This is a genomic window from uncultured Polaribacter sp., from assembly GCF_947503875.1.
In the GTDB taxonomy this organism is placed as follows: domain Bacteria; phylum Bacteroidota; class Bacteroidia; order Flavobacteriales; family Flavobacteriaceae; genus Polaribacter.
Window position 1 is genome coordinate 57,672 of sequence record NZ_CANNFH010000006.1, and the last position, 57,671, is coordinate 115,342.

Annotated in this window: 49 protein-coding genes (2 of these 49 cut by a window edge); 15 read left to right on the top strand and 34 right to left on the bottom strand. The window is 31.0% G+C overall.

What is annotated here, in order from left to right:
• From Q0684_RS10930 to Q0684_RS10945, 4 genes are all read right to left on the bottom strand, one after another.
• A protein-coding gene (locus Q0684_RS10930; protein ID WP_299016536.1) for a peptidylprolyl isomerase crosses the window boundary here: on the bottom strand, nucleotides 1–695 show its 5' portion. The gene continues 238 nt to the left of window position 1, outside the view; the window shows 695 of its 933 coding nt (coding positions 1–695); the start codon lies at nucleotides 693–695; its stop codon lies beyond the left edge, outside the window.
• Between the two features lie 113 nt (nucleotides 696–808).
• Complete coding sequence (locus Q0684_RS10935) at nucleotides 809–2,389, bottom strand: hypothetical protein (RefSeq protein WP_299016538.1); 1,581 nt, start codon at nucleotides 2,387–2,389, stop codon at nucleotides 809–811.
• Between the two features lies 1 nt (nucleotide 2,390).
• The gene (locus Q0684_RS10940) at nucleotides 2,391–3,986 is read right to left on the bottom strand and encodes a peptide chain release factor 3 (RefSeq protein ID WP_299016540.1); all 1,596 of its coding nucleotides are present in this window, start codon (nucleotides 3,984–3,986) and stop codon (nucleotides 2,391–2,393) included.
• A 190-nt stretch (nucleotides 3,987–4,176) separates the two neighbouring features.
• Entirely contained in the window at nucleotides 4,177–4,860 is a 684-nt protein-coding gene (locus Q0684_RS10945) for a peptidylprolyl isomerase (protein ID WP_299016542.1), read from the bottom strand.
• Nucleotides 4,861–4,979: 119 nt separating this feature from the next.
• Between Q0684_RS10945 and idi the strand changes: the two genes are divergently transcribed.
• Entirely contained in the window at nucleotides 4,980–5,510 is a 531-nt protein-coding gene (gene idi, locus Q0684_RS10950) for an isopentenyl-diphosphate Delta-isomerase (RefSeq protein WP_299016544.1), read from the top strand.
• Between the two features lie 4 nt (nucleotides 5,511–5,514).
• Nucleotides 5,515–5,928: a 6-carboxytetrahydropterin synthase gene (locus Q0684_RS10955; RefSeq protein WP_299016546.1), complete on the top strand. Its 414-nt coding sequence runs from the start codon at nucleotides 5,515–5,517 to the stop codon at nucleotides 5,926–5,928.
• A gap of 79 nt (nucleotides 5,929–6,007) precedes the next feature.
• On the opposite strand, the gene Q0684_RS10960 is transcribed toward Q0684_RS10955, so the two are convergent.
• The 6 genes from Q0684_RS10960 to Q0684_RS10985 form a co-directional block, all read right to left on the bottom strand.
• Entirely contained in the window at nucleotides 6,008–8,200 is a 2,193-nt protein-coding gene (locus Q0684_RS10960) for a M1 family metallopeptidase (protein ID WP_299016548.1), read from the bottom strand.
• A 179-nt stretch (nucleotides 8,201–8,379) separates the two neighbouring features.
• Entirely contained in the window at nucleotides 8,380–10,512 is a 2,133-nt protein-coding gene (locus Q0684_RS10965) for a M1 family metallopeptidase (protein WP_299016550.1), read from the bottom strand.
• Nucleotides 10,513–10,537: 25 nt separating this feature from the next.
• Nucleotides 10,538–11,041 carry a DUF6702 family protein gene (locus tag Q0684_RS10970; protein ID WP_299016552.1) on the bottom strand — a complete coding sequence of 168 codons (504 nt, stop codon included), beginning with the start codon at nucleotides 11,039–11,041 and terminating at the stop codon, nucleotides 10,538–10,540.
• Between the two features lie 32 nt (nucleotides 11,042–11,073).
• Nucleotides 11,074–11,877 carry a hypothetical protein gene (locus tag Q0684_RS10975; protein WP_299016554.1) on the bottom strand — a complete coding sequence of 268 codons (804 nt, stop codon included), beginning with the start codon at nucleotides 11,875–11,877 and terminating at the stop codon, nucleotides 11,074–11,076.
• Between the two features lie 82 nt (nucleotides 11,878–11,959).
• A complete protein-coding gene (locus Q0684_RS10980) occupies nucleotides 11,960–12,757 on the bottom strand; it encodes a carboxypeptidase-like regulatory domain-containing protein (protein WP_299016556.1) in 798 nt (265 codons plus the stop codon).
• Between the two features lie 7 nt (nucleotides 12,758–12,764).
• Nucleotides 12,765–13,535, bottom strand: a complete 771-nt coding sequence (locus Q0684_RS10985; RefSeq protein ID WP_299016558.1) for a carboxypeptidase-like regulatory domain-containing protein — start codon at nucleotides 13,533–13,535, stop codon at nucleotides 12,765–12,767.
• A gap of 136 nt (nucleotides 13,536–13,671) precedes the next feature.
• Here Q0684_RS10985 and pepE point away from each other — a divergent pair, with 136 nt between their 5' ends.
• Nucleotides 13,672–14,382 (top strand): dipeptidase PepE, encoded by a 711-nt coding sequence (gene pepE, locus Q0684_RS10990; protein ID WP_299016560.1) that lies wholly within the window; start codon nucleotides 13,672–13,674, stop codon nucleotides 14,380–14,382.
• Nucleotides 14,383–14,424: 42 nt separating this feature from the next.
• On the opposite strand, the gene ribB is transcribed toward pepE, so the two are convergent.
• Genes ribB through tpx form a run of 6 tightly spaced genes read right to left on the bottom strand, consistent with a single transcriptional unit; the run spans nucleotide 14,425 to nucleotide 21,206 of the window.
• A complete protein-coding gene (gene ribB / locus Q0684_RS10995) occupies nucleotides 14,425–15,570 on the bottom strand; it encodes a 3,4-dihydroxy-2-butanone-4-phosphate synthase (protein ID WP_299016562.1) in 1,146 nt (381 codons plus the stop codon).
• Nucleotides 15,571–15,576: 6 nt separating this feature from the next.
• Nucleotides 15,577–17,022, bottom strand: a complete 1,446-nt coding sequence (locus Q0684_RS11000; protein WP_299016564.1) for an LptF/LptG family permease — start codon at nucleotides 17,020–17,022, stop codon at nucleotides 15,577–15,579.
• 60 nt (nucleotides 17,023–17,082) lie between these two features.
• Nucleotides 17,083–17,739, bottom strand: coding sequence for an outer membrane lipoprotein carrier protein LolA (locus tag Q0684_RS11005; protein ID WP_299016566.1), 657 nt, complete (start codon nucleotides 17,737–17,739; stop codon nucleotides 17,083–17,085).
• Between the two features lie 41 nt (nucleotides 17,740–17,780).
• The gene (locus Q0684_RS11010; RefSeq protein WP_299016567.1) at nucleotides 17,781–20,291 is read right to left on the bottom strand and encodes a DNA translocase FtsK; all 2,511 of its coding nucleotides are present in this window, start codon (nucleotides 20,289–20,291) and stop codon (nucleotides 17,781–17,783) included.
• A 30-nt stretch (nucleotides 20,292–20,321) separates the two neighbouring features.
• Complete coding sequence (locus Q0684_RS11015; protein WP_299016569.1) at nucleotides 20,322–20,702, bottom strand: diacylglycerol kinase family protein; 381 nt, start codon at nucleotides 20,700–20,702, stop codon at nucleotides 20,322–20,324.
• Nucleotides 20,703–20,708: 6 nt separating this feature from the next.
• On the bottom strand, nucleotides 20,709–21,206 hold the full coding sequence (gene tpx / locus Q0684_RS11020) for a thiol peroxidase (protein WP_299016570.1): 498 nt from the start codon (nucleotides 21,204–21,206) through the stop codon (nucleotides 20,709–20,711).
• A gap of 130 nt (nucleotides 21,207–21,336) precedes the next feature.
• Between tpx and Q0684_RS11025 the strand changes: the two genes are divergently transcribed.
• Nucleotides 21,337–22,761, top strand: coding sequence for an MATE family efflux transporter (locus Q0684_RS11025; RefSeq protein ID WP_299016573.1), 1,425 nt, complete (start codon nucleotides 21,337–21,339; stop codon nucleotides 22,759–22,761).
• Nucleotides 22,762–22,803: 42 nt separating this feature from the next.
• The gene (locus tag Q0684_RS11030; protein ID WP_299016575.1) at nucleotides 22,804–23,028 is read left to right on the top strand and encodes a hypothetical protein; all 225 of its coding nucleotides are present in this window, start codon (nucleotides 22,804–22,806) and stop codon (nucleotides 23,026–23,028) included.
• Between the two features lie 84 nt (nucleotides 23,029–23,112).
• On the opposite strand, the gene Q0684_RS11035 is transcribed toward Q0684_RS11030, so the two are convergent.
• From Q0684_RS11035 to Q0684_RS11065, 7 genes are all read right to left on the bottom strand, one after another.
• Nucleotides 23,113–23,628: an OmpH family outer membrane protein gene (locus Q0684_RS11035; protein WP_299016577.1), complete on the bottom strand. Its 516-nt coding sequence runs from the start codon at nucleotides 23,626–23,628 to the stop codon at nucleotides 23,113–23,115.
• Between the two features lie 58 nt (nucleotides 23,629–23,686).
• Complete coding sequence (gene miaA / locus Q0684_RS11040; protein ID WP_299016579.1) at nucleotides 23,687–24,598, bottom strand: tRNA (adenosine(37)-N6)-dimethylallyltransferase MiaA; 912 nt, start codon at nucleotides 24,596–24,598, stop codon at nucleotides 23,687–23,689.
• Between the two features lies 1 nt (nucleotide 24,599).
• Entirely contained in the window at nucleotides 24,600–25,424 is an 825-nt protein-coding gene (locus Q0684_RS11045; RefSeq protein ID WP_299016581.1) for an ion transporter, read from the bottom strand.
• Between the two features lie 136 nt (nucleotides 25,425–25,560).
• Nucleotides 25,561–27,336: a long-chain fatty acid--CoA ligase gene (locus Q0684_RS11050; RefSeq protein WP_299016583.1), complete on the bottom strand. Its 1,776-nt coding sequence runs from the start codon at nucleotides 27,334–27,336 to the stop codon at nucleotides 25,561–25,563.
• A gap of 576 nt (nucleotides 27,337–27,912) precedes the next feature.
• Entirely contained in the window at nucleotides 27,913–31,662 is a 3,750-nt protein-coding gene (gene purL / locus Q0684_RS11055) for a phosphoribosylformylglycinamidine synthase (protein WP_299016585.1), read from the bottom strand.
• Nucleotides 31,663–31,793: 131 nt separating this feature from the next.
• Nucleotides 31,794–33,992 (bottom strand): endonuclease, encoded by a 2,199-nt coding sequence (locus Q0684_RS11060; RefSeq protein WP_299016586.1) that lies wholly within the window; start codon nucleotides 33,990–33,992, stop codon nucleotides 31,794–31,796.
• 56 nt (nucleotides 33,993–34,048) lie between these two features.
• The gene (locus Q0684_RS11065) at nucleotides 34,049–35,263 is read right to left on the bottom strand and encodes an RsmB/NOP family class I SAM-dependent RNA methyltransferase (RefSeq protein WP_299016587.1); all 1,215 of its coding nucleotides are present in this window, start codon (nucleotides 35,261–35,263) and stop codon (nucleotides 34,049–34,051) included.
• A 169-nt stretch (nucleotides 35,264–35,432) separates the two neighbouring features.
• Here Q0684_RS11065 and recG point away from each other — a divergent pair, with 169 nt between their 5' ends.
• Nucleotides 35,433–37,646: an ATP-dependent DNA helicase RecG gene (gene recG, locus Q0684_RS11070; RefSeq protein WP_299016589.1), complete on the top strand. Its 2,214-nt coding sequence runs from the start codon at nucleotides 35,433–35,435 to the stop codon at nucleotides 37,644–37,646.
• 2 nt (nucleotides 37,647–37,648) lie between these two features.
• Here the strand turns inward: recG and Q0684_RS11075 are convergent, their stop codons facing one another.
• Entirely contained in the window at nucleotides 37,649–38,371 is a 723-nt protein-coding gene (locus tag Q0684_RS11075; RefSeq protein ID WP_299016591.1) for a class I SAM-dependent methyltransferase, read from the bottom strand.
• A 153-nt stretch (nucleotides 38,372–38,524) separates the two neighbouring features.
• On the opposite strand from Q0684_RS11075, the gene Q0684_RS11080 reads away from it, so the two are divergent.
• Nucleotides 38,525–41,023 carry a M14 metallopeptidase family protein gene (locus Q0684_RS11080; RefSeq protein ID WP_299016593.1) on the top strand — a complete coding sequence of 833 codons (2,499 nt, stop codon included), beginning with the start codon at nucleotides 38,525–38,527 and terminating at the stop codon, nucleotides 41,021–41,023.
• Nucleotides 41,024–41,108: 85 nt separating this feature from the next.
• Here the strand turns inward: Q0684_RS11080 and Q0684_RS11085 are convergent, their stop codons facing one another.
• Together Q0684_RS11085 and Q0684_RS11090 are read right to left on the bottom strand one after the other, a co-directional pair.
• Nucleotides 41,109–41,405, bottom strand: coding sequence for a putative quinol monooxygenase (locus tag Q0684_RS11085; RefSeq protein WP_299016594.1), 297 nt, complete (start codon nucleotides 41,403–41,405; stop codon nucleotides 41,109–41,111).
• Between the two features lie 104 nt (nucleotides 41,406–41,509).
• Nucleotides 41,510–41,848: a tRNA-binding protein gene (locus tag Q0684_RS11090; protein ID WP_299016595.1), complete on the bottom strand. Its 339-nt coding sequence runs from the start codon at nucleotides 41,846–41,848 to the stop codon at nucleotides 41,510–41,512.
• 151 nt (nucleotides 41,849–41,999) lie between these two features.
• On the opposite strand from Q0684_RS11090, the gene Q0684_RS11095 reads away from it, so the two are divergent.
• Complete coding sequence (locus tag Q0684_RS11095; RefSeq protein WP_299016596.1) at nucleotides 42,000–42,230, top strand: hypothetical protein; 231 nt, start codon at nucleotides 42,000–42,002, stop codon at nucleotides 42,228–42,230.
• Nucleotides 42,231–42,309: 79 nt separating this feature from the next.
• On the opposite strand, the gene Q0684_RS11100 is transcribed toward Q0684_RS11095, so the two are convergent.
• Both Q0684_RS11100 and Q0684_RS11105 read right to left on the bottom strand, forming a co-directional pair.
• Nucleotides 42,310–44,133 carry a cystathionine beta-synthase gene (locus Q0684_RS11100; protein WP_299016598.1) on the bottom strand — a complete coding sequence of 608 codons (1,824 nt, stop codon included), beginning with the start codon at nucleotides 44,131–44,133 and terminating at the stop codon, nucleotides 42,310–42,312.
• Nucleotides 44,134–44,273: 140 nt separating this feature from the next.
• The gene (locus Q0684_RS11105; RefSeq protein WP_299016600.1) at nucleotides 44,274–44,498 is read right to left on the bottom strand and encodes a hypothetical protein; all 225 of its coding nucleotides are present in this window, start codon (nucleotides 44,496–44,498) and stop codon (nucleotides 44,274–44,276) included.
• A 411-nt stretch (nucleotides 44,499–44,909) separates the two neighbouring features.
• Here Q0684_RS11105 and leuC point away from each other — a divergent pair, with 411 nt between their 5' ends.
• The 4 genes from leuC to leuB all read left to right on the top strand — a co-directional run bounded on the left by leuC (nucleotide 44,910) and on the right by leuB (nucleotide 49,901).
• Entirely contained in the window at nucleotides 44,910–46,307 is a 1,398-nt protein-coding gene (leuC, locus tag Q0684_RS11110; RefSeq protein WP_299016602.1) for a 3-isopropylmalate dehydratase large subunit, read from the top strand.
• Nucleotides 46,308–46,411: 104 nt separating this feature from the next.
• Entirely contained in the window at nucleotides 46,412–47,011 is a 600-nt protein-coding gene (gene leuD / locus Q0684_RS11115; RefSeq protein WP_299016604.1) for a 3-isopropylmalate dehydratase small subunit, read from the top strand.
• A gap of 212 nt (nucleotides 47,012–47,223) precedes the next feature.
• Nucleotides 47,224–48,744: an alpha-isopropylmalate synthase regulatory domain-containing protein gene (locus Q0684_RS11120; RefSeq protein ID WP_299016606.1), complete on the top strand. Its 1,521-nt coding sequence runs from the start codon at nucleotides 47,224–47,226 to the stop codon at nucleotides 48,742–48,744.
• Nucleotides 48,745–48,845: 101 nt separating this feature from the next.
• A complete protein-coding gene (gene leuB / locus Q0684_RS11125; RefSeq protein ID WP_299016608.1) occupies nucleotides 48,846–49,901 on the top strand; it encodes a 3-isopropylmalate dehydrogenase in 1,056 nt (351 codons plus the stop codon).
• A 153-nt stretch (nucleotides 49,902–50,054) separates the two neighbouring features.
• Here the strand turns inward: leuB and Q0684_RS11130 are convergent, their stop codons facing one another.
• A complete protein-coding gene (locus tag Q0684_RS11130) occupies nucleotides 50,055–50,903 on the bottom strand; it encodes a DUF2911 domain-containing protein (protein WP_299016610.1) in 849 nt (282 codons plus the stop codon).
• Nucleotides 50,904–51,019: 116 nt separating this feature from the next.
• Between Q0684_RS11130 and Q0684_RS11135 the strand changes: the two genes are divergently transcribed.
• Nucleotides 51,020–51,784, top strand: coding sequence for an NAD(P)-binding domain-containing protein (locus tag Q0684_RS11135; protein WP_299016612.1), 765 nt, complete (start codon nucleotides 51,020–51,022; stop codon nucleotides 51,782–51,784).
• A gap of 317 nt (nucleotides 51,785–52,101) precedes the next feature.
• Here the strand turns inward: Q0684_RS11135 and gldG are convergent, their stop codons facing one another.
• Genes gldG through Q0684_RS11160 form a run of 5 tightly spaced genes read right to left on the bottom strand, consistent with a single transcriptional unit; the run spans nucleotide 52,102 to nucleotide 56,204 of the window.
• Nucleotides 52,102–53,742: a gliding motility-associated ABC transporter substrate-binding protein GldG gene (gldG, locus tag Q0684_RS11140; protein ID WP_299016614.1), complete on the bottom strand. Its 1,641-nt coding sequence runs from the start codon at nucleotides 53,740–53,742 to the stop codon at nucleotides 52,102–52,104.
• On the bottom strand, nucleotides 53,735–54,451 hold the full coding sequence (gene gldF / locus Q0684_RS11145; protein WP_299016616.1) for a gliding motility-associated ABC transporter permease subunit GldF: 717 nt from the start codon (nucleotides 54,449–54,451) through the stop codon (nucleotides 53,735–53,737). The genes gldG and gldF overlap by 8 nt, the downstream gene beginning before the upstream one ends.
• A gap of 15 nt (nucleotides 54,452–54,466) precedes the next feature.
• Complete coding sequence (locus tag Q0684_RS11150) at nucleotides 54,467–55,006, bottom strand: GNAT family N-acetyltransferase (protein ID WP_299016618.1); 540 nt, start codon at nucleotides 55,004–55,006, stop codon at nucleotides 54,467–54,469.
• Between the two features lie 38 nt (nucleotides 55,007–55,044).
• Nucleotides 55,045–55,341, bottom strand: a complete 297-nt coding sequence (locus Q0684_RS11155; protein WP_299016620.1) for an antibiotic biosynthesis monooxygenase family protein — start codon at nucleotides 55,339–55,341, stop codon at nucleotides 55,045–55,047.
• Nucleotides 55,342–55,343: 2 nt separating this feature from the next.
• The gene (locus tag Q0684_RS11160) at nucleotides 55,344–56,204 is read right to left on the bottom strand and encodes an SAM-dependent chlorinase/fluorinase (RefSeq protein WP_299016622.1); all 861 of its coding nucleotides are present in this window, start codon (nucleotides 56,202–56,204) and stop codon (nucleotides 55,344–55,346) included.
• A 128-nt stretch (nucleotides 56,205–56,332) separates the two neighbouring features.
• Between Q0684_RS11160 and Q0684_RS11165 the strand changes: the two genes are divergently transcribed.
• Entirely contained in the window at nucleotides 56,333–57,286 is a 954-nt protein-coding gene (locus Q0684_RS11165; RefSeq protein WP_299016624.1) for a PhoH family protein, read from the top strand.
• A 124-nt stretch (nucleotides 57,287–57,410) separates the two neighbouring features.
• Nucleotides 57,411–57,671, top strand: the 5' portion of a protein-coding gene (locus tag Q0684_RS11170) for a hypothetical protein (protein ID WP_299016625.1). 258 nt of this gene lie beyond the right edge of the window; only the first 261 of its 519 coding nucleotides appear in the window; the start codon lies at nucleotides 57,411–57,413; its stop codon lies beyond the right edge, outside the window.

The following is a 57,671-nucleotide window of genomic DNA, read 5'->3' on the forward strand; positions in this document are numbered from 1 at the left end:
TGGCCTTTATAGTGTACAGAAACACCTGCACCTTTAGTGGCTTTTTTACCTTCTCCTTTTTGTAAGATTTGGTAACGTAAACCACTAGCAGTTTCATCATAACCTGCAGCAACTTTGTCTAACATTTCTTTTTGAGCAGCTTTTGCTTCTGCCTCTCTCTTTTCTCTAGAACCTTCAAAAGTCCTAAACGCTTCTACCGCATTAAATGCTTCAGCATCTGTACCAACTCTAATAATTTCTACTGCTTTTAACTCATCTCCTTGTGCAATAGCATCTACCACATCTTGTCCTTCTATTACAGAACCAAAAACAGTATGTTTGCCGTCTAACCAAGGTGTAGGTACGTGAGTGATATAGAATTGAGAACCATTAGTTGCTGGTCCAGAATTTGCCATAGCTAATTTACCAGGCGTATCGTGCTTTAAATCAGGATGAAATTCATCATCAAACTTATAACCTGGGTTTCCAGTTCCTGTGCCTTGTGGGCAACCACCTTGTATCATAAAATCTGGTATTACTCTATGAAATTTTAAACCATTATAATAAGGTGTTCCTTGGTCTTTTGCCGAGTTTTCTAAATTACCTTCTGTTAAAGCAACAAAATTACCTACTGTTCCAGGTGTTTTTTCGTGCTCTAATTGTACTAAGATATCTCCTTTAGGAGTATTAAATTTTGCGTAAATTCCGTCTTTCATTTTATTTTAATTTGGTTTTCTCGAGCGCAGTCGAGAGCTATTGTTTTATTTTATGTTCTCGACTGCGCTCGAACTTACATTTAGTTATTTTCTGAAAAATATCAGAAAAAATATTATTTTTTAGCGTTTAACACAGACAAACTATATGTAAATCCTACATTTAAATTCGTAGAGTTTACGTTTCCATAGGGAGACCACATTTGCCCTAAAGAAGTGTTTAAATTAAAATTATCTGTAATATGATAATTAATACCTACACTAGGTCTTATTAAAACACCTATACCAGAATCTACACCACCACCACCAGCAACACCTGTTGCTGCCTCTGCAAAAAGTGAAAGTTTGTCTTTTACAAATTTATTAGATTTAATTCCTAAACCAAAAATACCATGCGCATAACCACCAGCACTGCCTAAATAGGCAAATGAGGCTTCTCCTGAAACATATACTCTTTCAGAAATATCGTAATTTATTTTTAAAGCTATTTGCTCTAAATCTCTATCAGGTCTATCTAAAATAGCAACATCAAAATAAGTTTGATTTTGTACACCAATTTGCACGCCTTGTGTTTTAATTGTTTTTAAAACTTCACCTGTTTTTGGGTCTTTTGTGCCACCACTTAAACCATAATATTTTAAACTGATACCACTTGTAATTGCCTCAAAGGTACCACCAATAGATCTATGGTAACCTCCATGAGCACTTATACCAAAATGTTCAGACATTCTTACATCAAAACCTGCACTTGGGTACATAGTTAAACCGTTTTCTGGAAAAATTCTACCACCAGCAACACCAAGTCCCATTTTGGCAAAGAAATTTACATATTTAGTTTCTATAAAGTTTCTACCAATACCAAAAAACATATCCATAAAACCTGCTCTTAAGCCACTATACATAGTATCTAAATGCGCATATAAAAATGTATTTGTATTTACATAACGTTGATATTCAAAACCAATAATGTAAAGTGTTTGGTTTATAGGTGTTGTGTTGTTAAAGTTACCTAAACCATCGTTTCTGGTATCTCCTATAGGAAAAAAGAAATCGAATTTTACTTGTTGTACACTTTTAACGGCAGATTTTCCCCAAAAAGGATCATCAGAAGCTACTATGTTGTAGGTTTCATGTGCATTTTTATAAGAGCCAGCTCTTATAGTTGTGGGTATTTCTACAAAAAAAGATACATTTTCTCCTCCTTGAATGCCATCAAAAAAATCTACAATACCATATTGTACACCAAAAGAAGCATATTTAGTTTTATATTGCAAACCTGCATTTGGGTATAAGATAGCCCCACCATTTACCAAACTTCTAAATCCACCACCACCACCAAAGTGCACGTTAGCATCAAAGTATAAGTTTTTATAGATTGGTAAATTTACTCCTAAATTTACACCTAGAGTAAATAAACCGCCTTGATCTCCAATACTTGCTGCATGAAAACCAGCACCTGTATACAGCCAATCATTTAAAGGAATATTATAATTTAAACCTAAAAACCCCATTTTTGGTTTTAAATCGTAAGTAGAACCATCCCCATATTGATAAGTAATGTCTGGTTGATTTATAATAATATGATTTAAACGAATTCCGTTTTTTAATTCTACAGTTTTAATATCATTTATAGTAAAATCTTGAGAAAAGATTTGTAAAGTTGATAAAAACAGTAAAAATAGGATACTTTTTTTCATCTTAATTATTCTTAAACTCACTTGTAAAATGCAGTTTTACAGTTGGGTATTTGCTTTGGGTCATTTGTATTGTAAATGCAGAATCTGCTAAAAACACCAATTGCCCTTGTTTGTCTTTTGCTAAATAACGTTGTTTTACACGTTTAAAGTCTTTAAACTCGTCGTTTTTAGCATCTTCAGGTTCTACCCAACATGCTTTATGTACTTGTAAATTTTCGTATGTACATTTTGCACCATATTCGTGTTCTAATCTGTATTGAATTACTTCATATTGTAAAGCACCAACTGTACCAATTACACGTCTACCATTCATGTCTAAGGTGAATAATTGCGCAACACCTTCATCCATTAATTGATCTAAACCTTTGTATAATTGTTTAGATTTCATTGGATCTGCATTATTCACATATCTAAAATGTTCTGGAGAAAAACTTGGTATTCCTTTAAAATTCAATTGTTCGCCTTCAGTTAAGGTATCTCCAATTTTAAAATTACCAGTATCATGAATTCCTACAATATCTCCCGGGAAAGATTCGTCTACAATTTCTTTTTTCTCAGCAAAAAAAGCATTCGGACTAGAAAATTTTACTTTTTTACCGTTTCTAACATGTAAATAAGGAGAATTTCTTCTAAAAACTCCTGATACAATTTTTATAAAAGCCAAACGATCTCTGTGTTTAGGATCCATATTGGCATGTATTTTAAATACAAAACCTGTTAATTTTTCTTCTTTAGAATCTACTAGACGTTCTTCTGCTTTTTTAGGTTGAGGTGATGGCGCTATTTCTATAAAAGCATCTAACAACTCTTTTACCCCAAAATTATTTAATGCAGAACCAAAAAATACGGGTTGTAATTTACCTTCTAAATACTGAGCGCTATCAAAAGTAGGATATACTTCACTAACCAATTCAACTTCTTCTCTTAGGGTTTCTGCGGCAGTTTCTCCTATAATTTCATCTAATTTAGGGTTTGCCAAATCATCAAATTCTATACCTTCAGATATTGATGTTTTGTTATCACCAGAAAAAAGGTTTAGTTTCTTTTCCCAAATGTTGTAAATTCCTTTAAAATCATAACCCATACCAATAGGAAAACTCATTGGTGTAACTGTTAAACCCAGTTTTTGCTCAACTTCATCTAATAAATCAAACGCATCTTTACCTTCTCTATCTAATTTATTTATAAAAACAAGCATAGGTATGCTACGCATTCTACAAACTTCTACTAATTTTTCTGTTTGTGGCTCAACACCTTTGGCAACATCAATAACAACAATAACACTATCTACAGCAGTTAAAGTTCTAAACGTATCTTCTGCAAAATCTTTGTGACCAGGTGTGTCTAATATATTTATTTTTTTGTTTTTGTAGATAAAAGCTAAAACAGAGGTAGCTACAGAAATACCACGCTGACGCTCAATTTCCATAAAATCTGAAGTTGCGCCTTTTTTAATTTTGTTATTCTTTACAGCGCCTGCTTCTTGTATTGCACCACCAAAAAGTAACAACTTTTCTGTTAATGTGGTTTTACCAGCATCAGGATGCGATATAATACCAAAAGTTCTTCTACGTTCTATTTCTTTTAAAAAGTTCATCTACAAAAATTGAGGTGCAAAGATAAGTTTTATTATATAATTTTTATAGCGTTTTTAGTGCTATACTCACAAAAAACTTAAGGTAGCTTTTACCTATTTTTTAAGATTAAATTTCTGAAATCGTAATTACTTCTTATAGCAGTAAATTTTAAGGAGATTTTACTTTTTCTTAAGGTGAAATAAGTAAATTTTATTCTAATATTTCAATAGTCATTCTAATATCTTCCATAGGCCATTCATCTACACCAACTTTTACTTTAGATATTTTATTCATAGTATCAAAGCCAGCAATTACTTCACCAAAAACTGTATGTTCTTTGTTTAAATGATGGGCACCTCTTTTGCTATGTACCATATAAAATTCAAATGGGTTAGAAAGTTTATCAGGATTGTCTTCCCAATCTCTGGCAGCTGCTAAAGCACCATATTTGTGTTTTCTATTGCTTCTAAACTCTGGTTTTATTCTGTAATTACCATATAATCTGCGTTGTTTTAAAGTATATGTATCATCAGAATTACCACCTTGTATTACAAAGTTTTTAGCCACTCTGTAGATTTCTGTAGTATCAAAATATTTTATTTTAGTTAAAAAAATAAAATTAGCTCTATGCACAGGCACATCATCGTACAAACGTATTTTAATATTACCAAACCTTGTTTTTATAATAACCTTATTTTCTTTATTTGTCTTGCCATATGCTGTAAAAAAGGCTTCAACATTGCTTTCATTTAAACTGTCCCAACGTTTTTCTACTTTTTTTTCTAGATTTTTTTGAGGATTTGTTGCCTTATTGTTTTTAATGGTTTCTTCTCCTTTGCATTGAAAAAGAAATACGCTAAAAAAGACAATTAAAAATTTTACAACTATTTTCATGAAAAGATGATTTTTTGAGAAGTCAAATATAAATCATCAACATAAAATAAAACGGAAATTTGATTTGTTTTAATTTTTTTTTATGATTTATTGCTACCTCATTTGCTATTTTTGTTAAAATGATAGAAAACGTAATTTTAGTAGATTCTAATGACCAAAAAATTGGTTTAATGGAAAAGATAGAAGCACATGAAAAAGCTTTATTACACAGAGCATTTTCTGTTTTTATTTTTAATGATAAAGGAGAATTGATGTTACAACAAAGAGCGGCCTCTAAATACCATTCGCCCTTGTTATGGACGAATACTTGCTGCTCTCATCAAAGAGATGGAGAAACCAATTTACAAGCAGGTAAAAGAAGATTGATGGAGGAAATGGGTTTTACAGCAGAGTTAAAAGAGGTTTTTTCTTTTATTTACAAGGCGCCTTTTGATAATGGATTAACTGAGCACGAACTAGACCATGTTATGGTTGGTTTTTATAATGATGCACCTATTGTAAATAGGGAAGAGGTAGAAGCTTATAAGTGGATGCCTTTGGAAGATGTTAAGAAAGATATTGAAGATAAACCTGAGCTATATACAGCTTGGTTTAAAATTATTTTTGAAAAATCTTACGAGAAAATTGCGAATTACAACTTAATCAAATAAAAATATGCCTAAAGTTACCGTTCATAGAAAAGCGCATTTTAATGCAGCACACAGATTGTACAGAAAGGATTGGAGTGATGAGAAAAACTTTGCGGTTTTTAATAAATGTAGCAATCCAAACTTTCATGGCCATAATTATGAGATGATTGTTTCTTTAAAAGGAGAAATTGATCAAGAAACAGGTTATGTGTATGATTTAGGTATTTTAAAAAATCATATAAAGTCTGAAATTGAAGAATGTTTTGACCATAAAAACTTAAATTTAGAGGTTGAAGAGTTTCAGGATTTAAACCCTACTGCAGAAAATATTTGTGTGGTTTCTTATCAAAAGTTAAGAAAATTATTACCTACGCATTTAGATTTAGAAATTACTTTGTACGAAACTCCTAGAAACTTTGTAAGTTATTCTGGAGAGTAATTTTAAAGATTACAACACAATTAAAAAAGCCTCGTTTACAACTTGTAAACGAGGCTTTTTTAATCTAGAAAAACAAACTTTAGTTTTTCTGTTTATTTTTAAATTCATCAAACTTATCGCCTTCTTTTTTAGGCCAAGTATTGTTAGAAGTATCTACATCTGCAGTTTCAAAATCTGGATCTACCACGATACTTTTAATTTCTTTGGTTGATGCAAAAACTCTTGTTGCAGCGTTGTCATTCTTCATCCAAATTTGAGCAGGAAAAGTTTCTCTTTTTGTAGTACCATCTGCATAAGTTAATTCTACAATTAATGGCATAATTAAACCTCCTGGCTTTTCAAATTCTACAGCATATAAATAAGCAGGTACTTCAGCACCATCAGCATATTTGTCTAAAGCTTTTGCGTTAGCATCTTCTTTTTTATCAGTAATGTAAACTAAGTCACCTAAACTATCAAAATATTGCTTGTATTGCTCTTTTAATTTGGTAACACGCTCACTTGGTTTGTCTGTTAAGTAAAGTGGTTTTACTTCTTTAATACCAATATCTGTTACATCTGTAGTATAAAACCAACCTCTAAAAAACCAGTCTAAATCCATAGCAGAAGCGTCTTGCATAGATCTAAAGAAATCTTCTGGAGTTGGGTGTTTAAACATCCATCTTTGTGAGTATGTTCTAAAAGCATGGTCAAACAATTCTGGTCCCATAATTGTTTTTCTTAAAATATATAAACCAGCAGCTGGTTTTGTGTAAGCATTTGGTCCAAATTGTTTTACATAATCTCCTTGAGACATAATAGGAGAGATGTTAGATTGATCTCCACCCATGTATCTTGTAATTCCTTTTGCAGGGTTAGAGGCAAACAATTCTGCATCATAAACATCAGAAGCTAAAATTTCTACAAAAGAATTTAATCCTTCATCCATCCAAGTCCATTGTCTTTCATCAGAATTTACAATCATTGGGAAAAAATTATGTCCAACCTCATGTATAATTACACCAATCATTCCTTTTTTAGTTCTATTAGAATATGTTCCATCAGGATTTGGTCTTCCAAAATTAAAACAAATCATTGGGTACTCCATACCTTGTCTTTCTGAGTGTACAGAAACTGCTTTTGGGTAAGGATAATCAAAAGTTAATTTAGAGTATTCTTCTAACGTAGTAGCTACTGCTCTTGTAGAATGCTCTTCCCATAGAGGATTACCTTCTTTTGGGTATAAAGAAGTAGCCATAATAGTTTTGCCGTTTATGTTAACAGCCATAGCATCCCAAATATATTTTCTAGAAGAAGCAAAAGCGAAGTCTCTTACTTTTTCTGCTTTAAACTTCCAAGTTTTGGTTGCTGTTGCTCTTCCTTTTTCATTTTGTTCTGCCTCTTCTTGAGAAACAATAAGTACAGGATTGTCAAAAGACTTTCTTGCTTTTTCAAAACGCTTGCGTTGTGTTTTTGTTAACACCTCTTTTTCGTTTTGTAATGCTCCTGTTGCTTCTACAATATGATCTGCAGGCACTGTTAAGCTTACTTCATAATCTCCAAATTCTAAAGCAAATTCAGAGCGTCCCCAAAATTGCATATTTTGCCATCCTTCTACATTATTATATACAGCTAATCTTGGAAAAAATTGAGCGATAGTATAATTATTGTTTCCGTCTTTAAAAGTTTCTAGTCCAGAACGTCCGCCATCTTTGTTTATGTCGTTTATTTTATAGTTCCACTGAATGCTAAATTCAAACGTTTTACCTGGTGCTAAAGGTTCTGGTAAATTAATACGCATCATGGTTCTGTTAATTGTGTGTGATAAAGGTTTACCGCCACTTTCTACTTTTGTAATGTTGTAACCAAAACCTTTCTTTTTACCCATGTAAGAACTCATAAAATTATCTGGTGTAACAAAAGGACGCGCAGAATTTGAGCTAGCCAAAGGTGTTTGAGAATCGTCTGCTCTCATGTTTTGGTCTAATTGTACCCATAAATATTCTAAATGATCTTTAGAGTTATTGTGATACGTAATGTCTTCATCTCCATAAATTTTATTATTGGCTTCGTCTAAACGAATATCCATAATATAATCTACTTTTTGTTGTGTGTATTGGTGTCCTGGGGCACCAGCTGCATTGTGCTGATCGTTTGGTGTAGCCAAAAGATCTTTCATTTGTCTAAACTTATTTTGATCTGTATGACCTTGTTGGGTTCCCTTTTTTTCTTGAGCAATGGTTGCAAAAGAGATAAAAAAAAGAGAAAATACGAGTAAAGAGAGTTTTTTCATAAACTAAAGTTGATTTTAAAAATAATTGGCAAATTAAGAATATCTTGGGAATAAAGTAAAAATGTGTATCTTTTTAACAAATCTTTATTAGAACAAAAAACGATGTAGAATCATATCTACATCGTTTTTTTATTTTGTTGAAAGTTCTCGTTTTTAAAAACTATAAATCTAACTTTGTTTTAGTTTTTATTTTTTGCCTTAAACTTGCTAAATTGATCTCCCATTTGTCTTGGGTAACTGTTGTTAGACGTATCTACATCTGCAGTTTCTAAATCTGGATCTACTACAATTTTAGTAATTTGCTTATCAGAATGAACAGCTTTAGTTACTTGAGCATCTGTATATCTCCAAATTTCTGCAGGATACATTTTTTTCTCTGTTGTACCATCTTCATAAGTAAACTCTACAATAATTGGCATTACCAAACCTCCTGGTTTATTGTAAGTAATTTCATAGAAATACTTTGGTTGCGCGTTGTTAGGTTTGTTAATTTTTAGGCCATCACTAGTGTCTTCAATAAAATCTACACTACTGTTTCCTGCATCTTTTGCATAAAATTTTCTTACGCTTTTTATACCGATATCTGTAACATCTGTGGTGTAAAACCAACCTCTAAAAAACCAATCTAAGTCTACACCAGAGGCATCTTCCATAGTTCTAAAAAAGTCTGCAGGTGTTGGGTGTTTAAACATCCACCTTTGTGAGTAGGTTTTAAATGCATGGTCAAATAACTCTTTACCCATAATGGTTTCTCTTAACATCCATAAACCAGTTGCTGGTTTACCATAGGCGTTGTTACCAAAGCTGTAAACGTTATCTCCTTTAGACATAATTGGTGCAATTCTAGATTGATCTCCAGCCATATAACGTACTATGTTTTTAGGATATCCTCTCACAATAGGAAAGTTAGGATCATAATCTAATTCTGCTAGCATTTCCATAAAAGAGTTTAAGCCTTCATCCATCCAAGTCCATTGTCTTTCGTCTGAATTTACAATCATCGGAAAAAAGTTATGTCCAACTTCATGTATGGTTACTTTTATCATTCTGTACTTTACTCTGTCAGAATATCCGCCATCTGGTAAATCTGGTCTTCCTGGATTAAAACAAATTTGTGGATATTCCATACCCATTTGTCCATCTACAGAAATTGCTTTGTGATAAGGATAATCAAACGTGTATCTAGAATATGTTTTTAATGTTTGTGCTGCAGCTCTTGTAGAGTGGTCTCCATATAAAGGATTTGCTTCTTTAGAGTATAAAGATTCTGCCATTACAGTTCTACCATTAATATCTACAGCCATAGCATCGTAAATAAATTTTCGAGAAGAAGCAAAGGCATAATCTCTCACATTTTCTGCTACAAATTTCCAAGTTTTTGTTTTCTTAGATTTTGTTTTTTCAATTGCTGTAGCTTCTTTTTGAGTTCTTATAATTACAGGATCGTTAAAAGATTTTCTTGCTTTTTTTATTCTATTTAATTCTTTCTTAGAAAAAACTTCTTTTGGGTTTTGTAAAACTCCTGTTGCACCTAACATGTGATCTTCTGGAGTAGTAATATTCACTGTAAAATCTCCAAATTCTAAAGCAAATTCACTTCTTCCCCAAAATTGGTCGTTTTGCCAACCTTCTACATTATCATACACACACATTCTTGGGTAAAATTGTGCAATTACATAATTGTTATTTCCGTTTTCTTTAAAATGTTCGTAACCAGATCTACCACCTTGTGTTCTGTGGTTGTTGATGTTGTACCACCACTTTATTTTAAATTTAAACTTCTCTCCAGATGCCAATGGTTTTGCTAAATTAATACGCATCATGGTTTGGTTTATAGTGTGCGATAAATTGCTACCATCTATATTGGTTACACTTTCTATTTTAAAACCACCATCAAAAGCATCTTCTATATATGCAGTGTTAAATCTTGTTTTTGAGGTTTTGCTAGGTATGGTACTTGGCTGAATATCTGGCGTTTTAGAATCTGCAGCACGCATATTTTGGTCTAATTGCACCCATAAATATGCTAAAGTATCGTCTGAATTGTTGTGGTAGGTTATGGTTTCATTACCATAAATTCTAGTATTTTCATCGTCTAAAACGATGTCCATGTTATAGTCTACCTTTTGTTGTGTATACTTTATACCAGGTGCACCAGAGGCAGTTCTTTGTAAATTTGGTGTAGGTAAAACATCTTTCATTTGGCGAAATTTGTTTTTATTTACATGCCCTTGTTTTGTTTTTGATTCTTGTGCCATAAATGCACTAGAAACAAATAATAGTGAAAAGAGTAGTAGTCCTAGTTTTTTCATAATTGTGTATTTGAATAGATTAATATTAATTGGTATAGATTAGTTTTTCTTCTTGATTTTTTGCAGTAAGTAATACGCTTTTATTTGTATTACCCACTTTAGATTTTATTAAATTTTGCTGTTCAGGAAAATTTTTAAGTAATAATTTACTTTCTACTATTATAGATTGTACATCTGGTATTTCTTCTATTTCTAAATAAAAATAAACCAAATCTCCTTCATACTCCTTGCCAATATACTTAAATTGTTTTGTTACCTCATTTATTTTAAAAGCAAGTGCATTTTTTAGATATTTTTCAAAATAAAAATCATTATTAGCCAATTCTTTTTTGGTGGTTAATTGCAAGTTTATGTCGAATTCTTTGTTTACTTCAAGCTCAATATCATCCATAAAAACGCTTGTAATTATTTGCACAGATTTTGCACTTTCTTTAAATTTTATTTGGGTAAGACTTAAGTAATATTTGTGCGTAGAGAAGGAGAGTAGTGGAATAATAAGTACTAGTAAAAAGTGTTTTTTTAATTTCATAAGTGGTTGAAAACAATTATTGCGCCAAATTACTATTCTTTATTTATAATCTCTAAATAACTTTTGCTTTCTTGCTGAAAAACTTTAATGATATCTAAAATTTTATTGTCTTTATGCATCTGTTCTATGCCTAAAGGATTGCAATAATCTAAAAAATGAAAATATCTTTCTATAGGGATTTTTAAATTTTCGAAAAAGAATTTTTCTCCTAATTCTGACATGATTTTATAAGGAAACTCCTTTTTTCTTTGTAGCTTTTTTCTAAGTGCCCAAAGTCTTTCAGAATACCCAAAAGGCACTACAACTGCAGCACCAGCACCTGCAAATTGTGCTGTAGGATCTACATTATTCATAGGAGGTTTGGCCAAATCCATTTCATCTATTGGACCAACAACGTTTTTATCAATTTTAGAAAAGTCCATTCTCACCCTTAAAAGGGAATCTCTTTTATCTACGGGTGCTTCTTTAGCGTCTATACCTAATCTGCCAGATAAATCGTGTCTTTTTATTTCAAAAGTATCTAAAACAATTGTTTTGTATTTTATTTTTACTTCAATATTTTTCTTCTTGATATTTCTTTTCTTCACAACAACAAATGTGGTAAAGTGTTGCACAGAAGAAATTCTAAGCGAATCTCCTTCTTTAACAAACATGATAAAGCTACCATTATCGGAAGAAAAAGTACCTTGATTGGTTTTTAGATTGATAATATTAGCATTTTTTACGGTACTTAAAGAATCTGTTACTTTTCCATTAATAAGTGCTCGCCTTTGTTGTGAGAAGGTTGTGTAACAAGTGAAAATTAAAAAAAAGAGATAAAGTAGCTTTTTTAGCATATATTCAATTATATATGGCACAAAGTACATAAAAACTGCTTTTATAAAATATTATGTACTTTAAAATTCTGTTAAATAGCCATTACTCTTGTTTTATAATGGCTAAATATGTTTTACTTTCTGTTTTTAAAATAGTTATAACAGCTCCTAATTTTTTTTCCATATAAAGATGAAACAAATTTTTAAACGTACAATATTCTATAAAATGATAATATTTATCTTTCGGAATTTTAAGTTCAGTAAAAAAGAAATACGATCCTAGTTCACTTAATAATTTATCGGGTATTTTTTGGTATTCTCGCAATTGTTGTGCGAATTCTCTTTTTTTATTACTTGTTAAGCTTGTAGCAAACCCAACGCCTCCAAACCCGTAGCTTGGTAAATTTACTTTTGTAGCTTTTATTAGGTGCGTTTCATCTGCACCAATACCCATATTTGCAATTTTAAAAGGATCTAAACCTAACAAGCCATCCATTAAACTTTTTACGGCTTTTTCTTTATAGGTAAGTTTCATTGCTTTAATGTCAACTTCCATAAAACCGGTTAAATTAGTGTTTTTAACTACAACTTCATCTAAAAGTATTGTTGCTTTACTTAAAAAAAATATATTTTGTTTTTCTCTAAAATGAAAAGGTTTTACTACAATTGTTCTAGTTGTAAAACCTATGGCACTAATTTGTAAACTGTCTTTAATTTTTGCGGGAATTGTAAATAAACCTTTGGCATTGGTATAAGTTCCTTTATTATTTTGAAGATTAACAATATGTACATTTTTAAGAACATGGGTAGAGTCTATAATTGTTCCTTTAAAAATATTTTTACTTTGTGCAAAGCAAGAAATATTGATAATTAAAACGAAGAAAATTATTTTTTGAAACATAAAACGTTTACTTATAATTGTTTGCGATGTAATTTTTAGATTTTTTTTCTAAAAATTTAATCAATTCAAACTCGTTACCTAATAAGTTTCTGCTGTAAAGACTGTCTTGCACACAGTAATTTAAAAATTTATAGGAGTCTTCTTCTTTAATTTTAAAGTTTGGTAATAGTAAATGCTGATATTTTTGAAATAGTTTATCCGTATCTTGAATCTCTTCAATTAGTGCTTTTCTCTTAATCAATTTTTTTAATCTGCCAGAGAATGTATTAATAATACCGTCTAAAGAAATACCTCCAGCACTTGAAGTTGCTGTAAATATTTCTCTATCTTGCTTTTCCATTTTTTTCTTGTAACCACCAAGTTGCAAGAGTTTAATAAAAGTAAGTTCTTCTATATCTGGTGCGGGCACTTCTTTTAAATCTAAATCTAGATTACCTAAAAGATTATGTTTTTTTACAGTAACTTCATCTAAATTATACCTTTCTGTTGCTAAAACTATTATATTTAGCTTTTCTCTAAAATGATATGGTTTTACCTTTATTTTTTGGGTTTTGTAGCCTATTGCAGAAATTTGTAAACTATCATTTTCTGTTGCAATAATTTCAAAAAGTCCGTTTTTATTAGAAAAAGTTCCTTTGTTATTTTTTAGATTAATAACATGTACATTTATAACAACGTCTATGGAATCTACAATTTTACCGTAGAATATTTTTTCTTTTTTTTGAGCAACACAAAAAGTAGTTATTGCCAAAAATAAGGGAAATAATTTTAGTTTCATTTGTTTGCTTTGCAACAAAGAAAGCAGTAAACGCTCTTAAAACTCTATTAATACAATTGTAAAAAGTTGTTAAATAACTTTTTATTCACTTTTAAAAAAAGGAAATATTACAAAAAAAATAAATTATTTTTGACTTATGAAAAACATGATAATTGCAAGTACATCTACCGTTTTTGGCAGTGGATATTTAGAATACATTTTACCTACTTTAAAAGTTCATTTTAAAAATGTTAAAACACTACTTTTTATACCTTATGCAAGACCTAGTGGTATTTCTTATGCTTCTTATACAGCCATTGCAAAAAAGGCTTTTGTTACTATAGATATTAATGTTAAAGGTATACATGAATATGAAAACCCTAAAAATGCGGTTGTAAATGCTGAAGCTATTTTTACAGGCGGTGGCAATACTTTTGAGTTGGTAAATCAACTTTATAAACAAGATATTGTTGGCAGTTTAAAGCAAGTTTTAGAGAGTGGCACACCTTATTTGGGTACAAGTGCAGGTAGTAATATTTGTGGGGTTTCTATGATGAATACTAATGATATGCCAATTGTATATCCACCAAGTTTTACAACTTTAGGTTGTCTACCTTTTAACATTAATGCACATTATTTAGATCCAGAAAAAGGTTCTAAACACATGGGGGAAACCCGTGAAACTAGAATAAAAGAGTTTCATGTTTTTAATGATACACCTGTGTTAGGTTTACGAGAAGGAAGTTGGTTAGAGGTAATAGGGGAAAACATCATTTTAAGAGGAAACCATTTAGCAAGATTATTTCAAAAAAACAAAAAAGCAAAAGAGTTGCAAATTGGAGCTTTAGATTGGAAAAATTTTGTGTAATTTTTTCAACATTCCAACTTCATGCTTCCAACTTCAATATTACTAATACTTCACATAATCTACAATTTCTAAACCATAACCAATCATACCAACACGTTTGGTTTGTTCTGAATTAGAAATTAATTTTAGTTTACTAATATTAAGGTCGTGTAATATTTGAGCACCAATTCCAAAATCTCTAGCATCCATTTTAATTTCTGGTGCTTTAATTTCTCCTTGTTCTTGGTTTTCTTTTAAAATTTTTAACCTACTTAATAAGTTCTGCGATTGGTTTTGTTGATTTACAAAAATTATGGCACCCTTGCCTTCATCATTTATCACCTGAAACATTTGATCTAGTTTCTGATCTGCATTATTGGTTAAAGTACCTAAAATATCATTATTTACTAAGGTAGAATTTACTCTAGTTAAAATGCTTTCTTCTTTGGTCCAAGAACCTTTGGTTAAGGCAATATGCACTTGGTTATTTGTAGTTTGTTGGTAGGCTCTTAAACGAAACTCACCAAAACGTGTAACAATATCAAAGTCTTCTTTTTTCTCAATTAAAGAGTCGTGCTCCATTCTGTAAGCCACTAAATCTTCAATAGAAACAATTTTAATATCAAATTTTTTAGCAACTTTTAATAACTCAGGTAAACGAGCCATTGAGCCATCTTCATTCATTATTTCTACAATAACTCCAGCAGGTTTTAAGCCTGCTAAACGTGCAAAATCTATAGCAGCTTCTGTATGGCCTGTTCTTCTTAATACACCACCCGTTTTTGCTTTTAATGGAAAAATATGGCCAGGTCTAGCCAAATCGTGAGGTTTAGTGTTACTATCTATTAACGCATTTATGGTTAATGCTCTGTCTGATGCAGAAATACCTGTAGTAACGCCTTTGCCACGTAAATCTACAGAAACTGTAAATGCAGTTTCCATAGGATCTGTGTTGTTATTAACCATCATGCCTAATTCTAGCTCTTTACAGCGTTTTTCTGTAAGCGGAGCACAAATTAAACCACGACCGTGAGTTGCCATAAAATTAATCATATCTGGCGTAACTTTTTCTGCAGCAGCTAAAAAATCGCCTTCGTTTTCTCTATTTTCATCATCTACAACAATAATTACTTTACCATTTCTAATATCTTCTATGGCTTCTGCAATATTGTGTAATTGTGTTTTTGTGTTGCTAGATAAAGTTGTCATAATATTTTAATTGTCTTTTTTAGACTTGAATTTTTTAAAGAAATTACTAATTGGTTGTGTTATGGCATCTGTGTTAAAAATACCTTTGTCATTAGTAGCTCTTCTAGTTAATAAAATACCTAAAGGTACCATTACCATTGCAGAAATCCATGCACCTAACAAAGAGGTTATAGAGCTTTCTTCTGCTAAGTTTTTACCCATAGTATTCCCAAAAAAGTAAATTACATAGATGGCTATTGCCAAAATCATGGGCAAACCAAAACCACCTTTTCTAATAATAGAACCTAATGGAGCTCCAATAAAAAAGAGTATCAAACAAGAAAAAGATAGCGCAATTCTTCCATAAAACTCAGAATCGAAAAAGTTTAACGTCTTTCTTTTCCATTTCATGGGTTTCATGTTGTTAGAAACATTGGTTAAAGCACTGTTTATTTTTGTGTTTGCACTATTAAGAATACTTATTTTATTGTCTAGCGTAAAGTTGTTTAAGATATTTAAGCTGTCTAGATTTTTGGGTATTAAAGAATCTTGATATTTATACAATAACTTTGCAGAGGATAAAGAAGTAATTGTTGCGGCTCTGGATCTTAAGAGTTCATTATATGAATTTTTTAAAACAGGTATGGTATCACTAAGCTGATTTAAGGTTCGCATATTATAATTGTTCTTTACTTTTTCATCTTCTAAAGCATCATTACCAACCAATTTAGAAATATCAATATTAAATTCGTATTCTTCAAATGTAGCCGAAGAAGCAGGCATTTTTTTTCTTTTAGCTGTTGTTCTAGCCATTCTTGTATGGTCTTCATAATAATAACCATCGTACAAAATAAAAGTCATATACCTACTGCCATCTTCTGAAACAATTTTACCACGTTCTGCAGTAATAACTTTTGTGTTACCATATCTACCACTTAAATCATAAATTAATACTTTTTTAAGTAGGTTTTCTTCTTCACCATATTTTTCATCAAATTTAATTTGAAAACTTTCTAGATTGTTAAAACTGCCAGGAACCAAGGCTAGCGCAGGCTTTTTCTTTTTTATATTGTAGTATAAATTACGCTGTTTAAAAACTGAGTAAGGAAAAATATTGTTTAAAAAAATAAAATTTACAGCACTTAGTAATAGGGTTAAAAATATTAATGGTCTTACCAGTCTTTGCAAAGAAACTCCTGCAGATTTTGCAGCTGCAAATTCATAGTTTTCGCCTAAACTACCCAAAGCCATAATGGATGATAAAAGTACGGCAATTGGTAAGGCTTGTGGCACAATCATTAACGTAGTGTAATACATTAGTTTAGCAATAAAAACAAAGCTAATTCCTTTACCAGCAATGTTTTCGAACATTTGCCAAAGAAATTGCATAACCAAGACAAAAAGCACAATTAAAAATGTAGCTATAAAAGGTCTTAAAAAAGTTTTTAAGATGTATTTATCTAAAATTTTCATTGCATCAAAAGTACGCTCTTAAATGTAAATAGGCTACTAATATTTTACTAAAAGAAGATATTAATCTATGGTATAGTTTTGCCCTAAAAATTTTTCTTTATTGAAGGTGAAAAAATTAGGAGACAAATCTTGATTCTTTTTAAACGTTGTAATTGTAAACGTGGTTTTAGAGCCATTTGCGCCGGTTTGAATTAGTTTGTAAATATGCTTTGTTTTCGCATCTATACCTAATTCAACCTGAACAATTTCAGAAGTACTATCTATAGGGTTTAAAGTTACATATTGTATGCTTCTACCTTTTGTGTTTTGCAACTTACCCATTACAAAATTATAACCTTCTTTATAAAAACTTAGAAGTTTAGATGGATATACGAAGCCATCATCTTCACCTAAATCTCCCTCAGTAATAGAAACCTCTTTTTCATCGTTATTAATAATATGTAATCTCTTGCCATCATATAAAAAATGATTTCCTAAATAATTGAGCTTGTATTTCTCTCCTTGTAAATTAATTTCGCCTCTAATTGGTGGTTCATCACCTTCATTTATACCAGCATCTTCATTACTTAAAGTTTGGCTAAAGCCGATATACATATTTTTATAAGCACCCATTTTTACAGAAACTTCATCTAACAAAGTTTTAGCTTCTTCTGAGTTTTGCGAAAAAGTAAGTGTGGTAAAAAATACAGTAATTACTAAAAATAATATTTTTTTCATAAGGTTAAAATTGTATGGCTCTTATTTTATTACATCAGAGGTTATGCGTTTTTTTCGTTTTCTAATAGTTGATCTAAAGCTACTAAATCTGATACTAAAACCTGCCTTGCTTTACTACCTTCAAAACCGCCAACAATGCCAGCAGCTTCTAGTTGGTCTATTAATCTACCAGCTCTATTATAGCCGAGCTTTAATTTACGCTGTAATAAAGATGCAGAACCTTGTTGTGCTGTAACAATAATTTCTGCAGCATCTTTAAACAGCTTGTCTCTATCTGCTATATCAACATCAATACTTATGCCATTTTCATCATCTACATACTCTGGTAATAAAAAGGCTTCTGAGTAGGCTTTTTGAGAGCCAATAAAGTCTGTAATTTTCTCAACTTCTGGTGTGTCTACAAATGCGCATTGTATTCTATTAATATCATTTCCTGCTGTATATAATAAATCTCCTCTACCAATTAATTGATCTGCACCACCAGCATCTAAAATTGTTCTAGAATCTATTTTAGAGGTTACTCTAAATGCTATTCTTGCAGGAAAGTTTGCTTTAATAATACCTGTAATTACATTTACAGATGGTCTTTGTGTGGCAACAATTAAGTGAATACCAATGGCTCTAGCTAATTGTGCTAATCTTGCAATTGGTGTTTCTACTTCTTTACCAGCAGTCATTATTAGATCTGCAAATTCATCAATAACCAAAACAATATAAGGTAAAAATTGATGCCCATCATTAGGGTTTAATTTACGTTTTTTAAATTTTGCATTGTATTCTTTTATATTACGAACCATTGCCGCTTTTAGCAAATCGTAACGATTGTCCATTTCTATACAAAGTGAATTTAAGGTATGTACAACTTTGGTAGTGTCTGTAATAATTGCCTCTTCTACATCTGGTAATTTTGCCAAATAATGGCGCTCTATCTTATTAAATAAAGTAAGTTCTACTTTTTTAGGATCTACTAAAATAAACTTAACTTCTGCTGGGTGTTTTTTATACAAAAGTGATGTTAGAACTGCATTTAAACCAACAGATTTACCTTGCCCAGTTGCACCCGCCATTAGTAAGTGTGGCATTTTAGCTAAATCTACCACAAAGGTTTCATTAGAGATGGTTTTACCTAAAGCAATAGGCAATTCCATTGGCGATTCTTGAAATTTCTTAGAAGAAATTACAGAGTGCATAGATACAATTGTAGATTTTTTATTAGGTACTTCTATACCAATAGTTCCTTTACCAGGTATAGGCGCAATAATTCTAATACCTAAAGCAGAAAGAGATAAGGCAATATCATCTTCTAGGTTTTTAATTTTAGAAATTCTAATACCTGCTTCTGGTACAATTTCATACAATGTAATAGTTGGCCCTACAGTTGCTTTAATTTCTGCAATACCAATTTTATAATTTTTTAAAGTTTCTACAATTCTATCTTTGTTTGCCTCTAATTCTTCAGGATCAATAGAAATAGTTTCGTTGTACTGTTTTAGTAAATTAAAAGTTGGAAATTTAAAATTAGCCAATTCTAAAGTGGGGTCAAATTCACCAAAATCTTTTACCAATTGGTCTGCTAAGTTTTTAGTAGCGTGTTCTTCATCTCTATTTATAGCCACATCTATTTCTACCTCGAGTTCAGTTACTTCTTCTTGTGCTTCGTTAATTGGTTCTTCAATTACTAAATCTGTTTTTAAAATAGGTGCTTTAACTTCTGGTTTTGTAGTTTCTACTTTTAATTTTATGCTGTCTTTACTTTCAGAGACATCAGAATGTTTTGTAATCGTTGGTTTTAAATCAATAATCGATTTTTCAAATGTAGATTTTTCCTCTGTTTTTAAAGGAGTATTTGTATTTGAACTTGACGTTTCTGTTTTTGGTTGTGTTGTTATTTCAGGAATTACAGTTTCCTTTTCTTTAGTAGAATCTTCTTTCTTTTTATTTGCTAAGGCGATTCTATTTTGTTTTAGTTTTTCTAAAAAGCTATCAAAAGTAACCTTATAACGCAATACCATATAAGTTATAAAAAAGAAAATAAGGGCAATAATTAAACCAGTTTTACCAATAAATGTTTGTAAAAAATCATTAATTTCAAAACCAACGGTACCAGATAATAAAGCATATTTTTTATTTACAAAACCTAGTGTTACAGATAACCATAACATGGCTACCAAGCCCCAATTCCATGATACAATTATTTTAGATAGTTTTTTTTGAACTAAAGTGGATAAACCTGTGTAAAAAAGTTGAAAGCATAAAATAAAAGCAGCAATACCAAAACCTTTATAAATGAAGAAGTGACTCAAATTAGCCCCAAATTTACCCAACAAATTACTGCTTTTAACTTGTTTGTTAGTTAATTCTGTTAAGGTACTGTGGTCTTCTTGCCAATTAAAGAAAAAAGAGATAAAGGCGATACATAAAAAAACAGCAAAACACATTAGAAAAAAACCCGAAATAGTTTTTGCTTGTTTGGTTTTTAAAAAAGCGAAAAATGGACTTTTCTCTCCATTATTTTCTGCTGGTTTTATGGTGCTAGGTTTTCTTTTAGCCATTAATACTTTAGGTATTTAAAATCTATTTTGCTAAAATAACAAATTGATTTTTGGAATATAAATAAAACCTGCAATAATTAAAGAAATAATTGCGGCAAAGGTGGGTGCACCTGCCGCAATATCTTTTATAGAACCAATTTTTACGTGGAAATCTGGGTGAATAAAATCTGCAATTTCTTCTATTGCAGTATTTAAAGCTTCTGCAACTAATACCAAACCAATGGCTAAAAATTGGATCATCCATTCTGTGCCAGAAATATTAAAATAAACACCGATAACAGTTGCAAAAACAGCAATACCTAGTTGTGCTTTAATACTATCTTCTTTAGTAATTAGTAACCAAGCACCTCTAAAGGCAAACTTTAAGCTACGTATTCTACCTTTTAAAAAACCGTCTTTAGCGTTTTTCATGTAATTTTAGATTGCTTTTAAGGCGTTTTCGTAGTTTGGTTCGTCTACAATTTCATTTACTTGCTCTGTATAAGTTACTGTACCGTTTTCATCTATAACAATAACCGCTCTAGAATGTAAAGGTGCCAGTGGGCCAGATGCAAAATCTAATTGGTAATCTTTACCAAAACTACCTATTGCAAAATCAGATAACATTACTACATTTTCTATACCTTCTGCACCGCAAAAACGTGCTTGTGCAAATGGTAAATCTTTAGAAATACATAAAACAACTGTATTTTTTAAACTAGCTGCTTTTTTATTAAACTCTCTAACAGAGGTTGCACAAGTACCTGTATCTATAGATGGAAAAATGTTTAAAACTATTTTTTTTCCAGAAAAATCTGCTAATGTTTTTTCACCTAGATCTACAGTTTTTAATGAAAAATTTGGTGCTTTAGAGCCAACTTCTGGTAAGCTACCTATTGTTTGTATTGGGCCACCTTGTAATGTGATATTTGCCATAATTTTTATATTTTATTGAAATCAAAAGTACTTATTTTTCTTTTAAAAAATAAGTAAGAAATGATAAGTTCTTCCCAAAAATATTGCAACTTTAATATCTATATTTGCACAAAATTAAAAACTATTTTTATTGCAACTTTGTCTTTATACATCAGAATTTAAACAGAATTGGCAACTTGCCGCACCTGTAATGCTAGGCATGCTAGGGCACACCTTTGTTAGTTTTATAGATAATATTATGGTTGGGCAATTGGGTACTGCAGAGTTAGCTGCCGTTTCTTTGGGAAATAGTTTTATGTTTATTGCCATGTCTATAGGTATTGGTTTTTCTACAGCTATTACACCTTTAATAGCAGAGGCAGATACTTCTAATAATTTACAGCAAGCAAAAAATGTTTATAAAAGTGGTTTGTTATTATGTACAAGTTTGGGTATACTTCTTTTTTTAGGTATTTATTTTGCCAAACCTTTATTGTATTTAATGGAACAACCTAAAGAGGTGGTAGATTTGGCTTTGCCTTACTTAGATTTAGTTGCATTTTCTTTAATTCCGCTTATTATTTTTCAGGCAATAAAGCAATTTAGTGATGGTATGTCTATGACAAAATATCCTATGTATGCTACCTTGTTAGCCAACATTATTAATGTAGGTTTGAATTATGTTTTAATTTTTGGAAAATTTGGTTTTCCAGAAATGGGTATTGTGGGCGCAGCTTATGGTACACTTGTTTCTAGAGTTGTTATGGTAATTTATCTGTGGACGTATTTACGTTTCAAAGAAAGATCTGTAAAAATTGTAAAAAACATTAAATTCTTTGTTGTAGATATTGTTTCTATAAAAACAATAACAAATTTAGGAGCATTAAGTGCCATGCAAATGTTTTTTGAAGTTGCTATTTTTACTGCAGCTATTTGGTTGAGTGGTTTGTTGGGGAAAAATCCGCAGGCGGCAAATCAAATTGCACTAAACTTGGCTTCTATGACTTTTATGGTTGCTATGGGTCTAAGTGTGGCTTCTATGATTAGAGTCGGCAATCAAAAAGGACTAAAAAATTATAAAGAACTACGTAGAATAGCTTTTTCTATTTTTTTATTAGGTACTATTTTTGCTTTTGTCTTTGCAATTTTCTTTTTTATTTTTCATAAAAGTTTACCAAATATTTATGTAGATTTAAACGATACTGTGAATTATTATGATAATATTGAGGTGGTAAAAATAGCCTCTAAATTATTATTAGCTGCTGCATTTTTTCAAATTACAGATAGCATACAAGTTATTGTTTTAGGCGCTTTAAGAGGTTTACAAGATGTAAAAATACCTACTATTTTAACCTTTATTTCTTATTGGGTAGTTGGTTTTCCTATTTCTTATTATTTTGGTAAAGAAGAAATGTATGGTAGCTTTGGTATTTGGTTAGGTTTATTGGCAGGGTTGTCTACGGCAGCTGTTTTACTTTTTATTCGTTTTAATTTGTTAACTTTAAAATTGATAAAAGAAAAAGAAGAGGAAACTAATTTTTTGCACGCAGGTAAAAAATTAAATGAAATACAATAATTTTCGGCTGCGTTCGAGTTTATACAATTTAGATTTTTAGAAATGGATTTACCAAAATTTTTATTAGCAGATAATAGTAATTTTCCTGAGGATATTTTTGTGTTGCACACAGAATTTCCGCGCTTTGTAATTAACTTAAAAGATGATGAAGTAGAATGGTTTGAAGACCTTACAGGGGAAAATGAAGAAGATATTGCCACAGAATTGGCAGATTTAATGGATAAAGCAGGAGCTTTTTATGATGAGGAAATGAAAGAATATCAATAAAAAATACTGCCAATTATAGTATTTAAAATTAAAAACCTCACTTTTACTTAAAAGTGAGGTTTTTTAAATTGGTAAAGTAAATTATTATTTTACTTCTGGTTCTTTTATGCCTAGTCGTTTTAAAACTAGTTTTGTAATATCAAATTTAGGGTCTAAATACGCAAACTGATTTCCTTTAACTGTTAAAATTTGAGAATATCCGTTTTCTTTAGAAATTTCTTCAATAGCTTTACCTAATTTTTTATATAATGGTCGCATTAATTCCTCTTGTTTTAAACCCATTAAAGTGTTCCCATTTTTTTTATACTGTTGCACTTCTTTGTCTAATTCAGTCAATTCTTTTTGAGTAACTTTTTTTTCTAAATCACCCATTTCTTTCTCTTTCAATTTATAGTCTTCTATTTTTAGTTTCAACTCATTTAGTTTTATATTAAAAGAAGAATCTAATTTGGCGCCATACTTTTGCGTTAATTTTATAACGGTTTTGCCTTCTGGCATTAAGTTGAGTATATAATCGTTATCTACGGTACCTACTTTTGTTTGTGCAAGTGTTATTGTGTTTATTGCCAGCGCAATTAGTATAAATATTTTTTGTTTCATTTTATGTTTTTAAAAGACAAAGATAAAAAAGGAAATGAATTTTAAAAATGCACTGATCTTAATTTTTAGAAATAGTATTGGTAATGGTTTCTATAATTTGGTTAGGGTTGGTTTTATAGTCAAACCAAAGGGTATTGTTGTCTCTTTTAAACCAAGTAAGTTGTCTTTTTGCAAAACGTCTTGTATTTTTTTTAATTTCAGAAATGGCAAATTCTTTGGTAAAATCGCCATCAAAATAAGAGAATAATTCTCTATAACCTACGGTTTGTAATGCGTTTAATGCTTTGTTTGGGTATAGTGCTTTCGCTTCTTCAAGTAAACCATTGGCAATCATAAGATCTACACGTTTATTTATTCTATTGTAAATTATTTCTCTATCTGCTTTTAAGCCAATTTTTATAACGTTAAAGTTTCTTGGTTTTTTGGGTTTGTTTTTAAAAGTAGAGTAGGGTGTGCCAGATCCAATACAAACCTCTAAAGCACGCATAACTCTATGAGGATTGTCTAAGGCAATTACATTATAGGTTTCTAAATCTAATTTTTTTAATTGTTTTTGAAGCACTTCAATACCTTCTTTTTCTAGTTTTTTGGTTAAATTCTCACGAATTTTAATATCTACTTCAGGAAAATAATCGAGACCTTTTAAAACTGCATCTACATACAAACCAGAACCACCAACCATAACCTGAATTTTATTTTTTGTAAAAAGAGTATCTAATTTAGCTAAAGCATCTCTTTCAAATTCGCCAACATTGTATGCCTCAAAAATGCTTCTATTTTGTATAAAGTGGTGTTTTGCACTGTTTAATTCTTCAGGCTCAGGAACGGCAGTTCCAATGGTCATTTCTTTAAAAAATTGCCTAGAATCGCACGAAATAATTTCAGCATTAAAAGCTTGTGCTAATTGAATGCTTAATGCAGTTTTACCAATTGCAGTAGGACCAACAATTGTAATTAAAGTATTGTTCATTTTAATTTAAAGTGTTTCCACAATTATAGCAAAAAGTAGCATTTTTTGCATGTTTATCTTTTAAACAATTGGGGCAGGCTTGCGTATTATTATCTTCATTTAAATTAGATTTTGTTAACTCAGAACTCACAATACCTGTAGGAATTGCAATAATTGCATACCCTAAAATCATAATAATACTTGCAATTAATTGGCCTAAAGGAGTTTGTGGTGCAATGTCTCCAAAACCTACTGTGGTTAGCGTTACAATTGCCCAATAAATGCTTTTGGGTATATTGGTAAAACCATGTTCTTCACCTTCAACCATATACATTATTGTACCTAAAATGATACAAACAATTACAACAAAGAAAAGAAAGACCGATATTTTAGCTTTACTAGCTTTCATTGCTAAAGTAAGTTTTTCTGAAGCGCCTGTGTATCTTGCTAATTTTAAAATTCTAAAAACTCGTAATAAACGTAACGCTCTAAGTGCAACTAAACTATGCGAGCCCACCAAAATAAAAGACAAGTACATGGGTATTGTAGATAGAAAATCTATAATACCGTAAAAGCTAAAAATATACTTAAAGGGTTTGTTTATAGAAATAATTCTTAAAATATATTCAAGCGAAAAAAATATGGTAATAATCCATTCTCCTATATATAAAAGTTCATGATATTTGGTATCTATACTTGCTACACTTTCTAGCATTACTAAAATTATACTAGCAAGAATAGCTATTAATAGTACTACATCAAAAATTTTACCTTCTCTGGTATCTGCCTCATAAATAATTTCATGTAGCTTATGTTTCCAATTATTATTTTCTTTAGAATTACTCAAAATAGATTTTTTATCTACTACAATAGTACAAAGATTTAATCATTTTTTAAATCTTTAATCTTATTTCTTACCATTAGTAAAGGTAGAATTTACGCAAAAAAAATACCGATGTTTTAAACATCGGTATTTTTAGCATTTAGTTGTTGTATATTTTTTCGTAGAGATTTTTGTAAATATCTTTAATAATTTCTCTTTTCATTTTCATTGTAGGCGTAAGATGTCCATCATCTATAGACCAAACATCTTTGGTAAGCTCAAAACGTTTTATTTGCTCCCATTTCCCAAAATTGTTATTGCATTTGTCTACTTCTTGCTGTATTCTTTTTATAACAATGTCAGAACTCGCAATTTCTTCGTTAGAGGTACCAATAGTTAGTTCTTTATGTTTAATCCAGCCTTGTATAAATTCAAAATTTGGCTGAATTATAGCAGCAGGCATCTTTTCCCCTTCACCAATAACCATTACTTGCTCTATAAATAAAGACTGTTTTAGTTCTCCTTCTAATAAAGGAGGTACTACATATTTACCGCCAGAAGTTTTAAACATTTCTTTAGTTCTACCTGTAATTTTTAAGAATCCTTCTGCATCAAATTCGCCCTTGTCTCCTGTATGAAAATAACCATCTTTTAATACAGAGGCTGTTTTTTCAGGATCTTTATAATAACCCATCATTACATTTGGTCCTTGTACTAAAATCTCACCATTTTCTGCAATTTTAACGGTTACGTTATCAATAGGTTTACCAACAGTACCTGTTTTAAAACCTCTGTTTCGTTGGTCATTTACAGTTACCACAGGAGATGTTTCTGTAAGCCCATAACCTTCCATAATTGGCATGCCTGCAGCCGTAAATACTTTGGTTAACCTTTGTTGCAAAGCAGCACTACCAGAAACCATTAATTTTAGCTCGCCACCTAAAGCTGCTTGCCATTTAGAGAAAATTAATTTTCTAGCTAAACCCAACTTTTTTTCGTACAACCAACCATTTTCTCCATTAGGTTTGTATTGCAAACCTAAATTTACAGCCCAAAAGAACAAACCTTTTTTAATACCCGTAAGTGCCTCACCTTTTAAGATGATTTTGTCGTAAATTTTCTCGTATAAACGCGGTACAGCAGTCATTACATTTGGTTTAATTTCTTGCGCATTTTCAGATAGTTTTTCTATAGACTCAGCAAAGTAAATAGAAACCCCACAATATTGATATAAATACAAAATCATACGCTCAAAAATATGGCAAACAGGCAAAAAGCTTAAACCAATATCTTTTCCGTATTCTAAGGGTACTCTATCTCTAGAAGCCAAAACATTGCTCACAATATTTTGATGAGAAAGCATAACACCTTTAGGTTTTCCTGTAGTACCAGAAGTATAAATTAGCGTAGCTAAATCTTCCGTTTTTACATTGTTTTTTCTAGTTTCTAATTCAGCATCATTTGCTGTATCTTTACCTAGTTCTAAAATTTCTTTCCAAGATTTTTCACCAGCAATATCATCAAAAGTAAAAATTGCTTTAAGTTGGGTGTTTGCTTTTATAGCATTTATTTTTTCTAAAACTTCTAAATCAGAAACAAAACAATAAATAGATTCTGAGTGGTTTAAAACGTACTCATAATCTTCTTTACAAATAGTAGGATATATAGGCACATTTTGCGCCCCAGTTTGTAAAACTCCAATATCACAAATATTCCACTCTGTTCTGTTGGTAGAAGAAATTACTGCAATTTTATCGTTTGGTTTTACACCTAAACTAATTAATCCCTTACTTATTAAATCTGCTTGCGCTATATATTCTTTAGTAGAAATGCTTTCCCAAGTATTATTATAATTTGTTGTAAACGCCTTTTGTAAGTTGTATGTTTCTAACTGATAATAAGGAAAATCGAATAACCTTTTTATTTCTATTGCCATAAATGTAATTTTGTTAAATGCAAATTAGACAATTTAGCTGTATTTAACAAATAGTTATTTTAATACGCTCTTTTTTAAGAAATATTTATAATTGCTGTATATAAATTAACTATTCATAAAATAATTGTAGGTCTTTTTTAAGTAATAGTTTGCCTAAATAATAAGGTGTTTTAAGTTTTAAGAAGTATTTTAAATCTGTTTAAAACAACAAACTAGCCTCTTAAATTAACAGAAGCTAGTTTTAATTCAAGCTAATATTCGCCCCTAAACGAATATTTACCTAATCAATTGCAATATAGTACCAAATTAATTTTCTACAGTACGTATAAATACCCGTTTTTAAATAATTAGTTTGTAAAAGGTTTGTTTTTTATTATTTGAGCGTTTTAACGGGCTTTCCACTATATCTTTTTTTAGAAGAAACGAATTGCTATAAAGTTCGTTTTTGCGAAAATGAAACCTATGCTTTAAAGTAGCTAAATAGCCCTAAAAAAAAGGATGCCGTTTCAATCCCTAACGCAAAACAGCTTTTAGAACTATCTAAAAGCTGTTTTTAATTTAAAATATATGTTGGTTTTATTTATTTTCTATCCAAACTCTAGCGTTTACAAAAGCTTCTAACCAAGGTGTAACCTCGTCTTTTCTACCTTGTGGATAATTTGCCCAATTCCACTGAAAAGTACTACGTTCTATGTGTGGCATTGTAACTAAATGACGCCCAGTAGCATCACATAACATAGCTGTATTGTAATCAGAACCATTAGGATTATTAGGATATCCTTCGTAACCATACTTTGCAACCACATTATAGTTTTCTTCTGTTTCAGGTAAATTAAATTTTCCTTCACCATGAGAAATCCAAACACCTAACTCTGTACCCGCTAAAGAACTTAACATTACCGAATTATTTTCTTGAATTTTTACAGAAGTAAAAGAACTTTCGTGCTTTTTAGAATCGTTATGTACTAATTTACCATGTACTTTATGTTCTGGATTTATCAGATCTAATTCCATCCACAACTGTGCACCATTACAAATACCAACAGATAAAGTATCTTCTCTTTTAAAGAAATTTTTAAGCGCAGTATTTGCTTTTTCATTGTATTTAAAAGCACCTGCCCAACCTTTTGCAGAACCTAAAACATCAGAATTAGAAAAACCACCAACAGCTCCAATAAATTGAATATCCTCTAAAGTTTCTCTACCAGAAATTAAATCTGTCATGTGTACATCTTTCACATCAAAACCAGCCAAATACATCGCATTTGCCATTTCTCGCTCAGAGTTACTTCCTTTTTCACGAATAATAGCTGCTTTTGGTTTGTCATTTCGACCTTGTGGAGAAATCTCTTCACCTTTGAGATTCTTCGACTTCGTTTTACTTCGCTCTGAATGACAAGTACCAACAACCTCACTTAATTTACCAGTAAAATTCTTTGGGAAAGTATATTGTAAAGGTTGTGCTTTATAATTATCAAAACGGTTTTTAGCCAAACCATTTGCCGTTTGCTTATCGTCTAACAAATAAGAGGTTTTGTACCAAGTATCTCTTAATTGCGCAACATTTAAACTAAAATTATCATCGTTGTTTTTAATAGTAACTGCACCTGAAGTATTTGCTTTACCAATTTTAAATGCGACAATACCTGCTTCTTCTAAAATAGTTTCTACAGTTTCATCTGCCTGAAAAACAATTCCTGCATTTTCAGAAAATAATACTTTTATAGAATCGTCTTCATTCAATTCAGAAATATCAAAATCTGCACCTAAATTAACATCAGCAAAACACATTTCTAATAAGGTGGTAATTAGTCCACCAGAAGCAACATCATGTCCTGCTTTAATTTTATCTGCTTTAATTAATTTCTGAATGGTGTTAAATGTATTTTTTAGATAAGAAGAGTTGGTAACGTCTGGCGCTTCATTTCCAATAGCATTTAACGTCTGATTAAAAGAACTTCCTCCTAATTTGTATTCGTCTTGAGAAATATTGATATAGTAAATGTTACCACCATCTATCTGTAAAACAGGTTCTACAACTTTGGTAATTGCATTACAATTTCCTGCTGCAGAAATAATAACTGTTCCAGGAGAAATTACATCACCATCAGCATATTTCTGTTTCATAGAAAGCGAATCTTTCCCTGTTGGTACGTTAATGCCTAAATCTATAGAAAACTCAGAAATTGCTTTTACGGCTTTGTATAAACGTGCATCTTCACCTTCATTTTTACAAGGCCACATCCAATTTGCAGATAATGCAATTGAAGCCAAATTATCTTTTAAAGGTGCCCAAATAATATTGGTTAATGCCTCTGTAATAGAATTTCTACTACCAGCTTCTGGATGAATTAATCCAGAAATAGGCGAGTGCCCAATAGAAGTTGCAACACCTTCTTTACCATTGTAATCTAAAGCCATTACACCAACGTTATTTAACGGAATTTGTAACGGACCAACACATTGTTGTTTGGCAACTTTACCACCAACACACCTGTCTACTTTATTTGTTAACCAATCTTTACAAGCTACAGCTTCTAACTGTAAAACTTGCTCTAGATAAATTTGTAAGTTTTTGGTTTTATAACGCGGATTTTTATATTTTCTTACAACAGTTTTGTCTGTCATTATTGTTTTTGGCGAAGAACCAAACATATCTTCTAAAGCCAAATCCATTGGTTTTTCTCCTGTAGTTTTAGACTCAAAAGTAAAACGATTATCACCTGTAACATTACCAACGGTATACATTGGCGAGCGTTCCCTTTCTGCTATTTTTTGTAGCTTTTCTGTATGTTTTTCTGCAATAACTAATCCCATTCTTTCTTGAGATTCGTTACCAATTATTTCTTTGGCGGATAAGGTTGGGTCTCCAACAGGTAATTTATCTAAATCTATTTTTCCTCCAGTATCTTCTACCAATTCAGACAAACAATTTAAATGACCTCCAGCACCATGATCATGAATAGAGACAATAAAATTTTCTTCACTTTCTACCATTCCACGAACTGCATTTGCAGCGCGTTTTTGCATTTCTGGGTTAGAACGCTGTACGGCATTTAATTCAATTCCAGATGCAAATTCTCCAGTATCTGCAGAAGAAACTGCTGCACCTCCCATACCAATTCTATAATTTTCTCCGCCAAGAATTACTATTTTATCGCCTTCTTTTGGAGTATCTTTTAATGCTTGTTCTGCTTTTCCATAACCAATTCCACCAGCTTGCATAATTACTTTATCAAAACCAAGTTTTCTTGGAGCAGCATCGCTAGAAGCTGCATTTTCTTCGTGTTCAAAAGTTAATACAGATCCCGTAATTAACGGTTGCCCAAATTTATTACCAAAATCAGATGCTCCATTTGAAGCTTTAATTAAAATATCCATTGGTGTTTGGTATAACCAATCTCTGGCCTCAAATTTTTGTTCCCAAGGTCGTTTTGCTTCTAGTCTAGAGTAAGAAGTCATATAAACAGCTGTACCTGCTAATGGTAAAGAACCTTTACCACCTGCAAGCCTGTCTCTAATTTCGCCACCAGAGCCTGTTGCAGCTCCGTTAAAAGGCTCTACAGTAGTCGGAAAATTATGTGTTTCTGCTTTTAATGAAATTACAGATTCATAAGCTGAAGTTGTGTAAAAATCTGGCTTATCTGCTCTTTTTGGTGCAAATTGCTCAACTTTTGGACCTTTTACAAAGGCAACATTATCTTTGTAAGCAGAAACAATATCGTTAGGATTTTCTTTGGAAGTTTCTTTTATTAATTTGAATAACGAAGTTGGCATTTCTTCACCATCAATGACAAAGGTTCCATTAAATATTTTATGCCTGCAATGTTCTGAGTTTACTTGACTAAAACCAAAGACTTCAGAATCGGTTAGCTTTCTGCCAATTTTAGTTGCTACACTTTCTAAATAAGTAACTTCTTCATCACTTAAAGACAATCCTTCTTGTGCATTATAAGCAGCAATATCTTCTATTTCTAAAATGGCTTCTGGCTGTATATTTATAGAAAATGATTTTTGATTTAGGTTTTTAAATTTCTCTGAAATCATTGGATCAAAGTCGGCAAAATCTTCTGAGACTGCTGTAAATTCTTCAATCCTAATAATATCTGAAATTCCCATATTTTGGGTAATTTCCACCGCATTTGTGCTCCAAGGAGTTATCATTGCTGCTCTTGGTCCAATAAAAAAAGCATCTAATGATACCTCATCTATTTTTGGTGCATCACCAAATAACCATGTTAATTTAGCAATAGTTTCTGGAGTAAATTCTTTTGTTGTTTGCACAGCAAATACTTTACTGCTTTTGTTTCCAAAGAAATGAATCATCATATATAGTTTGCAATAATTTATAGGTTGCAAATTTAATTCTTTGATTTGAATTTAAGGCATAAAAAAACTCGCAATATTTGCGAGTTTTTTAATAGGGTTATTAACAATAAAAAATAATTTTTAAGTTCTTATAACTTTATAAACTTTTTGCTACTAGATTTTTGTCCAGAAGTAAAGTTAATTAAATATACACCAGAACTTAATGTAGAAATATCTATTTGTTTAGCGTTTGCTTTTAATTTTTCTGTTTTTACTAAATTTCCTAAAATGTTATAAATATTAAGAGTAACCTCTTCTTTATTAACTATAGAAAGTTTATTCCCTTTAACAGGATTTGGATAAATTCCTATAGCGTTTAAAATTTGGTTGTCTTCTGTACTTAAGGTACTTGTAAAAGAACCAATACCACTATAGGTATTTACTGGGAAAGCTTCCCATTCTCCTTGTTCACTAAAAACTGGATTTGGTTGGCTAATATCTCCGTTTCTTCTTAATGTAATATTTTGTATATGATTGCTAGAGTTGTTTAATTCTCCAACCATATCTATTAAAACGCCATTTTTATACAATCCAATAGGGTCATTCCCATTAAAATTTAAAGGTGATGCAAATTGGTAAGGTGGATTTGCGTTACTTGGTACTTCCATATCTGCATTGCTAGTTAACTCTATTTCTGATGCCCCAGAATGTATAATTACAAAAACATCGTTTGGTAAAATACTGGTAGAAGAACCTTGTAAAATAAAGGTTTCATTATCTAACGCTAAATTATCTACCCAATTTCCTCCATTAGATTGTTTTTGCAAAGAATAGCCTTCTAGACTAACAGTTCTACCTGTAAGATTTACAATTTCTATGGCTTTGTTATTTCCAGAATTTGGCTCTACATATTCAGATATAAAAAGTTCATTTGCAACTCCATTACCACCTTCTATAGTATTAATTGTTATGGTGTTAGATTTTAAAGATACATTACCAGAAGTATCTTTTGCAATAACGTGTGCTGTATATGTTGTAGTTGCTGCTAAACCAGAAATTAGAGCTGTTAATTCTGTAACGTTTTGGTCTAATTGATTGTTTAAATAAACATCATAAGAAGCAACTTCATTATTATCTGTAGCTGCTGTCCAAGAAATGGTAAATGCAGTGTCTGATATATTACTAGATACCACATTTGTTGGAGCAGAAGGAGCAACAGTGTCTTCTAATGTTCTGCCATTTACAGCAGTACTTAAAGCAGATTTATTATTAACTAAATCTTTAGCTAAAATGGTAATTGCATAATTTGTGTTTGGTTCTAAATTGGTAATAGTAGTGTTATTTGTGGTAATTTGTTGTGTTAAAGTACCATTTACAAAAACATCATAACCGGTAACTGCTTCATTATCTGTAGAAGCTGTCCAAGAAACATCAAAAGAAGTAAAACTAATATTACTAATAACCACATTTGTTGGCACTGTTGGTGCTTCATTATCATTATTAGTGTAAATTCCCCAAGTATCTTGTGCAGAATCTCCACCCCAAATTCTTGTTGCTAAAAAAGGATTGTCTATAAACGGATTTCTGTTTCCTTGTGCGGCAGTATTATTTGTGTTTTCATGATACGTATTTCTTGCTCTTTCAAAATCAGAGACAGGATCTTCTACATTCCATTTTAGGAACAAATCAATCATATCATCTGGTGTGTTTGTGTTGTTTCCAACACCTACTGCAGATGGTAAACAAACATTACCATAACGAACGTACATGTACATTATCATTCTTGCTACATCTCCTTTCCATTCATCTCCAGGATAATAAGCTGCTGTATTTGGACCATCATTACCTTGGTGAGAATCTATAGATGAAAAACCAGAATTACCAGAACCACGACCAAATTTACGATTGCTTCTAGAAGAGTTTCTACCAGGGTCTGCAGGTCTTAAATGATGTGCATCTGCACCAGGCCCAACTGTACCTAAATTAGGGTTTCCTAAAGATCTTGCAAAAACGTGTTCTCTGTTCCAATCTGAAGGTGAACCACCGTTTACATTAATGTTTCTAGTTCTATCATTTTCTAAATTGCTGTCAGAACCATTTTCAAAACCGTAAATTAATAAAACTTCATTAGGATTATTAGGGTTTACATCAGTTGTTTTAGAAGCAATCCAAACTTCTGGCGTGTAGTCTAGAAATTTTACGTGAGTTGCAGTAATTTTAGTAGCCAATTCGTTTTTTAAAGCCAAACCGGTTAACTGTAAATCTACATCGTCATAATAAGATTGTACCTGAGAAAAAACATTTAACGATACAATTGTAAAAATAAAAAGAAATAATTTTTTAATCATTTTTTGAAAATTAATTTAAGTTATAAGTTATAAGTTTCAGTTTTATTCATCTTTAACTATTGTTTCTTTTCTAATAGCGCCATATAAAAACCATCGAAACCAGAAATATGAGCCAATACTTTTTTATCTTTTATAAAGGTAAACTCTTTTCCTGCTTCTGATGTTAAGAAAGTATTAACTTGATCTTGGTTTTCTGATGGTAATACAGAACATGTAGCATACACCATTTTTCCGCCAGGTTTTACCATTTTAGAATAACTCTGCAAAACGTCTTGCTGAACTTTTTTAATATTGTCTATAAATTCTGGTTGCAACTTCCATTTAGAATCAGGATTTCTGCGAATTACTCCTAAACCAGAACAAGGTGCATCAATTAAAACCCTATCTGCTTTGCCATATAATTTTTTAATAGGTTTGGTAGAATCTATAACACGCAGATCTATATTATGCGCTTTATTTCTTTTAGCTCTTACTTTTAATTTACGCAATTTACTTTCGTAAATATCCATGGCAATTATTTGCCCTTTGTTTTCCATTAAAGCAGATAAGTGCAAGGTTTTTCCTCCTGCACCAGCACAAGTATCTACAACTTTCATACCTGGTTTTACATCTAAATATGCTGCAACAAGTTGCGATGATGCGTCTTGCACTTCAAAAAAACCATTATGAAAAGCTTCTGTTTTAAAAACATTGGCTCTTTCTGGCAAAACCAAAGCATCTGGATGATTTGGAACAAACTCTGTAATTACGTTTTCTGAATGTAACTTTTTCTGCAATACTTCTTTAGAAATGTTTAAAGTATTGGTTCTTAAAATAACTTTTGCTTGCTCATTTAAAGCGGCTATTTCTTTGGTCCAAATTTCTTCTCCTAATTCTGTAACACAGATTTCATCCATCCAATCTGGTATAGATTCTCTGTATTTTCTTGTTTTAGATAATTCTGCAAAACGCCCTTTTATTCTGCGTTCTGGCACATCTCCAATCTGATTCCAATCAGGTAATTTTATACCTCTTAAAATACACCAAACAGAGAACAACCTCCAAATATTATCTCTATCAAATGGAGTTTTAACTTCTGCAATTTCTGAATACAATCTATTCCATCTTACAATGTCATAAATGGTTTCTGCTACAAATTTACGATCTCTTGCGCCCCAACGTTTGTCTCTTTTTAAAGCTTTTTCTACGGCTTTATCTGCGTAAACACCTTCGTTAAATATGTCTCTAATACTGTCTATAACAGCAAATGTTAAGTTTCTGTGTAATCTCATTACTTGGTTTTAATGGGGCGCAAATATACGCTAAATTTAAGAGTTTACAACGTCTTTAAAAAGCTTTAGTGCTTTGGTTATTTTGTTCAGTATAAATTAGTTAAAAATATTTTTTAAAACTTAATTTTAAGTGGTTTTTTCCTTAATTTCGTTAGTTATAAACTAGGTTTTGACTTTAGAAAATCCCATTACATATATTAAAGGCGTAAGCGTACAAAGAGCCACTTTGTTATACACAGAGCTGGGCATAAAAACCTGTAACGATTTATTAAACTTTTTTCCTTTTAGATATATTGATAAAACACAGTTTTATACCATTAAAGAGTTACAGCCTATCAGTGCAGAAGTGCAGGTTGTGGGTAAAATTACGCAGATCAAATCTGTAGCTCAAAAAAGAGGGAGTAGGTTAGTAGCTACTTTTCAAGACGCTACAGGTACAATGGAATTGGTTTGGTTTAAAGGGCAAAAGTGGATTAAAGATGCGTTAAAAGTTAATCAGCCTTATGTGGTTTATGGTAAACTGAATCATTATAATGGTAGCTTTAGTATTCCACATCCAGAAATAGAATTGGTTTCAGAGTACAAGAAAAAATTGCATTCTACAATGCAACCTGTTTATCCTTCCACAGAAAAACTAACCAATTCTGGTATTTCTAATAAATTAATGCGCACTTACATCCAAAATTTGTTGCAGCAATTTTTTGAAACCATAAAAGAGAGTTTGTCTCAAGAAATTATAGACGACTTTAAGTTGATGCCAAAACGTGATGCTTTATTGAATGTGCATTTTCCTAAAGATCAAGAGCGATTAGCGAAAGCCCAAAATAGATTAAAATTTGAGGAATTATTTTTTATTCAAATGCAATTGGTGCGCAAGAAACTCATCAACAAAACAAAAATTAAAGGGTTTGTTTTTGAAAAAGTAGGTGCTGTTTTTAATGAATTTTATGCAGAAAAATTACCTTTTAGTTTAACCAACGCACAAAAAAGAGTTTTAAAGGAAGTTAGAAAAGACGTGGCTTCTGGTGCGCACATGAATAGGCTTTTACAAGGAGATGTTGGTTCTGGTAAAACTATTGTGGCTTTGTTAAGTATGTTGTTGGCAATAGATAATGGTTTTCAGGCAACAATTATGGCGCCAACAGAAATTTTGGCAAATCAACATTTTACAGCAGTTTCAGAACTATTAACCGGTATGAATATTAATGTAGATATTTTAACAGGTTCTGTAAGAGCAAAAAAACGTAGAGAAATTCATGCCAATTTAGAAGATGGTTCTTTGCATATTTTGGTGGGTACACATGCTTTGTTAGAAGACAAAGTTAAATTTAATAACTTAGGAATTGCTATAATTGACGAGCAACATAGATTTGGCGTAAAACAAAGAGCAAAATTGTGGGCGAAAAACAAAATTTCACCTTTAAGCCTTCCCAAAGGGAAGGAAACTGTTTTGGAAAATAAAATTAAAACAGATAAAGAAAAATATCATAGTGATAAAAGCCATGCTATTGAAGATGTTGGAGGTGATTTACCACCTCATATTTTAGTAATGACAGCCACACCAATTCCTAGAACTTTAGCCATGTCTGTTTACGGAGATTTAGATATTTCTGTTATAGATGAATTGCCTCCAGGAAGAAAGGAAGTAAAAACAGTGCATCGTTTTGATAGCAATAGGCTTTCTGTTTTTAAATTTATGAAAGACGAAATTGCAAAAGGGCGTCAGGTTTATATTGTATATCCTTTAATTGAAGAGTCAGAAGCCATGGATTACAAGGATTTAATGGATGGTTATGAGAGTGTCTCTAGAGAATTTCCATCGCCAAAATACCAAATAAGTATTGTACATGGTAAAATGAAACCTGCAGATAAAGATCATGAAATGCAGCGTTTTATAAAAGGTGAAACCCAAATTATGGTAGCAACAACAGTTATAGAAGTTGGTGTAAACGTACCTAATGCCAGTGTAATGATTATTGAAAGCGCAGAACGTTTTGGGCTGAGTCAATTACACCAATTAAGAGGTAGAGTTGGTAGAGGTGCAGATCAGAGTTACTGTATCTTGTTGTCTAGTTATAAATTATCTGCAGAAAGTAAAACTCGATTAAAAACAATGGTAGAAACTACAGATGGTTTTAAAATAGCAGAGGTAGATTTAAAATTACGTGGCCCAGGAAATATTATGGGCACACAGCAAAGTGGTGTTTTAAATTTAAAAATTGCAGACGTTGTAAAAGATTCTAAAATTCTAGTGGCTGCAAGAAATTCTGCAATAGCATTATTACAAGAAGACCCTAATTTAGAAAAAGAAGAAAATTTACCCATAAGAACTACTTTTGCTAAACTCACTAAAACATCTAAAATTTGGAGTAATATTAGTTAATTTTAGGCTTTGGTAAAAATCATACAATGTTGCCAAGGTAAATTGTTAAGGTTTTTTTCTAGTTTAAAACCATTTGCTTTAAATTCTTTTATGGCCTGTTTTTCAGACATTTTGTGTATTCTTTTTATAGGTACATTATTATCTTCTAAGCGGTATTCTATTAAATATATTTTACCATCTTTTTTAAGAGATTTGTAAATGGACGCAAGCATTTCTTTAGGAAAACTAAACTCGTGATAAACATCTACCAAAAGCACTTTGTCTATAGAATTTTCTTTTAAATTTACTGTTTTTTCAGAGCCTTGTACAAGTTGTATGTTTTTATTTTGTTCAAATTTTTTATTTTCTAGCATAGCTGCTAGCATTTCTATTTGAATATCAACGGCAAAAACCTTTCCTTTATTCGCTAAAGGAGCCATTTTAAAAACGTGATAACCAGAGCCAGCTCCAATATCTGCAATATAATCCGTAGATTTTATTTGCATATTTTTTATTAATTTACTTGTGTTTTCTTCTTTTTCTCTTGTTACTCTTTCCAGCCAATTAATACCTTGAAAACCCATTACATGCGCAATTTCTCTTCCTAGGTACCATTTGCCAATTCCGTTGAAATCTCCTTTTTTAATTTGGTAGGATTTGTCGTTATTTTCTTTTTGTTGTGAAATTGAAGTAAATACTAACAAAAAATTGAAGATTATCAGCAGTAATTGTTTTTTTAAATTCATTTTATAAAATTAGTTTGTTAAAAATTTATATTTACTAAAAAAAATATAAAATTATTATTACTGCAATATCTCTTAAAGGCATGTTAAAGCCTAAGATTTAACTTTAGGTTTCATTATATTTGAACGACTAACAAGATTAAATTACAACTTAAAATGAGAAATTTCGCATACTTTTTACTCTTTATATCTTTTACGATTACTGCTCAACAAGTAGATTTAAACTATTACTTACCAGATAATGTAACGTATAACCAACAAATTCCTACGCCAGAGTCTGTAATTGGGCATCAAGTTGGTGAGTGGCATATTACCCACGATAAATTGGTGGAATATATGAAAGCTGTTGCAAAGTCTTCAGACAGAATTACCATAGAAAATAGAGGGAAAACTTATGAAGATAGACCTTTACTGTTGTTAACCATAACAGCCACAGAAAACCATAAAAACCTAGAAAGTATAAGACAAAAACATATAGAAGCTACAAACAATGCTGGTGTATCTGTTACTGATAATCCAATAGTAGTTTATCAAGGTTTTTCTATACATGGTAATGAGGCAAGTGGTGCAAACGCAGCTTTGGCTTTGGTTTATTATTTAGCTGCAGCAGAAGGCAATCAGATTAATATGTTGTTGAAAAATACCATTATTTTATTAGATCCATCTTTAAATCCTGATGGTTTACAGCGTTTTGCATATTGGGCAAATACCAATAAAAGTAAAAACATAAATCCAGATCCTAATGATAGGGAATATACAGAAATTTGGCCACGAGGTAGAACCAATCATTATCAATTTGATATGAATAGAGATTGGTTACCAGTTCAATTGCCAGAAAGCAAAGTTAGAATAGCAAGTTTTCATAAATGGTTGCCAAATATATTAACTGATCATCATGAGATGGGAAGCAATTCTAGTTTCTTTTTTCAACCAGGTATTCCAAGTAGAACCAATCCTTTAACACCTCAATTAAATCAAGATTTAACTAAAGAAATTGCAACTTATCACGCAAAAGCTTTCGATAAAATTGGCTCATTATATTATTCAGAAGAAAGTTTTGATGATTTTTACTACGGAAAAGGATCAACGTTTCCAGACATTAATGGAAGCATTGGTATTTTATTTGAACAAGCCAGTTCTAGAGGCCATGCACAAGAAACTACAAATGGTATATTAACATTTCCCTTTACGATTAGAAATCAATTTACTGCAGCCTTATCTACTTTAGAGGCAGCCCAAAATATGCGCGTAAAAATCTTAAAATATCAACAAGATTTCTACAAAGAATCTAGAAATACAGGCAGTAAAAAGGCTATTGTTTTTGGTGATGAAAAAGATGCCGCAAAAAGTTATCATTTAGCAGCCGTTTTAAAACGTCAGCAAATTAAAATTCACGAAGTAAAAGCTGATTTTACAAAAAACGGCAAAACATTTAAAAAAGGGTATAGCTATGTAGTTCCTATGAATCAGAAAAATCAACGATTGGTAAAAGCTATGTTTGATGTAAAAACCACTTTTAAAGATAGTCTGTTTTACGATGTTTCTGCTTGGACATTCAACCACGCTTTTGGCGTAGATTATGCAGAAAATATAGCACTTTCTAAAGCAGGTGCAGAAATTACAAACTTAAAAGCGCCTAAAGGTAGTGTTTCTTTTAATAGCGATTATGGCTATTTAATGCCATGGAATGAATATTACACACCAAAAATTTTAAACGCAATTTTGCAAAAAGGAGTACGTGCAAAAGTGGCTATGAAAAACTTTAAAAATGCAGGAAATTCATACGAATATGGTACTATTTTTATTCCTGTTCAAAATCAAAGTTTAGATAAATTTGCGCTGTTTCAATTCTTAGAAAAATTAGCAGAAGAGAGCCATGTAAATATAACAGGTGTTACTACAGGTTTAAATAATGGTATAGATTTAGGTTCAAATAACTTTAGGCCCATTACTAAACCAAAAGTAGCTATGTTGGTTGGTGATGGTATTACAGGAAATGATTCTGGAGAGGTTTGGCATTTATTTGATCAACGTTTTGATATGCATCTTACAAGATTAGATACACGTTATTTTAATAGAATAAGTATGAGTAAATACACGCATCTTATAATTCCTAACAGTAGTGGATTAGAAAGAAGTGCCATAGAAAAAATCAAAACTTGGGTTAAAAACGGTGGCGTTGTTATTGGCTATAAAAATACAGCAAAATGGTTGGCAAGCAACAAAATGATTGCATTAGAATTTGAGCGTTCTAAAATAGATACTGTTAAAAATGTTTCTTTTGAAAACAGGTCTTTACAATCTGGAGCGCAATATATAGGAGGTGCCATTTTTGAAGCAAATATAGATCGTTCTCATCCAATTAATTTTGGTTACAAAAATAATAAAATTGCTTTATTTAGAAATTCTACATTATTTATAAAGGCAGATAAGCGTAGTTATAATAATCCTATTCAGTATAGTAAAAATCCATTATTAAGTGGTTATATTTCTAAGGAGAATGCTGCAATTATTCCAGAAACTGTACCTTTTAAAACTGCACGTTTTGGTAGTGGTAAGGTTATTGTTTTTACAGACAATACCAATTTTAGGGCATTTTGGTACGGTACAAATAAGTTACTAATGAATGCTGTTTTCTTTGGTGATAAAATGTAGTTTTTATTAGCTTAAGAAGTATCAACAGAAAAAGCGGCTTAGATACTATCTAAACCGCTTTTTTTGTGATTATTAACGTAAAGTTTTACTTAATAAGACTCATTTCATGTAATGTGAAATCTGCTACAGCACCATCTGTTGCTTTTACATATTCAGCTAAATGTTCATTCTTCATATGGTTTTGCCATAAAGTTCTATTTTCCCAAGTTTCATAAAACAAAAATAAATTTTCATTTTCATTGTCTTGGTGCAAGTCATAATTAATGCAACCTTTTTCTGCTCTTGTAATATCAATTAATTTTAATAGCTCACTTTTTACCAATGCTCTTTTTTCTGGTTTGGCTAAAATTTTGGCTACTATTGTTAGTTTTTTATCATTCATACTTTTCTATATAAAATTGGTTATGCAAGTTTGATTCGTTTTATTGATGTTGCTACTTTTTCATCAATAAGAAACACCAATAATAGTATTTTTAAAATAATAATTTAACGCAATTGTTCACCGTTTTTAACAGCTTTATTTGCTTGTAATAAAACCACCTTACCATTTTTATTATAAACCCCTAAAACTAAAACTTCACTCATAAAATTAGCAATTTGTCTTGGTTTAAAATTTACAATTGCACTTACCTGTTTGTGCAATAAATCTTCTTTTGTGTATAAATTAGTTATTTGTGCACTCGATTTTTTAATACCTAAATTCCCAAAATCAATTTTTAATTGGTAGGCAGGTTTTCTAGCTTTTTCAAAATCATTTACGGCTATAATAGTACCCATTCTAATATCTACTTTTAAAAAATCTTCAAAAGATACTTCTTGTTCCATTTTATTGAGCAGTTTTAATTTTTGTTTACTTACTTAAAAGTATCAAATTATTTATTTTAATCAAAATAACTAGTTTACAAAATGTTATAATGTGTTAAATTATATTTTGTTTAAGTTTTATTAATTATTTTTAAACAAAAAATAAAGTATTATGAAAACATCAATATTTACTTACGTTGCTTTAACTACTTTTCTTTTGGTTTTGGTAACAATTTTAGCAAGTTTAAATTTTTCGTTTAGTTGGGTTTTTTATTTAACAGTAATTGGTCAGTTATTTGTGTTGATAATGGTTTATAAAGTTTTAAAAGACAAATATACTACTAATAAGACCTTCGAAGATTTTTATGAAGACAATCCAATTCCCAAGGAAAATTATAGGTAATTGCCTTATATACTTACTTGGGTTTTATAAATTAATATTTTAGAACTAGTGAAATTATGTTTATTTCAAACATAGCTTGTTACATACTTTCTACAAATTCTAAAAATACTTTTTTATGCAATTCTAAATCCAAATTAGCAGAAAGACTTGTGCGTACAATATAGTCTTTATCACCTTCTTTGGTTGTGCCCTGTGTAGAGGTTGCAGGAATTGTCCAATAGCATCCTTTTAATTGGCCATAACTTACACAAAACTTGCTTTCATTTGGTATTTTACTAATCATTAAATTGATTAATTTTAAATTTAAAGCTCTTTTGTAAGTCTCTTTTTCTTCAGCAGAATTACCTTTTGTGGGTAAGTCCAAAGAAAATACAGAAGGCGTAAAACCTTGCGCTGCTAATTCTTCTGAAACAAAATTTATTTTTGCGCTTGGTAAAACTTCATTTATGTAATTTACGAATGCTCTTGTGTTTACGTAAGCATCATATATACGCTGATTCATAGCAGGTAATTGCGCTGCTAAAATCTCAGATTGTAAGGGTGTTGCTTCGTTTTCACATAACAAAAGATGTTTTTCTATTTTTTCTAATAGATCTGCAGCTTCCTCATTTACAACACAATAACCAGCTGTACATTTTCCACCACTAGGAAATTTAGAACCACTAGCATAAGAAATTGCTTTTACATTAGATAAAATGGCATTTTTACCTAAAAAATGTACATTGGGGCAAAATGTTTGATCTAAAATAAATACAGGAGCTACTGCTGTATCTCCAGTTTTTGTTGTTCTCTTTTTAGCTAAAGTGTTTTTTAAAGCTTCTAAATTTGGCACTTCAACTCTTGGGTTTGTTGGTATTTCTGCAATAATATATGGTATTGCATCTTGTGCTGCTACCTTAGTTAAAACTTTTTCTAAACTTTGCACCATATCATTATTACCATCTACAGGTAAATCTACAACAGCTACATTTTTAATAGCAGCTGCAACTCGCCTTGCTTGGTCATTAGTACCACCATAACAATTTGGTGGCACAATAAATTTAATGTCTTTTGTTGGGTAATTTTCAATAGCAGCAGCAACTAATCCCATCATTATTGCATATTGCATAGACAAACCACTAGAGGCAACTAAAGGCGCCAAGTTAGTTTCTGTAACTTTTTGAATCGATTCTAAAACACTCTTTTTATGTATTGAAGTATCTTTTTTTCTAATTGCTATTGTAGTGTTTGTCGCATAAGATTGTAAAGCAAGCAAACAGTTTTCTGGTGTCATTGCAATAGTTTCTCTTCTTCTTACATGTTGAATTTTAGCAATATAATTTTCATTTTTGTGAACCAAAACAATGCTACCTAAGGTAGAATTTGTGTTTATAAAAAAGTCGATATTAGGTGTAATCTTAAAATCAGAAATAGCTTCTTTTTCTTGAATAAAAATAGTGCTTCCATCAAAATTGGTAACTTTTTCTCCTTGTTTTACTTGCTTTAATTCGAAGTTATATTGATATACTTTTTTTAAAGTATCTGTATCAAAAGTTTCTGGTAAATGGTCTGTATATAGAATTCTTGTTTTTTTATTTTCTAAAGCGTTTTTTCTTAAAATTGCCAGTATTGGCATTAGCTTAGAATCAAAACTTATAATTTGCTCTGCTGCTATTTTATGCGTTTTTGCAACAACCCATTCTAGTACACAAGATAAAGGATGCCCTAATCTAATGTAATCATAAGCAGTTGGTAATTCAGCTAATGCTATTGCTTCAGAATTCTTACTAATAAATAGGTCTTCAAATTGTTTTAAAAACTCACTTTTAGCTAATTTTTCGTTATAAATATCTAATCTATGGGTAGTTAGTTTAAGCCAATCTTTTGGCATATTTAGCAATACTTCTTGTATAAAATTCTGCATTATCTTTCAGCTTTTTAGAGAAGTTGTAAATATACATTATTTCGTTTTTTGTGGTAGTATTGTATATCTTTTTAACGAACTTTTAAACTTAAAAACATTTTTTAAAAACGTTTAGAAAAAAGATAAATAGTAAAAATTATTTATTCAATAATTTCATAATCAATTTCTAATTTTCTTAAAGATCGTAAGCCAGAGCCTTTACTTTTGTCATTCAATTCTATGTCTATTACATCACCTTCCATAAGAATTTCTGTAAGTTCTTTAGCCAAAGATTCACTCACATTACTAGAAATGTCTGCAATACACTTTGCAATTGCTCTTTTGTCTGGTCTTTGTGCATCGCAGGATAATAAATTTATTTTCATAAAATTGATTTTAAGTTGGAAAGGTACAAGAATAGAAATAAACTGGATTGTTTGGTCGTAAAATATTTAAATGATAGTATCATTTGATACTATCATTTAAATACTTATTGTAAAAATACTTTGTGAATCTAATTTTTTGTTTTTTAAATGAAAACAAAAACCTAAAACTAAAATGTTAAAAGAGATTTATAAAAACAAACTGATTGATTCTAGTTTTATAAACAATCCATTACATTATAAAATTAATAGACATCGTATTTTAAAATCATTTAAAATATTGAAAAACAAAATGTTAACTTATATTTTAACAGTTAGAAATCGTTAGTTAAAAAGTTTAAAACCAATTAAAACTTCAAATAAATGTTATTTTTGATAGCTGATACCTAATCATATCAATAAACAACAATAAAAATGGCAAAAACATTATTTGACAAAGTTTGGGATTCGCATGTAGTTCGTCAGGTTAAAGACGGACCAGATGTGTTTTTTATAGACCGTCATTTTATCCACGAAGTTACAAGTCCTGTAGCTTTTTTAGGATTAGAAAGTAGAGGAAACAGTGTAGTATATCCAGAGCGTACATTCGCAACAGCAGATCATAATACACCAACAATAAATCAACATTTACCAGTAGAAGATCCGTTATCTGCTAATCAGTTAGATGCATTAGAAAATAATGCGGCTAAATATGGTATTTCTCACTGGGGTTTAGGTGATGAAAATAACGGAATTGTGCATGTTGTAGGTCCAGAAAATGGAATTACATTACCAGGAGCAACAATTGTTTGTGGAGATTCACATACTTCAACTCACGGAGCTTTTGGAGCTATTGCTTTTGGTATTGGTACTTCTGAAGTAGAAATGGTATTGTCTACACAATGTATTATGCAACCAAAACCTAAATCTATGCGTATTAACGTAAACGGAAAATTAGGTTTAGGAGTTACTCCTAAAGACGTTGCTTTGTATATTATTTCTAAGCAAACTACTTCTGGTGCAACAGGTTATTTTGTAGAATATGCAGGTGATGTTTTTGAAAACATGACTATGGAAGGACGAATGACTGTTTGTAATTTGTCTATTGAAATGGGTGCAAGAGGAGGAATGATTGCTCCAGATGCAAAAACATTTGAATATTTAAAAGGACGTTCTCAAACGCCTAAAGGTGCAGCTTGGGATAAAGCCATGAAATACTGGGAAACTTTATACACAGAAGATGATGCAGAATTTGATGTAGAATTTAATTATGATGCAGCAGATATTGAGCCAATGATTACTTATGGTACAAACCCAGGAATGGGAATGGGCGTAACCAAATCTATACCAAATGCAGAAAATGTAGAAGGTGGTGTAGAAACGTATAAAAAATCTTTAGGGTATATGTCTTTTAGCGAAGGCGATGCTATGATTGGTAAAGAAATTGACTTTGTATTTTTAGGTTCTTGTACTAATGGTAGAATTGAAGATTTTAGAGCATTTTGTTCTATAGTAGAAGGACGCAAAAAAGCAGATAATGTAACTGCTTGGTTGGTACCAGGTTCACATAAGGTTGTAGATCAAATACAAGCTGAAGGTTTAGATAAGATAATTACAGACGCAGGTTTTGTATTAAGAGAACCAGGTTGTTCTGCATGTTTGGCAATGAATGATGATAAAATTCCTTCAGGAAAATTATCAGTTTCAACATCAAACAGAAACTTTGAAGGAAGACAAGGACCAGGATCTAGAACATTATTGGCATCTCCATTAGTAGCAGCAGCATCTGCAGTTGAGGGTGTTGTAACAGATCCTAGAACCTTATTAGTATAAAAGTTATAAAGTACAAAAGTTGAAAAGTAAAAAGTAGTAAAAGTTCGTAACAGTGAGAACTTTGAAACTTTTGAACTTTGAAACTTTACAAACAACAATAAACAATGGCTTACGATAAATTTAATGTACTAACAAGTACAGCATATCCATTACCAACAGAAAATGTAGATACAGATCAAATTATTCCTGCGCGTTTTTTAAAAGCAACAGAGCGTAAAGATTTTGATATCAACTTTTTTAGAGATTGGAGATTTGAACAAGACGGAACACCTAAACCAGATTTTTCTTTAAATAAAGAAATCTATGCAGGTTCTAAAATTTTAGTAGGAGGTAGAAACTTTGGTTCTGGTTCTTCTAGAGAGCATGCAGCTTGGTCTGTGTACGATTTTGGTTTACGTTGTGTAATTTCTTCTGCATTTGCAGATATATTTAAAAACAACTGTTTAAATGTTGGGGTTTTACCTGTACAAGTTTCTCCAGAATTTGCAGACACGTTGTTTGATGCAATTATGGCAGATCCAAAAACAGAAATTAAAGTAGATTTACCAAACCAAACAGTTACTTTAGTCGCAACAGGTCAGTCAGAATCTTTTGATATCAATAGCTATAAAAAAGACAATATGTTAAATGGTTTTGATGATATTGATTATTTAAAAAACATCGAAAACGAAATTTCTGCGTTTGCTGAAACAAGACCGTTTTAGGGAATATAGTCTTCCATAGGCTCAGACGGACTTACAAATTGCTAATTGTAATTTTGTAAAAAAAAAAGTCATACTGAGCTTGTCGAAGTGGAGTCAATTTAAAAATGTCATATATACCAAAGTAGAAAGCTCATAAAGTTTCATTTTTATTAATATTATGGGATTTCTCCTAAAGTCGAAATGACATATTGCACCTTTATCATTATAAAATAATGACCAAAAGAAAAATAGAAATAATGGATACGACACTGCGTGATGGCGAACAAACATCAGGAGTGTCGTTTTCAGTTTCCGAAAAACTAACAATTGCCAAATTATTGTTAGAAGAATTAAAAGTAGATCGTTTAGAAATAGCTTCTGCTCGTGTTTCTGATGGTGAATTAGAAGCAGTAAAAAGAATTACAGCTTGGGCTACAGCGCATAACTTTTTAGAAAAAATAGAGGTTTTAACCTTTGTAGATGCTGGCAAGTCTATCAATTGGATGTTAAATGCTGGTGCAAAAGTGCAGAATTTATTAACCAAAGGTTCTTTAAATCATCTTACGCATCAACTTAAAAAAACACCCGAACAACATTTTACAGAAATAAAAAGTGCTATTGAATTAGCTGCTAAAAACGGAATTAAAACTAACGTATATTTAGAAGATTGGTCTAATGGAATGCGAAATTCTAAGGCCTATGTTTTTGAATATTTAGATTTTATAACTACTCAAAATATCGAGCGTATTCTGTTGCCAGATACTTTAGGTATTTTAACGCATACAGAAACGGCTTCTTTTATAAAAGAAGTAACCGAAAAATACCCAAATACGCATTTTGATTTTCATGGACATAATGATTATGATTTAGGAGTTGCCAATGTTATGGAGGCTGTAAAAGCCGGTGTAAATGGTTTGCATTTAACCATAAACGGAATGGGAGAACGTGCTGGAAATGCACCAATGGCAAGTGTTATTGCTGTTATTAATGATTTTTTAGAAGAGGTTAGTATTTCTGTAAACGAAAAAGCACTGCATAAAGTTAGTAAGTTGGTAGAAACGTTTTCAGGTTTTAGAATACCTGTAAATAAACCCGTTGTTGGTGCCAATGTATTTACACAAACTGCAGGTATCCATGCAGATGGAGACAATAAAAATAACCTGTATTTTAACGATTTAATGCCAGAGCGTTTTGGTAGAAAACGTAAATATGCTTTAGGGAAAACTTCAGGTAAAGCCAATATTCAAAAGAATTTACAAGATTTAGGTTTAAGTTTAAATGACGAAGATTTAAAGAAAGTAACCCAGAGAATTATAGAACTAGGAGATAAAAAAGAAGTGGTTTCTCAAGACGATTTACCTTACATTATTTCTGATGTTTTAGATTCTGATACGATAGAAAAACGTGTGGTTGTAGAAAACTATGTTTTAGGCCATGCAAGAGGTATGAAACCGTCTACAACTTTGCAATTAAGGGTAGAAGGTGTGCAATATGAAGCACATGCACAAGGAGATGGCCAATTTGATGCCTTTATGAATGCATTGCGTAAATTGTACAAAACACACAGTAAAAAAGATTTACCAGATTTAATAGATTACGCTGTTAGAATACCACCAGGAAGTCATTCTGATGCTTTGTGTGAAACCATTATTACTTGGAAAAGTGAAGAAAAAGAATTTATAACACGTGGTTTAGATTCAGACCAAACAGTATCTGCAATTAAAGCCACAGAAAAAATGTTGAATATAATATAGTTGAAAAGTTGGAAAAGTTGAAAGTTAAAAAGTTCTCATTACAACTTATAAACTGTCAACTTTAAAACTTTTAAAGCTTTAAACTTTATAAACTTAATAGAATGAAATTAAATATTGCCTTATTAGCCGGAGACGGAATTGGACCAGAAGTAATAGATCAGGCTGTAAAAGTATCTGATGCTGTTGCAAAAAAGTTTAATCATGAAATTACTTGGAAACCAGCCTTAACAGGTGCTGCTGCCATAGATGCAGTTGGTGAGCCTTATCCAGATGAAACACATGAAATTTGTGTAGCTTCAGATGCTGTTTTGTTTGGTGCAATTGGGCATCCACGTTTTGATAATGATCCTTCTGCAAAAGTAAGACCAGAACAAGGTTTGCTTAAAATGCGTAAAAAATTGGGGTTGTTTGCCAATGTAAGACCAACCTTTACATTTCCAAGTTTATTAGACAAATCTCCTTTAAAAAGAGAACGTATAGAAGGAACTGATTTGGTTTTTTTACGTGAATTAACAGGAGGAATTTACTTTGGTGAAAAGGGGAGAAGAGACGAAGGAGAAACGGCTTACGATAATTGTGTGTACACAAGAGCAGAAGTGCAAAGAATTGCAAAAAAAGGTTTTGAATTGGCAATGACACGTGGTAAGAAATTATGTTGTGTAGACAAAGCCAACGTTTTAGAAACTTCTAGATTATGGAGAGAAACGGTTCAGGCAATGGAAAAAGATTATCCAGAAGTAGAAGTTGCTTATGAGTTTGTAGATGCAGTTGCTATGCGTTTGGTACAATGGCCAAATAGCTATGATGTATTGATTACAGAAAACTTATTTGGAGATATTTTAACAGATGAAGCTTCTGTAATTTCTGGTTCTATGGGTTTAATGCCAAGTGCCTCTTTAGGAACAGATATTGGTTTATTTGAGCCAATTCACGGTTCTTATCCACAAGCAACCGGTTTAAATATTGCCAATCCAATGGCTACCATTTTATCTGCGGCTATGATGTTTGAAAACTTTGGTTTACAAGCAGAAGGAAAAGCCATTAGAGATGCTGTAAATACTGCCCTAGAAAAAGGTATTGTTACAGAAGATTTAGCCGATGGCGGAAAAGCTTACGGAACCAAAGAAGTAGGAGACTGGTTAGCTCAAAACATCTAATAATTAGATTTTATATAGAATTGAAAAGCGCTCTGGAAAGAGCGCTTTTTTTATGTTGAAGTAAAAACTGAAAGCCAAACTGTCAATTAAAACCAAAAAAAACTCTCAAGCCTAAACTTGAGAGTTTTAATATTTTTTAGAAGTAAAAACAATTTACATTGCGCCCCATTCTTTTAAAGAAGCGGTGTTCATTTTTACATAACCTGCATTTCCTGCTTTTTCAGCTAATGCTAAAGATTGTTTTGCAGCAGCAATGGCAGTAGCAGTTTTACCCGCTTTTGCATGTATTAAAGATTGTTGTCTTAAAAACCAGAAGCGTGGCTTATTAGAAGTCATTTCTACAGCCTTGTCAATCCATTCTTGTGCTTTGTTAATGTCTTTTCCTGCTTGTAAATAATATACAGCAGCACCATACATATCGTTTGCAGTTGGTCCGTTCATTACTTTAGCAATGCTACCAGAAACCATTTTGTCTGTTGGTGTTTCAAATTTTAAACCAACATACGTATTTTCCCACATGATTCCTAAAACCGCAGAATTGTTAGTTAAATCATCAAAAGTAATGGTAAATGTTTCAATAGTAGACTTCACTTTTTCAGCATCTACAGTTACTTTAGCAGCAACTTTAGCATCGTCCCATTTTCTTGGAGTTCCCCAATTTGTAGCGTCTGTGTACAACATAATATCCCAAGTTTTTTTACCAGGAATCGTATATAAAGCATACGTACCTGCTTTTAATGTTTTACCACCTACCATAAAATTTGTAGAGAAAGTTAGTTTGGTATTTGCATTTGCACCTGTTCTCCAAATTTTTCCATAATCTTGTAAACCACCAAAAATTTCTCTACCCTTCATACTAGGTCTAGAGTATTCTAAAGTAACATCTGTTAAACCTACTTTTTGTTCTATCTTTTGAGACGGACTTGGCGCCGGTGTTTCAATTTGTGCATTGGTAACATAAGTTACAGCCAATACAAATAAACTTAATATTATTTTTTTCATGATATAATTTATATTTCTTTCAAAATTACAAATTGAAAAAACTGCAAGCGTTAACAAAAACTTAAATTAAATCAAGAGAACTTTAAATTATATTTGCAGTATATTTTAAATTGATAATGAATAAAATAAGCATTTTAGGTTGTGGATGGCTTGGGAAACCCTTAGCAGTTTCTTTTTTAGAAAACGGTTTTTCTGTTAAAGGTTCTACAACTTCTGTAGAAAAAATTAAGGTTTTAGAGGATTTGAATATTGAAGGGCATTTGGTAAATATTACCGAAGAAAAAGGGTGTGACGCTTTTTTAGAGGCTGATATTTTAATTATTGCCATAACTTCTAAAGCTATAGATGCTTTTAAAAATTTGGTTGCTCAAATAGAAAAATCAACAATTAAAAAGGTGATATTTATAAGTTCTACGTCTGTTTACCCTAGAATAAATAAGGTAATGAATGAGGAAGATGCGTTGGTAGAAAATAGTCCTTTAGTAATCATTGAAAATCTTTTTAGAGAAAATACTTTTTTTGAAAGCACAATTATTCGTTTTGCAGGTTTATTTGGTGGGGATAGACATCCTGGAAATTGGTTTAAAAACGGTAGAAAAATTCCACAACCTAAAGGTTTTGTAAATATGATTCATAGAGAAGATTGTATGGGCATTATTCATGAAGTTATCAAACAAAATTGTTGGAATACTATTTTTAATGCATGTGCCAATCATCATCCAACAAGAAAAGATTTTTATTTGAATGCACGAGCAAGTAAAGGTTTAGAAATCCCTATTTTTGAAGAAAATGAAGTATATGAATGGAAAATTATTAGTGTTAAAAAAGTACAAGAGGTTTTAGGGTATACTTTTAAACACGATAATTTGCTTGAGATTTAGTGTTTAGTTTTCAGTTGGCAGTCTTCAGTCTTCAGTTAGCGGTCTTCAGTCTTCAGTTGGCGGTTAGCAGTTTTGAGTTATTTTTTTAAGATTGTAAAGTTGGAATAAGTTATTTTTTAATTTTCATACTGCATACTGCATACTGCATACTGCATACTGCATACTGCATACTGCATACAATTCAAAACAGATTTACAATGAGATTTCTTCATAAAGTCGAAATGACATGGGTTATAAAAATTAGATTTTTGTAATTAACTACAAACTACAAACTACAAACCATCAACCAAAAACCATCAACCAAAAACCAAAACCCACTAACGATACTTCCTTTTTCTTAAATAATTAAATACAAAGCCAAACGCAAATAACAAAATTAACGGTAAACCAACATTTAAAAATTGCCAGAAACCGCGTTCTTTAAACGCTTTTTGTTTGTCTAGCATTCTTATTTGTAACGATTTATTTCTTAGCGTCATTAAACCAGAATCGTCTAGTAAATAATCTACAGCATTTAGTAAAAAATCTTTATTTGCAAAGGTTTGGTTGGTCCATTTATCACGATTTAAATCAAAAGGTTTTCCTTTTAAAAGTTGATTTTTGCCAACATCACCATCAGCAATAACAATCATTTTATTGGCAGTAGATTTATCTTTAAATAAGCTGGTTTTAAATGGTTTTACGCGGTTTTTGTATGCCGAGTTAAATTCGCCTTCTAACAAAACAGAGAATAATTGAGAACCACTCTTATAATCGTTTTCTACCACTTCGTTTGCAATAGATTGCAACTCAATTAGTGTTGGTGTACCTACTTTTTGCGTTAACAAAGAACTGACTAATAAAGGTGTTTTTTTAAGATTGTTTTTTAGTGTATCTATTTGATTTGCAAATTGTAACCTTACATTTCCTGTGTTTTTGGTAATTGGGTGGTTAGGATTTCCGTTTACCAACGGATGATAAAACCAATCTAAATTTTTAAACTGTGTTTGGTTACCAACAACGCCTGTAGCCACAGGTATTTGCGCGCTGTATAAATCTTTTACTAGCGTAGTATTTATTCTAATTCCGTAGGCAAATAATAAATCCGTTAAATTTAAATCTTTTGGGTAGGCCAGCATTTTACCATTGTTAGCCAAACTATCTTGTTCGGCTTGTAAATTGTCTAACATCCACAACGTTTTACCGCCATTTGTAATAAACTGATCTAAAGTGAATTTTTCTTTTTCGGTAAATGTTTCTGTAGGTTTTGTAATAATGGCTAAGTCTAAATTGTTTAAATCTTTTAGCGTTTGTGGTGCATTACTAGCAACAGAATCTAGGGTAAATTTAGCCAATCTGTATTTTTTGGCAACTTCGCTCAAAAAACTATATTGATAAATGTCTTCCAATTCGCCATTACCTGTTAAAATTGCAATTTTCTTTTTTTGTTTTGATGTAACATCATTTATCGCATTAGAAAAACCATATTCTAAATTTTCTATGGCTTTTTGCAATTGTTCTTCTTGTGATGCTACAATGGCAGTTGGTAATAAAGAAACAATTTCAGTTTTTTTACCATAATTAACTTCTGCCCAAGGAAAAATAATAGCTTCAGATAATTTACCATCTTCCTCTACGGTTAATTGACTAGGCATCATGCCTTTTTTAATGAGTTTTTCTCTTAAATTATCAGGATTTTTAAATAAAATGGTAATGTTTTTATTTACTGCACTTAATTCTTCTAAATATTGACGCGTTTCTATTTGCAACCTCTTAAACTCTGATGGAAAATCGCCTTCTAAATAAACGGTTATATATAACGATTTATCAACCTTGTTTACTACTGTTTTTGTGGTTTTAGAAATGGTGTAACGTTGGTCTGCAGTTAAATCGAATCGTTTGTAAAAAGATTGATTCATAAAGTTTAAAGCAATTAACCCTATGCAAACAAATGCAATGTTTTTTATCTTTTTATTCATTCTCTAAACGTGTTTTAGTAATAAATAAAAAGAAAAAGGTTACGCTTACAAAGTAAATTAAATCTCTAGTGTCTATTACACCTCTAGAAATACTTTTAAAATGTTGGTTAATTCCAAAATTTTTAATGCTTAAGTTATGTCCTAATAAATCAGCAATTGCATCAAAACCATAATAAAAAAAGAAGGTAATTAAAACGCCTAAAATAAAAGCTACAATTTGGTTTTTAGAAAGGGTAGATGTAAATAACCCAATACTTGTATAGCTTGCTGCTAAAAAAAGTAAACCCATATAAGAACCAATTGTGCTGCCAAAATCTAAATTTTCTGCGGGATTGCTTAAGCTATAAATGGTATACGCATAGGTAAGTGTTGGTAATAAAGCAATTGTTATTAATAGGAGTGAAGCCCAAAATTTACCCAATACAATTTGCCAGTCAGAAATGGGTTTTGTTTTCAGCAATTCTATAGTTCCTGTATTTAATTCTTCTGAAAAAGTTTTCATAGTAATTGCAGGTATTAAAAACAAAAACACCCAAGGCGCTAAATAAAAAAACGGGTTTAAATCTGCAAAACCTGCATTTAGTAAATTAAAATCGTCTTTAAAAATCCAAAGAAATAAACCATTAATCAACAAGAAAACCCCAATTACCAAATACGCAATAGGGCTTGCGAAAAATGAGTTGAATTCTTTTTTTAGTATTGCTATCAAATTTTATTATTATTATTAATTTTTAAAGTTTTCTAACTTCCAAATTCTATTATCTTTTATACCCGAGTCTCTTCTTTCTGGTTGATATATAAAATGATGTTTCTGTAACAACGCAATAGAGGCTAAATTATTTTTATGGGTAAAAGCTTCTATGGTTTTTAATTTTAGTTTATGAAAACCAAAATTTAAAACAGCTTTTAAAGCTTCACTCATTATTCTTTTTTTATGATATTTTGGCTTTAGTTTGTAACCAATTTCAGCATATTGCTTTTCTACAGAGATTTGGTGTATAACAATGCTGCCAATAATTTCGTTTCCTAATTTTATCAACCAAAAAACACGATTTTTATTTTTATAAAGCTGATCACAGTTCATAATAAAAGTTTTGGCTTCAGCTAAATTTTCAACTCTTTTAGTCTCTATAAACTTATTAATTTCTTCACTAGAACGCAATTTAAAAACTTCTTTAACATGATTATTATCGTTTATGTCAGCATTTGTTAAAAGTAATCGATCTGTTTTTATTTCAGGGAAAAAATTAAAATTGAAACTCATTACACCACTTTTGTATTACTACGTATTCGTTTTAAAAATTAAGCTAAACTCACTTTCTTATCTACACTCCAAGCTTCTGGTTTGTCATTAAAATAGGTTTTGGTTTCTTGCCAAGTTTCTTTAAAGAAATCTGAATTTCTATAATTTTCTAAGTCCGATGCTGTTTGCCAATAAGAATAGGTAAAAAAGATATCTGGATTGTTTTTATCTTGATACAATTCTAATAATTGGCAACCTTTAGATGCTCTAATGCGCACTTTTTTGTCTTCAAACATATTTAAGAATGCAGATACATGCTTTTGATGAAAGCTCATTTTTACAATTCTTACAAACATACTTAGGTCAGTGGTTTATATTCTGGTTTAGTTTCATTTAAGAAATCTATAGTTACTGCATCTCTATAGTTTAAACCTAAAAGGCTTGTTGCGCCTCCAACACTTTCTAAATTACTTCTGTAAATAGCCAATTCTAAGTAAGATGCAGCATTAAAAATTGCCAATTTATGCCCCTCATATTGTTGTTTTGTATAGGCTGTATTTTCCGCAATTTCATTGTATTTAGAAAATATTTTGGTAAAAATATGCTTTTTAGCAGTAATGGTAAACTTTCTATTCTTACCAATTTCTAAAAACATTTTTTTACTAATATTGGTAATTACATTGCCATAATTATCTGTGTATATAATACCACCCATAATTTGGTTTTCTTGGAGATTTACTTTTGGCTGAATTTCAATAATTTTTTTAAAATCATTAATTTCTTTTCCGATTACTGTTAAATTTCCACCTCTTGCAATAAAACAAGCCACTTGCACAAAAACATCTAAAACAGGGAAACTACTTTCAATTCTATCGTGAATATTAATTTCAACAATTTTAGTTGGTTTAATTTCTGATGCTACCATAGAAATTAAACCGTTATCTGGACACACAAAAAAATGACCATCTAATTCTAAAGCAATATGCTTGTTTTCTGAGCATATTTCTGAATCTACGCCAACCACATGTATGGTTCCTTTAGGAAAACTTTTATAGGAGTTTTTTAAGATATACGCAGTTTCTGTAATGTTAAACGGCGAAATTTCATGAGTAATATCTATAATTTTTGCTTCTGGTAGTTCTGAGTATATTGCACCTTTAACAGCCCCAACAAAATGGTCTTTTGTTCCAAAATCTGTAGTAAGCGTTATAAAAGACATTTGTACTAACTGTTAATTAAGTTGTGAAAAAGTTATTTATTATTTTGTACAAATCTAATGAATTTAGAGTTTTTATTGGTTATTTTTAGTTGAAATTAAAACAACATTTTTTTAAAAAAAATAAACATTTGAACGAACGCATAATAGAGTTAGAAGAAGTAAATCCAAAAGATTTTTTTGGTGCACATAATAGTACCATAGAACAGTTAAAAAGATATTTTCCAAAATTGAAGATTGTGGCTAGAGGTGCTCAAATTAAAATTTATGGATCTGCAGATCTTTTAGATGAATTTGAGATTCGTTTAGAACGGTTGATAAAATATTATGAGCGTTATAATAAATTAGACGAAAATAGTATTGAGCGCATATTAACATCTACAGGAAATGAAGAAAAAACAAATGCCGCTAAAAACGCAAAAGATGTTTTGGTGCATGGGGTTTCTGGCAAGCTAATTAAAGCACAAACCCAAAATCAGCGTAAAATGGTTACCTTAATGGGTAAAAATGATATGCTGTTTGCTGTAGGTCCTGCAGGAACAGGAAAGACTTATACAGCGGTTGCTTTGGCCGTAAAAGCCTTAAGAGAAAAAGAAGTTAGACGTATTATTTTAACAAGACCTGCTGTAGAATCTGGAGAAAATTTAGGGTTTTTACCCGGCGATTTAAAAGAGAAATTAGATCCGTACATGCAACCTTTATATGATGGTTTAAGAGATATGATTCCGCACGAAAGATTAGAATCATACTTAGAAAAAGGAGTCATACAAATTGCACCTTTGGCATTTATGCGTGGTAGAACTCTAGATAATGCATTTGTAATTTTAGATGAAGCTCAAAATACTACGCATGCCCAGATGAAAATGTTTTTAACTAGAATGGGTAAAAGTGCAAAATTTATAATAACAGGAGATCCTGGTCAAATAGATTTGCCAAGAAAACAAGTCTCTGGTTTAAAAGAATCTTTATTGGCTTTAAAAGATATAGAAGGTATTGCACAAGTATATTTAGATGATAAAGACGTAGTAAGACACAAATTGGTTAAACAAATAATTACGGCATATAAAAGTATAGAAACCGAATAATAAAGCTAAACTATGGTTAATTTATAAGTGTTATTTTTGTAACAGCTTAATTTGAAATTGTTAAAAAAGTTAAGGGTTTAATTTTAATTTTGAGAAAAGTTTTAAATATTTTAAAATAAATAATATGAAAAATGGACTTTACATAGTTTTAATTATTTTTAGTTCGTATTTATTTGTTTCCTGCACAGGAGAAGTAAAAACGCATACTATAAAATCTCCAACCCTTAAATTGATAGCTGCAGGTCCAATGTTTGAAGGATCAAATACGGCAACAGTTACATGGAGTTATAAATTGGAAAAGCTTGTTCCTAAATTTACGAAGGAAATTCAGATTGAAGATTTTAGAATTTCTAGTATTACAATTAAACCAATCAAAGATGCTGAT

What these genes read in the sequence shown, in the direction of transcription:
- Q0684_RS10935 (WP_299016538.1), bottom strand. Translation starts at nt 2,389, where the DNA reads ATGAAAAAAAGTATCCTATTTTTACTGTTTTTATCAACTTTACAAATC.
- Q0684_RS10940 (WP_299016540.1), bottom strand. Translation starts at nt 3,986, where the DNA reads ATGAACTTTTTAAAAGAAATAGAACGTAGAAGAACTTTTGGTATTATA.
- Q0684_RS10945 (WP_299016542.1), bottom strand. Translation starts at nt 4,860, where the DNA reads ATGAAAATAGTTGTAAAATTTTTAATTGTCTTTTTTAGCGTATTTCTT.
- idi (WP_299016544.1), top strand. Translation starts at nt 4,980, where the DNA reads ATGATAGAAAACGTAATTTTAGTAGATTCTAATGACCAAAAAATTGGT.
- Q0684_RS10955 (WP_299016546.1), top strand. Translation starts at nt 5,515, where the DNA reads ATGCCTAAAGTTACCGTTCATAGAAAAGCGCATTTTAATGCAGCACAC.
- Q0684_RS10960 (WP_299016548.1), bottom strand. Translation starts at nt 8,200, where the DNA reads ATGAAAAAACTCTCTTTACTCGTATTTTCTCTTTTTTTTATCTCTTTT.
- Q0684_RS10965 (WP_299016550.1), bottom strand. Translation starts at nt 10,512, where the DNA reads ATGAAAAAACTAGGACTACTACTCTTTTCACTATTATTTGTTTCTAGT.
- Q0684_RS10970 (WP_299016552.1), bottom strand. Translation starts at nt 11,041, where the DNA reads ATGAAATTAAAAAAACACTTTTTACTAGTACTTATTATTCCACTACTC.
- Q0684_RS10975 (WP_299016554.1), bottom strand. Translation starts at nt 11,877, where the DNA reads ATGCTAAAAAAGCTACTTTATCTCTTTTTTTTAATTTTCACTTGTTAC.
- Q0684_RS10980 (WP_299016556.1), bottom strand. Translation starts at nt 12,757, where the DNA reads ATGTTTCAAAAAATAATTTTCTTCGTTTTAATTATCAATATTTCTTGC.
- Q0684_RS10985 (WP_299016558.1), bottom strand. Translation starts at nt 13,535, where the DNA reads ATGAAACTAAAATTATTTCCCTTATTTTTGGCAATAACTACTTTTTGT.
- pepE (WP_299016560.1), top strand. Translation starts at nt 13,672, where the DNA reads ATGAAAAACATGATAATTGCAAGTACATCTACCGTTTTTGGCAGTGGA.
- ribB (WP_299016562.1), bottom strand. Translation starts at nt 15,570, where the DNA reads ATGACAACTTTATCTAGCAACACAAAAACACAATTACACAATATTGCA.
- Q0684_RS11000 (WP_299016564.1), bottom strand. Translation starts at nt 17,022, where the DNA reads ATGAAAATTTTAGATAAATACATCTTAAAAACTTTTTTAAGACCTTTT.
- Q0684_RS11005 (WP_299016566.1), bottom strand. Translation starts at nt 17,739, where the DNA reads ATGAAAAAAATATTATTTTTAGTAATTACTGTATTTTTTACCACACTT.
- Q0684_RS11010 (WP_299016567.1), bottom strand. Translation starts at nt 20,291, where the DNA reads ATGGCTAAAAGAAAACCTAGCACCATAAAACCAGCAGAAAATAATGGA.
- Q0684_RS11015 (WP_299016569.1), bottom strand. Translation starts at nt 20,702, where the DNA reads ATGAAAAACGCTAAAGACGGTTTTTTAAAAGGTAGAATACGTAGCTTA.
- tpx (WP_299016570.1), bottom strand. Translation starts at nt 21,206, where the DNA reads ATGGCAAATATCACATTACAAGGTGGCCCAATACAAACAATAGGTAGC.
- Q0684_RS11030 (WP_299016575.1), top strand. Translation starts at nt 22,804, where the DNA reads ATGGATTTACCAAAATTTTTATTAGCAGATAATAGTAATTTTCCTGAG.
- Q0684_RS11035 (WP_299016577.1), bottom strand. Translation starts at nt 23,628, where the DNA reads ATGAAACAAAAAATATTTATACTAATTGCGCTGGCAATAAACACAATA.
- miaA (WP_299016579.1), bottom strand. Translation starts at nt 24,598, where the DNA reads ATGAACAATACTTTAATTACAATTGTTGGTCCTACTGCAATTGGTAAA.
- Q0684_RS11050 (WP_299016583.1), bottom strand. Translation starts at nt 27,336, where the DNA reads ATGGCAATAGAAATAAAAAGGTTATTCGATTTTCCTTATTATCAGTTA.
- purL (WP_299016585.1), bottom strand. Translation starts at nt 31,662, where the DNA reads ATGATTCATTTCTTTGGAAACAAAAGCAGTAAAGTATTTGCTGTGCAA.
- Q0684_RS11060 (WP_299016586.1), bottom strand. Translation starts at nt 33,992, where the DNA reads ATGATTAAAAAATTATTTCTTTTTATTTTTACAATTGTATCGTTAAAT.
- Q0684_RS11065 (WP_299016587.1), bottom strand. Translation starts at nt 35,263, where the DNA reads ATGAGATTACACAGAAACTTAACATTTGCTGTTATAGACAGTATTAGA.
- Q0684_RS11075 (WP_299016591.1), bottom strand. Translation starts at nt 38,371, where the DNA reads ATGAATTTAAAAAAACAATTACTGCTGATAATCTTCAATTTTTTGTTA.
- Q0684_RS11080 (WP_299016593.1), top strand. Translation starts at nt 38,525, where the DNA reads ATGAGAAATTTCGCATACTTTTTACTCTTTATATCTTTTACGATTACT.
- Q0684_RS11085 (WP_299016594.1), bottom strand. Translation starts at nt 41,405, where the DNA reads ATGAATGATAAAAAACTAACAATAGTAGCCAAAATTTTAGCCAAACCA.
- Q0684_RS11090 (WP_299016595.1), bottom strand. Translation starts at nt 41,848, where the DNA reads ATGGAACAAGAAGTATCTTTTGAAGATTTTTTAAAAGTAGATATTAGA.
- Q0684_RS11095 (WP_299016596.1), top strand. Translation starts at nt 42,000, where the DNA reads ATGAAAACATCAATATTTACTTACGTTGCTTTAACTACTTTTCTTTTG.
- Q0684_RS11100 (WP_299016598.1), bottom strand. Translation starts at nt 44,133, where the DNA reads ATGCAGAATTTTATACAAGAAGTATTGCTAAATATGCCAAAAGATTGG.
- Q0684_RS11105 (WP_299016600.1), bottom strand. Translation starts at nt 44,498, where the DNA reads ATGAAAATAAATTTATTATCCTGCGATGCACAAAGACCAGACAAAAGA.
- leuC (WP_299016602.1), top strand. Translation starts at nt 44,910, where the DNA reads ATGGCAAAAACATTATTTGACAAAGTTTGGGATTCGCATGTAGTTCGT.
- leuD (WP_299016604.1), top strand. Translation starts at nt 46,412, where the DNA reads ATGGCTTACGATAAATTTAATGTACTAACAAGTACAGCATATCCATTA.
- Q0684_RS11120 (WP_299016606.1), top strand. Translation starts at nt 47,224, where the DNA reads ATGACCAAAAGAAAAATAGAAATAATGGATACGACACTGCGTGATGGC.
- leuB (WP_299016608.1), top strand. Translation starts at nt 48,846, where the DNA reads ATGAAATTAAATATTGCCTTATTAGCCGGAGACGGAATTGGACCAGAA.
- Q0684_RS11130 (WP_299016610.1), bottom strand. Translation starts at nt 50,903, where the DNA reads ATGAAAAAAATAATATTAAGTTTATTTGTATTGGCTGTAACTTATGTT.
- Q0684_RS11135 (WP_299016612.1), top strand. Translation starts at nt 51,020, where the DNA reads ATGAATAAAATAAGCATTTTAGGTTGTGGATGGCTTGGGAAACCCTTA.
- gldG (WP_299016614.1), bottom strand. Translation starts at nt 53,742, where the DNA reads ATGAATAAAAAGATAAAAAACATTGCATTTGTTTGCATAGGGTTAATT.
- Q0684_RS11150 (WP_299016618.1), bottom strand. Translation starts at nt 55,006, where the DNA reads ATGAGTTTCAATTTTAATTTTTTCCCTGAAATAAAAACAGATCGATTA.
- Q0684_RS11155 (WP_299016620.1), bottom strand. Translation starts at nt 55,341, where the DNA reads ATGTTTGTAAGAATTGTAAAAATGAGCTTTCATCAAAAGCATGTATCT.
- Q0684_RS11160 (WP_299016622.1), bottom strand. Translation starts at nt 56,204, where the DNA reads ATGTCTTTTATAACGCTTACTACAGATTTTGGAACAAAAGACCATTTT.